Consider the following 57,671-nt stretch of genomic DNA (forward strand, 5'->3'; position numbering starts at 1 on the left):
AAGTATAATCACCCGCTTCTAAGTTTTCAAAAAAAGCAGTTTCTTGAAAACTAATATTGTTTAAAGAAAACTCATAATTACCATTCCCATTAACTTTTACCAAAAGTGAATTATTTTCAGACCAATCTTTTATTACAATATCCTCAATACTTGCAGTTCCAGAATCTAAAACATTTATTTCTTTTGTGTAATCACAGGTATTTATTAATGATAAATTATAATTTAGAGTAGCTGTTACAAAATATTTACCTGGTTTATCTATGGTAATTGAGTTTGTAATTTCTCCAGTAGACCAAAGGTAACTATCAAAATTATTTGGCACATCTAAATTTAAGGTTTCACCTTCACATATATATTGAGTTTCTTCAATATTAAAAAAAGGTGTATTGAGAACTCTGATTAAAAAACTATTTGTAGAATAACAGTCGTTATCGTTTATATTCTCAATACGCGAATATATTCGTTCTGGATTATCTATGTTTTCATAGCTATAAGGTAAATTATTAATTCCTTTGTTAGCTTCTTCTAATGACAGATGGTATGTAACATTATAGTTCCCTGACTGATTATTAATAATTTCATTATCCTTTGATTTTAAATCAAAAAACGTTTTTCCGTCATTCAATCCATCATCACACAATATAAAATCACTAATATTTATTGGTTTTGGTTTAAAAGTAGCTTGAATGTTTATGGGAGCTACTTCAAAACACAGAGGATTATCAGCATTTTCTACTCTTGCATAAATGGTTTTAGAAATTTCAGAAACCTCAATATTTGCTTGTATACTATTCTCCTTATTTTCCGCATCTTCTAGCGAATTATAATAATTAATCATAACGCTTGAGTTTGACTGAGATCCATCAACTTTAATATCTAAGTCTTCAAGATTCAAAAAATTAGATTCATTAAAATTCTCATAACAAACAAAATAATCATTAGCCTGAATAAGTGGTTTAAAATCAGTAATTATCTCAAATTCTGAAATTACATAACAGTTTCGATTTAATGCATTGTATACTTTTGCATAAATAGTTTTATTTTCTACATAAAAGGTTTCTATTAAAGGTAATTCTTTAATATGATTTTCAAGATTCTCTATGTTTTCAAAATAAGAAATTTTAAAATTTTCAGGAAGCTGACCATTTAAAATAATAGCACTTTTATTACCTATATTATAAGACTCACTTGAACATATAACAACATCATTTGTAATACTAGCATTCGGTAAACTAAATATTTCTATTTCTTTTGTTATTTCTTTAACCTCTCCATTTGACGAGGTAATAATTGCATTTACTTCATATTTACCCTCTTGATTATAAGTATGAGTTGTATTAATTCTTGAATCAGTATTACCATCTCCAAAATCCCAATTTACAGAAGCTATATTAGAATTTGAACTAAAATTAAAAACTGTTTCACTCCCTAAACAAAAATTTTCAACATCAATTATCGGTTTTAAATACGATTGAACTAATGTTGGCAAACCATATTTACTGTCTCCATCTAAAAGATTTATTCCTCTGGATTCATAATCACAATCAGAGCCTATAAAATTAGGTCTGTTAATTACATCTAAATAATTTCTATTGAAATTAGCCAAATATATTTTCTCATCGATTGCCAATTGTAATGCAAAAACACCATCTGTTCCTTGGTAAACTATTTCAATTGACTCTGAAATTTCATCATCAGATACATCTAAATTGAATTGATAGACTCTAGAATCTGTGAGAGTTCTAGTTGCAGAAGCATATAACTTGCTACCATCTGGCGAAAACTCTATACCATAAGGGCTTTCATTTGAAAACTCATACAACTTAACAAAATTGGTTAGAGTGCCATTATTAATATTAAAATCATACAAAAACACAACACCAGTTGCATTTTCATTACTTCCCGTATAACCAATTAAGGCCATTTTTTTTCCATCAGGAGAAATTTTCATGTATCCCCAATTGTTTGATAAAACAGCTCCAAGTGAAGATATAATTGAGGACTCAGATACTCCATCTTCATTTATCTCGTATGCCAAAAAATTATTAGTATTTACCTCTCTTACTACAACCCAATAGGATGTTCCGTCAGCATGTTTTACAACGGATATTTGTTCAGCCATATCCTTTGTAGAAATTTGAACGTTTTTTAAATCTGTTACATCTCCATTGCCGCCATTCAAATCTATGTTAATCTCAGAATAATTTAAACCGTTGTCTCTACTTAAATCATCAATTGTAAAAATATAATAGAATTTTTCATTTTTTGGCTTAGGTACAATAACAGTTTGCGAGGTAGATTCAAAACCTAATAACCCTCCCCCATTTGGCATAATGCTATGATTTTTATCCCATACATTAACACCATTTGAATAAAACAAAAGATTACCTGTAGAATCTGAAATACTTGAACAAGCCTCAACCGTATTCATTGAGCTATTTGAAAGCACAATAGGGGTATCATTCAAAAAATTAATTGCAGACTTATTTCCAAAATACCAATTTGCAGCTTCATTTTGAGAGAAACCATTTATTGTACTGATAAAAATAATCAGTGTAAGGTATTTTTTTAATATCTTTTTCATATAAGCTTAATAGATAAAAGTACGAAAAATGAATTGGCTCTAATTTATAAGCGTTAATATTAAGTCAAATTTAAACACATTAATTTCTAATCTGTATTATCTTTAGTACTTTTACGACTAAATTAGCGTTAATCATTATTATGAAGCATAACCTATTACTTTTTACATTTTTACTTATTTCAACTTTTTGTTTTGCGCAAGAAGCTGATAAGGTATTAGGTGTTATCTTAAACTCTTCAGATAAAAGTGCTTTAGAAAATGTAAATATTGTAAACCTAAATCAAGTTATAGGTACTACAACCAATAAAAAAGGAGAATTTCAAATTTCAGCGAAAGTTAATGATACCCTTCACTTTTCCTATTTAGGATTTAAATCTATTAAAGTAAGAGTTACAAATGACTGGTTGAAATTTGGAAGTTCTGACATTGAGCTTACTGAATTGGCTTTAGCACTTGAAGAAGTTGTTGTAAATCAATTAAAGTTAACAGGCTATTTAGAGGTTGATATTAAACAGGTTCCAGATATAAACACCAACTACCGTTACAGTATTTCTGGGCTTCAGGGTACAGGTTACGAGGCTAGTAAAAAATCTGGTTTAACTAAAGTTATAGGTTCTATTTTTAATCCTGCAGATTTCTTGCATCGTATGTTTGGTAAAAAACCTAACGAGTTACGTAAGCTCAAAAAGATGAAGCAAGATGATGAAATTAGAAACCTTTTGGCTTCTCGTTTTGATCGTGAAATGCTCACCGTACTCTTACAAGTAGAGCGCGTTGATTTAGATGAAATTGTAAGTCAGTGTAATTACTCCAAAGGTTTTATTCAAACCGCTAACGACCTTCAGATACTGGATGCCATTAGCGAATGTTATGAAGAATATAAGTTATTAAGTAGAGGACGAAGCAGAAAAATTTAATCATTTCTTTTATAGAAGCGCTCAACAATTTCATCATAACTTTTAATTGTTTTTTTACACCAATCGATTCTTTTTTCTAATATTTCTTCTTTAGATAATTGCCAATGAACATCTGTTTGCTTCAATTTGGTAGTAACATGCTGTAAAATAATAGCAGCAGAAACCGAAATATTTAAACTCTCAGTAAATCCAACCATCGGTATTTTTAAAAAACTGTCTGCGTTATCTAAAACTTCTTTAGATAAACCTTCGGTTTCTCTTCCAAAGAAAAAACATGATTTTTTAGTGACATCAAAATCATGTAATTCGCAATCATCAGTGTGTGGCGTTGTAGCAACTATTTGATAGCCTTTTTGTTTTAAATCTGATATACAATCATCAACTGAATGATACCTATTTAAATCCACCCATTTTTGAGCACCCATAGCAATTTCCCTATCTATACGTTTAGAGTTTCTTTCTTCTACAATATTTACTTCTTGAATACCAAAAACGTCACAGCTTCTTATAACAGCACTTGTGTTATGTAATTGATACACATCTTCAGTAGCTATACTAAAATGTTTGGTGCGTTGAGATAAAACAGCTTCAAAACGTTGTTTACGGTTATCAGTTAAATAGGTTTCTAAATGGTCTAGAAGTTTTAAGTCTATCATTCTTCAAAATTAAGAAAGTTTTTATCTTTATACTATGAAACATATTGTTATACTAACAGGAGCAGGCATAAGTGCCGAAAGCGGTATTAAAACATTTAGAGATGCAGATGGATTATGGGAAGGACACGATGTTATGGAAGTAGCAACTCCTGAAGGTTTTGCTGTTAATCCTGAATTGGTTTTAGATTTTTACAACCAGCGCAGACGGCAATTATTTGAAGTTGAACCTAATCAAGCGCATTTTGATTTAACCGAATTAGAAAATAACTTTAAAGTAACTATTGTTACCCAAAATGTAGACGATTTACATGAAAGAGCAGGTAGTAGTAATGTGATTCATTTACATGGCGAATTATTAAAAGTGCGCAGTAGTTTTGACGAAAATGACATCAAAGAATGGAAAACGGATTTAGTTATAGGCGATTTATGCAAAAAAGGTCATCAACTTCGTCCACACATTGTTTGGTTTGGTGAAGATGTAACAATGATTGAAAAGGCTATTAAAATATGTGAAACTGCAGATATATTAGTTATTATTGGAACATCAATGCAGGTTTATCCTGCTGCAGGCTTGAAAAATTATGTTCCGCAAAACACACCAACTTATTTTATTGATCCAAAACCAAGCATAGATAATAAAGAAAATTTAACTGTAATTGCTGAAACTGCAACTGTAGGAGTAAAAAAGATGATTACATTAATTAGTTAACTTTTATTTTTCTCCTCAATCCACTTACTCATATATTTAGTGCTTTGCATAGATTGATGTTGTATCATTTGTCCAGTAAAATTTTTAAATCTGTTTTCTTTTAGGTTTTTAATGGATTGTTCAACTGCTTTTAAAAAACGTAATTCAAGATTTTCTTGATTAAAACGTTTATTTATAATTTGGAATCCGTTTTGTTGCTTACTTCTCCATAAATCTTCATTTTGAAATAAGCTAACAGCATTATCTACAAACACTTTAGGGTCATCTTCAATACATCCGTTTGGTTCTAAGCTACCATACATACCTTCAGCTCCAATAGTCGTTGTAACACATGGTGTTCCATTTTGCATAGCATCAACTAACTTTCCTTTTAAACCTGCTCCAAATCTAATAGGTGCTAAACACACTTTTGATTTCTGTAAGACTTCATTAGCATCTTCAGCATAACCTTTAATTAAAAATCCTTGACTTTTATTATGCAGTTGATTTACTTTTTGTGAAGCATAAGCGCCATAAATATTTAATTCAGCTTTTGGTAGTTGCTTTCTAATTAATGGCCAAATGGTTTCTTTTAAATACAAAACAGCGTTGTAATTAGGTTTATGTAAAAAGTTCCCTATTGTTACAAAGTGATTTCTTTCTTCAAACTTTGGAAGCATTTTTATTTCTTCTTCAGCAATAGGCTTCAGCATAAAAGGCAAGTACAACAACAAAGATTCATCAACTTTAAACTGATTTTTAAGAATTTCCATCTCAGCTTCAGAAATAATCAAACTCAAATCGCATCTATAGATACTAGCTATTTCTCGCTTTGCTATATCATTGAACAAGTAAGATTCATCAAAAGCAACATTGTCTTTAAAAGCTTGATGTCTGCTTTTTCGCAAACTATGTAAATCTTCAGTATCTAAAATTCTTAATGTATCAGGACATTGTTCTACAACACGCCAACCAAATTGCTCTTCCATCATAAAACGGTCAAACAAAACGATATTAGGATTTATGTTTTTTATGAAATCATCAAAAGAAGAGTCATTTAACTTTATGGAAACCTGTTTAACTCCAATACTTTCCAAATTAAAAGCATTATCACTTTTTGCGCATGGGCTTGCAAATATTATTTGGTATTCTTCTAATTGGAAGGCTTTAATTAATTGCATCATTCTACTGCCAGCAGCAGAGCTTTTTGGCTCTGGCCATACAAAACCAATAATTAACAGATGCTTTCGCATAAAATATTTAGATTCTTAAAAAACTACTCTGGTTTGGGTGCTATACTATATTTTAAGCGTACTAATTTTGCCCAATCTACAACAGCTTTTATTTCATCATCTGATAATTTAGCATCGCGATGCATCCAAGTATAAGAATTTAACGGCATCTCTTTAGCTTCAATCATTTCTATAAGTTCCTCAAACTTATGATCTTTTCGTTTAATTGAATTCCCTTCCCATTTTGACACGTTAAAATGCCCTTTCCCATGTTTTACATGATCTTCCATCCAATAATTAACCGGTGTAATATTTGAATACCAGGGATATCTAGTAACATCACTATGGCAATCAAAACAGGTTTCTTTCAAAATGATTTTTACATTTTCTGGAGGATTTGTTTCGTTCATAAAAGCTTCAATTGAAGCAAAATCGCCTTCATTCCTATCAGGACCAAAAAATTGGGCAATTACAAATGCTATCAAAAAGAGTAATCCTATTTTTTTTAGTATTTTCATCAGGATAATTTTAGATTTTAAAAATAAGAAAACCTTTTGACTACAGAACAACTCTATAACGAATTAAATTATGTAAACCATTCGAGAGAAAAACGATTGTTTTATGCACATATGATGCAAAACAATCCAAAGTTAGTTCCTAAACTACTAAATATTTTATTTAAAGTAGATGATAAAATTTCTCCACGCGCAGCTTGGGTTTTTGAGTTTATGTGCAATGATGATATAAACACTATAATCCCTTATTTAAACAAGTTTACTGAAAATATGCACAAAGTTCATTTAGATTCTGCTGTTCGTCCAGTTGCCAAAATATGTGAATTTCTGGCAAAAGCATACACTAGTAAAGAAGACAACAATATCAAGACTGCTTTAACAGAAACTCATAAAGAACGTATTATAGAAAACTGTTTTGATTATATGATAAATGATGAAAAGGTAGCTCCAAAAGCTTACTCTATGAGTGTTCTCTTTTTACTTGGAAAGGATTACGATTGGGTTTATCCTGAATTGGCTCGTATTTTAGAGGACGATTTCTCTAAACAAACTGCTGCTTTTAAAGCTAGAGCTCGTCATATTTTAAAAAAAATCAAAAAAGCATCACCTAAAAACTAAAAAAACTTCAAGGGTCATACTTCCTTCTTCGGTCTTAAAAACCTATCTTTGCAACTTCAAAAAATCAAACCAAAATTATGTCATTATCAGCATTAAATGCCATCTCTCCTATCGATGGTCGCTACAGAAATAAAGTCAATGAATTGGCTCCTTATTTTTCTGAAGAAGCATTAATAAAATACCGTGTTTTAGTTGAAATAGAATATTTTATTGCACTTTGTGAAATTCCATTACCTCAACTAAAATCTATTGATTCTGGTGTTTTTGATAGTTTAAGAGCCATCTACAAAGACTTTTCAGCTGAAGATGCAACAGCTATAAAAAAGATTGAAAGTGTTACAAATCATGATGTAAAAGCAGTTGAATACTTTATTAAAGAGCAATTTGATACTTTAGGTTTATCTGAATATAAAGAGTTTATTCATTTTGGACTTACCTCTCAAGACATTAACAATACAGCAATTCCTTTAAGTATAAAGGACGCTATGAATGATGTTTATGTTCCTGAATATTTTATTGTTTTAGATAAACTTAAAGCATTATCTAAAGACTGGGCAACAATTTCTATGTTGGCCAGAACACATGGACAACCAGCATCTCCTACTCGACTTGGTAAAGAAATTGAAGTTTTTGTAGTGCGTTTAGAAGAGCAATTCAATTTACTAAATGATATCCCAAGTGCGGCTAAATTTGGCGGTGCAACAGGAAACTTTAATGCACACTTTGTGGCTTATCCAGATATTGACTGGAAAGCTTTTGGTAGTCAATTTGTGCAAGAAAAACTAGGTTTACAACATTCGTTTCCAACAACACAGATTGAACATTACGATCATATGGCCGCTTTGTTTGATACTTTAAAACGTATAAACACTATTATTCTTGATTTAGATAGAGATATTTGGACATATGTTTCTATGGATTATTTCAAACAAAAAATCAAAGCTGGTGAAGTTGGAAGTTCTGCAATGCCACATAAAGTAAACCCTATAGATTTTGAAAACTCTGAAGGAAACTTAGGTATTGCAAATGCTATTTTCGAGCACCTTTCGGCAAAATTACCAGTTTCTAGATTACAACGCGATTTAACAGATAGTACTGTTTTAAGAAATGTTGGTGTCCCTTTTGGTCATACTCTTATTGGTTTTAAATCTACTTTAAAAGGTTTAAATAAATTATTATTAAACGAATCTAAGTTTGCTGAAGATTTAGAAAACAATTGGGCAGTTGTAGCAGAAGCTATTCAAACCATATTGCGAAGAGAAGGGTACCCAAACCCTTATGAAGCTTTAAAAGGGTTGACCAGAACCAATGCAAAAATAAATCAAGATTCTATTTCTAATTTTATTGATACCTTAGATGTCTCTAACACAATAAAAGAAGAATTAAAGCGTATTACACCTAGTAATTATACAGGAATCTAATTTAAGCTTATGTTAAACGACAAACAATCCTTGGCACTTACCGGACTTATGGTTGCTGGTATTTTTGTTTTTGGAATTCTAGATGTTCTAGATAATTTTGTGGTTTTAACAATACTAACAATTGTGTTTTTTACAGTTTTAATAAACATGTTTTATTCCAAGTTTAAGTCAGAAGAAATAAAACAAGAAGAAAATAATTCTAAATAAAAAAAGGCTTCCAAATTGGAAGCCTTTTTAACATTAACATAATTACTATTTATTATTTAAAGAAGTTCATAATATCTTCTATTTGTCCTTCTTCAACATTTGCATTTTGCAATGCATTAATTAGAGTAACCATTTTTTCAGGGTTCATATCATCACCCAAAATTCTAACAATTCCAAAGCCCATATCTTTAGCGCTTCCAAATACAATCACCTCATCTGCCGCTTCATCATCGCCAATATACTTCACTGAAATTTTGTTGCCTTTATCACTAAATTCCATTAAATCATTATACTTACTATCGCTTAAAATGGTTTTTACTTTTGCTATTTCAGCTTTATAAGCATCAGTATCTGTTTCACTAGATTTATATCCTAAAAAATTTAATTTATCCACAGATTCATAAGCTTCTATTTGTGCTTCAGTAAAATTAGATTTATCAATTTCAATCATTGATAATGGTAAATCTTGGGATATAAAGTTTTTAGCTTCTTGATTGTCTACATAATAACTTTGTAAGCTAGTATTATTTCCGCAGCTAGTTAAAATAACTGCGGTAAATAATGTATATGCTAAATATTTGATTGCTCGTTGCATTGATTGATTTTTAAATTTTAGTTACCTTTTTCTAAATGTTTACCACCAGGGATATTCATTTTATCAGTAAGCTTAGAAATTTCATTAAGGTCTATATCTCCAGTCATAGATACTACAACAGTTTCAATTTTACGCTCTTTTCCATTAATTTCAATCTTATCGTCCATCACTTTATCTATACCATTTACATAGATTAAAAGTTCTTTAACATGGTCGGCATCTTTACCTTCTTTTACATAAAACTTCACCTCAGTACCATCATCCTTAACTTCCATTAATTCTTCTAAGCCTCCAGAACGAGATTTTACCCATTTAGAGATATCACTAGAAATTGATGAATTATCTGTAACAATAGTTTTAAAACTTGTGATGCTCTTTACCATATCCATATAAGCCTTAGCTTCTGCATCTTCAACATTAATTCCCATTTTGGCAATCATTTGAAACATTTTTGGCTTAATAGAAACGTAAGTTACATCTGGGTTCTCACTATACTTTTCAAAAATATTCTTTTGAGCCATTCCCGTTAATGGTAATAACATAATGGCCATTACTAGTACTATTAATTTATTTTTCATTGTTCTTGTGTTTAAATTATTTGAATTTTTCATTGTTTTTTAATTGATACTGAAACAAGTTCAGCACATGTTAGTTTTTAAAAATTATACTTGTTGTGTTTTCAATTTCGTTAAGATACCCTAAGGTAGAAGTGCCTTTATTCACTTCATTAAGATAGCTAACTGTTGATGCGCCTTTGTTGAATTTTGTGGAAATCATTTCCATAGATTTCGAAAACTCATTAAAAGCTAATTGTGGATCTTCATAAGTACCTAAATCAGTATTACCAAATGAAGTTCCAAAATAGAAACCTAACATAAGAACCGCTACAGCTGCGACAGAAATCCATTTGTAATTAAAAATCGTCTTAGTTTTTAATGGAACGTCTTTAGTAAATTGTTCTTGTTGGTTTCCCAAAAAATACGCAAACATAGGTTTATACATTTCTAAATGTGGTGCCACTGTGTCGCTTGTAAAATAGTTTTTCAACACTTGCTCCTCTTTAAGGCTTGTTTCTCCGTTTTCGTACTTTTCTAGTAATTTTTCTATATTATTTAATACCATAATTATGTGTATTAGTTAATTTCTCTCTTATTGTTTTTCTTGCTCTAGATAAGGCTACTCTAACTGCTGTATTATTCATTTCCAGCATTTTTGCAATCTCATCAAAATCATATTCTTCTATATCTCGTAATTGAATTATCATTTTTTGCTGTTCAGGTAAATCTTCAATAATTTTTGCTACCCAACTCACACTATCATTTAATTCAACTTGCTTTTGCAATGGTGTGTTTTTCTCCTCGTAATTACTATGCACAATTTTTAAATTCTGTGCTTGTTTAGATTTTAACTTATCAAAACAGTAATTCTTTGTCATCGTCATCGAAAAAGCCTCTACATTTCTATACTCCGCAATTTTCTTCTTGTTATTCCATAATTTCAACAACACTTCTTGCGTAGCATCCTCAGCCTCTTCCGTAGACACTAGCAATCGTTTCGCTAAACGAAATACTTTATCCTTAAAAGGCATTACAATATTTAAAAACTCTTTCTGAGTCATTTCTCGGTTGTATTAGTATGGTTAAAAACAGCTTAGTTACGGCTATTTAATATTACGACGACCATCTATTTAATTTGTTACACAACATATCAAAAAAAATAAAAATTTGGGCGTAACCCTCTCGGGTCGGGCTTTCCGTTACAAGTTTTGGCTCGATGCTCGCCTCGCCAAAAGCTATCCACTTCAATCCCTTACGCGGGGAAATCAGTTAAATATCAGCAAATCACTTTCAATAAAGCTAATTTGCAAAAACCTAAGCTTACATTCAACGAAATTTCAAGCGTTTATTTTTTATTACACAATAATGTAAGTAAATTTAGGGTTTTACAGACTACTTGTATAAAATTGCTAAAAATTGATAAATGAGAAAGTTAAACGTTCTAGTACTAATAATTACTACCCTATTTTTAACTAGTTGCTTTGAAGACAATGATGATATTGGTGTTACAGCAAGCGAAATAAATGATTTTGTATGGAAAGGCATGAATTTTATATACCTATACAAAGATGATGTTTCAGATTTATCTGATGATCGTTTTTCAAATAATGCCGAATATGCTTCTTACTTAAATAGCTTTTCTACTCCAACAGATTTATTTGAAACCTTGCGTTTTGAACCACAAAGCATTGATCGATTTAGTAGAATTTTTGAAAACTACATTGCTTTAGAGCAAGCTTTACAAGGTAATTTCATTACCAATGGTATGGAATACAGCATTTTTTTATCTCCAAATAGCACTACTAATGGTATCGGAGTTATACGTTTAGTTTTACCTGGTAGTCCAGCAGATATTGCGGGTTTAAAAAGAGGAGATATCTTTTATCGTATTGATAACAATATACTCACTAATGATAATATAAATGAATTATTAAATCAAGATACTTACACATTAAATCTTGGAGTTTATAATGATAAAGACACAATAGATACTACTGACGATACCATAGACCCTATTAATATGGATGTATCTTTAAGTAAAGTTCAATATTCTGAAAACCCAGTTTTTAAAACCGAGGTTTTTAATGTAGGAGGAGAAAATGTTGGCTATTTAATGTACAATGGATTTAATCGCAATTCTGAAACCATATTAAATCCTGTATTTGGTGAATTCAAATCTAATAATGTACAACATTTAGTATTAGATTTAAGGTACAATCCAGGAGGCTCTGTAAGCACAACAGCTTTTCTAGCTAGTATGATAACTGGACAGTTTACTGGACAGACTTTTGAAAAACTTATTTACAATAGCACTTTACAAAGTAACAATACAGATTTTAATTTTACTGATAAATTAGATAATGGAAGTACAATTAATAGTTTAGGCCTAAGTAAAATATATGTGCTAACTACTGAACGATCTGCTTCTGCTAGCGAAGGACTAATAAATGGTTTATCACCATATATTGAAGTTATACAAATAGGAACCAATACAACAGGAAAAACACAAGCATCCAGAATAGTTTATGATTCAGGTGCCCCTAACTTTTCAAGAGAAGGCGCCAATCCAAGCCATACATACGCAATGCTACCTTTAATTGCTAATGGAATTAATAAAAATGATGAAGCTGTTCCTGGTTCTGGTATACCACCTACATTTGGTTTTGAATATCAAGAAGCGCCACTTAATTATGGTATTTTGGGTAATGAAAATGAACCTATGCTAGCATTAGCTCTTGCAGATATTGAAAATTCAAGTAGTAAAGTTTCTAACATCAAATCAAAATCGGCTCAATCATTTAAATTGATTTTAGATAGTGATGAATTTAACCCATTAGAAGGCGGGATGATTATTGATTAGAAAATATTCTTTTGAAAAAAATCAAAACCTACTTTAACTGGAGTTCTGGTAAAGATTCTGCACTAGCATTATATCATTTATTACAAAATGAAAACTATGCTGTAGAAGAATTAGTCACGACAGTTAATTCGCATTACAACCGTGTGTCTATGCACGGGCTGCGACAAGAACTTTTAATTGCGCAAACTAATGCAATTGGTATTACAGCAAGTTTAATTGAACTTCCAGAAATGCCCAGTATGGCAGTTTATGAACAAAAAATGTCTGAAACTGTTTCAAGATTAAAACAGGACGAATTTACACATTCAGCTTTTGGCGATATTTTTCTTGAAGATTTAAGAGATTATAGAGACAAGCAATTAACAAAACAAAGTTTATCATCAGTTTATCCCCTATGGAAACGAAATACTAAAGAACTTTTGAATGAATTTTTAGATTTAGGCTTTAAAACCATAATTGTATGCGCCAATTCTAAATATTTTGATGAGAATTTTGTGGGGACAGTAATTGATAAAAACTTTATTAATAATTTACCTAAAGGCGTTGATCCTTGTGGCGAAAATGGAGAATTTCATACTTTTTGTTTCGATGGACCTATTTTTAAAAACCCAATTGATTTTCAAATTGGAGAAAAAGTATATCGTGAATATGATACACCTAAAACTGATGATTCTGTTTGCAGAAGTGATTCAGAAAAATATGGGGTTTGGTATTGCGATTTAATACCAAAATAAAAAGACCTGTCAATTTAAAATCAACAAGTCTTAATATATTTATAATGAATACATCTAACTCAGACGCAATGCTTTTCTATAAATTCAAATTCAATCCTAAACTTACGTTTCTACCTCTAGAAGTATAGCCTAATATCTCTAAATAATCTTCATTTAATAGATTAGTAATATTAGCAAAAAGCTTCACTTTATTCTTAATCAATTTATGACTAAAATATAGGTCAATTAGAGAATAAGAATCCAACTCTTCATTTGTAAATGTTGAGAAATTAGTATCTGTTCTACTTCCTACAAACTGGTAATTTAATGACGCAAAAGTGCTTTTACAAAAGTCATAACCCAAACTAGCGTTAGCTTTATGTTTTGGAACTCGTAAACGCACTCCGTCCTTAACTTCAGTAAAGGTATAGTTAGTAGAAATTGATAAATTTTTAACCAAATCAACTTGAGCTTCAATTTCAAAACCATGTACTTTAGCATCAGTAGTCGCATTTTCATAAGCACTACCAAAAATAATTGTATTCTCTTCATTTCTATTAAAATACAATCCGCTTACTCGAAATCCTTTTTTGGTATTGTACTCTAAACCACCTTCAATAGTTTGATTCTCCTCAGGTTCTAAATCTGGATTAGCTCCAAAAAAACCAAACAATTGAGATAAATTAGGTGCTATAAATGATGTTGCATAAGATCCAAATACTTTAGCATACCCTTCATTAACAGATATACTATAAGAAGGATTAAAATTATACACAAAGTGAGAGCCATACTCACTATGATTATTTAACCTAGCTCCAGCATTCAAATTCAACCCAAAATCAGAAACATAAACTACATTTAAATACGGATCAGTATTTGTAAAACTTTCTTCATCAGCAAATAAACTTTTATAATCCCCATAATTTAAACCAATAATGGTATAAAATGTATTATTAAAATTATATTTATTAAATGCATCAATAACATAACTATCCGCTTCGTTAATTGAACCAAAATCAGAAATAGTTTCTCTATCAATCTTAGTGTAAGCTGCATTTATTTGAAAACTACCATTATTGTAAGTCAACTTAGGTGAAATACCAACTCTTTTTTGTTTAGAAATAAACGCATCAGGTGTATCTGAAAATGTGAAATTTGGTGGAGGAAATCCATCAATATCAGTTTTAAACTTGTCTAAACTAGCATAGGCAATAATCTCAAAATTATTTGAGAACATATAACCTAATTTTAAATTAGTATTATATCTTGAAAATGGATCTTTCTCAGCATTTTCAGACTTAGCAGCAGACAATCCATCTACAAATGTGTTACCAAAACTTGCTAAATATGTAAACTTATTTAAAGTTCCGTTAATAGACACATTGTTAGTAAAACTTGAGCCATTATAGTTCAAATCATCTTGAGTTTGATTTGTACCAATAACAGTTAAAAAACTTCCTGAAATTTCATCTTTGGAAGCTTTTTTAGTAGAAATATTAATAACCGCAGTAGCTGCAGCATTTCCATATAAAGTACTTGCTGCGCCTTTAATAATTTCAATAGATTCAATAGTATTTAAATCCATTAATCTTAAATCAAATTCATTAGAAACTAATGATGGATCATTAATTTGAACACCATCTACAAGTACCAAAACTTGTCTGTTATTACCTCCACGAACAAAGCTAGAGATGTTCTGTCCAGCAACACTTCTACTACCGTTAACCTCAATACCACTTTTAGTATTAATTAGTTCAGTAATACTTCTACCTTGGTTTCTTTCAATTTCTTGTTTTGAAATTTTAATTACAGTCTTACCAGAATTTTCACGTTTTAATTTAAATCGTGAATCTGAAACAACAACTTCTTCTAGTTGTTCTACTTTTGTTGAATCTGCTTGTTTTTCTTGTGCAAAACCAACCATTGAGAATCCTAAACATAGGAGTCCAAAAACATTTGTTTTTTTCATTTTAATGAATAATTACTCGAGAATCGCATGGATTATCATACGCAAACTTTTATCCCGAAAGTTTAACTTATTTGTTTTGAAAATGGCAGGTCTCCTGACTTGCGTCTTCATGTTGGTCTTCCCATTGCATTAGCAACAGTGACTTGAAGTTTAACATGAAGCATTATAGCTTACAGTTGCGGGAACAGTTCTGGAATTGACAATTATTGGGTCTCACCAGATTCCCTTTTAATCCGATTAGAAAACTAAACAGAACCAAATTTCGCTGCAAATGTAAACATTCCTCTTAATGTTTACTTAAAAACTCTAAATAATATTACTTTTGATAAGGATAAAAAAACTAAACCTTGAAAAAACTCAGCTTTGTTTTAATATTGTTTTTATTACTTGCTTGTAAAAAAGAAAAAGGCATAAATAGAAAGACTCCTGCCTCAACAGTAAAAAATATAGCATTAAAATATGCTAAGGGTTTTACTGTAACAGAAAATGATAACTACAAAGTTTTAGAAATAAATAAGCCTTGGCCAAAAGCAGAGAAAAAATTAAAGTACGTATTAATAGATAAAGAAAATGCCTCAAAAACTTCTTTTATGAAAGATGCTTATGATGGTATAATTATCACCCCTATAAAAAAAATAGTGGTAACCTCTACCACACATATACCAGCTCTTGAATTACTTAATGTTGAACAGACTTTATTGGGATTTCCTGGAACAGATTATATTTCTTCTGAAAAAGTAAGGCAACAAATCGATAATGGAAATATCAGAGAACTGGGAAAAAACGAAGGACTTAATACTGAAGTTTTATTAGAATTAAACCCTGATGTGGTTGTTGGCTTTGGAATTGATGGTGGTAATCGCTCTTTAGAAACGATTAAAAAATCAGGAATTCCTGTGATTTTTAATGGTGATTGGGTAGAGAATTCTCCATTAGCAAAAGCAGAGTGGATTAAGTTGTTCGGTATTTTATATAATAAAGAAAAAGAAACGGATTCTATATTTAATAAGATTGAAAAAGACTATTTAGATGCAAAAATACTTGCTCAAAACATAAAAACGAAACCTACAATTTTAAGTGGAGCGATGCATAGCGATATTTGGTATTTACCCAATGGTACAAGTACAGAAGCACAACTTTTAAAAGATGCCAATGTAAACTATCTTTGGAGTAACACTGAAGGATCTGGAAGTTTAAAATTAAATTTTGAATCGGTTTTTGTGAAAGCTCAAAATGCAGATATTTGGTTAAGTCCTTCTAATTATTCAAGTTTAGTAGCTTTAAGAAATGGCAATGAAAATCATGCTTCTTTCAAGGCATTTCAAAATAAAAATGTTTATACTTTTAGTAATACCAAAGGAACAACTGGAGGTGTTTTATACTATGAATTAGGAATGAGTAGACCCGATTTAGTGCTAAAAGATTTGATAAAAATTTGTCATCCAGAACTATTAGAAAACTATAAACCTTTTTTCTTTAAACCATTAGAATAGTTTGGTAGATAAAAAAACATATCAGTTTTCATTCATCATAATCTTTGTTATTTTAATAGCATGTTTTTTTATAAATATTAGTTTGGGTTCTGTTTCAATTCCTTTAAAAGATATCTTCAATAGCTTAATAGGGTATCCTACAGAACAAGAAGCATGGCAAAAAATTATTCAAAATTATAGATTACCAAAAGCATTAACTGCAATTATAGTTGGTTCTGGCTTAGGTATTTCTGGTTTGTTAATGCAAACACTTTTTAGAAACCCACTAGCTGGTCCTTTTGTTTTAGGAATAAGCTCTGGAGCTAGTTTAGGAGTTGCACTAGTAATATTAGGCTCTGGACTATTTGGTGGTGTTTTGGCTTCACTATTTATATCAAAATGGGGAATAGTAATTGCTGCAAGTTTGGGGAGTTTTTTAGTTTTATTGGCAGTTTTAGCAGTGTCGATAAAAGTGCGAGATACTATGGCTATTCTAATTATTGGACTCATGTTTGCAAGTATAACTGCTGCTATTGTTAGCGTACTTTCTTATTTTGGTTCTGCTGAACAATTACAACAATATATTTTCTGGGGTTTTGGAAGTTTAGGTAATCTATCTTGGGAAGATTTAACCATTCTATTGATAATTTATCAACTAGGGATTTTACTAAGTATTTTTTCAATCAAATCGTTAAACACTTTATTATTGGGCGAAAACTATGCTAAAAGTTTAGGTTTAAACATAAAACAAAGTAGACTAATAATAATAATTGCCACCAGTTTGCTAGCAGGTACCATAACCGCTTTTACTGGACCAATAGCGTTTATAGGTTTAGCCATTCCTCATATTACAAGACAAGTATTTAACACATCAAATCACAAAGTATTATTGCCAGCAGTATTTTTATTTGGAGCTATTGTGATGCTCATTTGCGATAGTATCGCTCAATTACCAAGCAGTGATTATACATTACCAATAAATGCCATAACTGCTTTAGTCGGTGCTCCAGTTGTAATTTGGTTATTAGTTAGAAAACGAAAAATGATATTTTAATGGCCAAAGTGAAAAAAAATATCATCCTTAAAACCCAAGACCTAGATATTGGGTATACTTCAAAAAAAGAAAATACTGTTATTGCCTCTAACATCAATATTAAATTAGAAAGCGGAAAACTTATTGGACTCATTGGAGCCAATGGCATCGGAAAATCAACGCTTCTAAGAACGCTAACCAATGTTCAAAGTCCTTTAAATGGTGATATTCAAATCAACGGTAAAAACATTTCAGAATATAATCCATTAGATTTAGCCAAAGTAATGAGTTTAGTATTAACAGAACAAGTAGCTTCAAAAAACTTATCTGTTTTTGAATTGGTGGCATTGGGCAGACAACCATACACAAATTGGGTAGGTAATTTATCTGAAAGTGACATTCAAAGCATTGAAAAAGCAATAGAACAAACCAATATTACATCTTTAAAACACAAAAAATGTTTTGAACTTAGTGATGGTCAGTTGCAAAAAGTAATGATTGCTCGTGCCCTAGCCCAAGATACTGATTTAATTATTCTAGATGAACCAACTACACATCTAGATATGTATCATAAAACATATATTCTAAAACTACTACAACGGTTAGCAAAAGAGACTAATAAGACTATTTTATTTTCATCTCATGAAATAGATTTGGCAATTCAATTATGTGACAACCTAATAGTAATGACAGATAATGAAGTTGTTTCAGATGTACCATGTAATTTAATTTCAAAAGGAACATTTGAAACTTTATTTCCTAAAGATTTAATTTCATTTGATGAAACCACAGGAAGTTTTAGGGTGAAAAAATAATTTCAAAAAGTAGCTTCAATTCCAAAAAATATAAACCTAAAAAATTATCTTTGGTTTTATTCTATTTATAAATGAACGACAGTTTAATCATTATTCTTATTTCCTTAATTTTTGCTGCAATTGGCTTTTTCTTAGGTAGCTACTTTTCTAAACTTAAAACGAAAAGTGAACAAAGCACACTTGAAGAACGTCAAAATCAAATGAGTTTAACCATTGGTGAATTGAAACAGAATCTTGCAAAAATTGAAAATGAACGTGAAGAAATTCGTCGTGAAAAAGAATTTTTAAACACAGAATTAACTCGAAAAAATTCTGAATACGAAAACCTTCAAGAACTGAACCTTAAACGAGATAAAGAACTTGAAGAGCGTCAAGAGCAACTTCGTAAAGATTTTGAACTTTTAGCCACTAAAATTCTAGATGAAAAATCTGAAAAATTCACACTTCAAAATAAAGAAAACATAAAAAACATTTTAAATCCGCTTCAAGAAAAAATAAAAACATTTGAAGAAAAAGTTGATTTAACGCAAAAGGAAAGCATCAGTATGCATTCCGCTTTAAAAGAGCAGTTACTGGGTTTAAAAGACCTCAATCAACAAATGACTAAAGAAGCAACCAATTTAACTAGAGCTTTAAAAGGCGATAGTAAAATGCAAGGAAATTGGGGCGAATTGGTTTTAGAACGTGTTTTAGAAAAATCAGGATTAGAAAAAGATAGAGAGTATTTTATACAACAAAGTTTTACTAGAGACGATGGTTCTCGTGTTTTGCCTGATGTGGTTCTAAATCTTCCTGATGGAAAAAAAATGATTATAGATTCGAAGGTTTCATTAACAGACTATGAACGTTTGGTAAATGCAGATGATGACGACAAACTTCAGTTTTTAAAAGCACATACAAATTCTATAAAAAAGCATGTTGACCAACTTTCTGAAAAAAATTATCAAGACTTATATGATATTGAATCTCCGGATTTTGTACTCATGTTTATACCCATAGAGCCAGCTTTTGCTGTAGTTGTAAATGAAGACAATACTATTTACAACAAAGCTTTCGAAAAAAACATAGTAATTGTTACACCTTCTACCCTTTTAGCTACGCTACGAACTATTGATAGCATGTGGAACAACGAAAAGCAACAACGAAATGCCATTGAAATTGCTAGACAAGCAGGAGCACTTTATGATAAGTTTGAAGGATTAGTTACAGATTTAACAGGTGTTGGCAAAAAGATTGATGCTGCAAAAAACGATTATTCTTCTGCAATGAATAAGTTAGTTGATGGTAGAGGAAACCTCATTACAAGTGTTGAAAAACTTAAAAAAATGGGTGCTAAAGCAAAAAAATCACTACCTGAAGCTATTATAAAACGTGCTCAAGAAGACGAATAATTTAATAACATGTATAAACACGCCAAAGAATCTCAAGTATCTATAACCGAATTAATGCTTCCATCTCACTCTAATTTTAGTGGAAAAATTCATGGTGGGCATATCCTAAATTTGATGGATCAAATTGCGTTTGCTTGTGCTTCAAAACATTCAAATCATTATTGTGTAACTGCCTCTGTAAACAAAGTAGATTTTTTAAATCCTATTGATGTTGGAGAACTGGTTACGCTTAAAGCTTCAATAAATTATACTGGGAGAACCTCAATGGTTGTTGGGCTTCGTGTAGAATCTGAAAACATTCAAACTGGAAAAGTTAAACATTGTAATTCATCATACTTCACTATGGTAGCCAAAGACGAAAATGGTAAAAATGCAAAAATACCAGGTTTGATTTTAGACTCTGAACAAAGTGTGAGACGTTTTGCAAGAAGTATTGCTAGACAAGAACAAACAAGAAAACGCTCGTCTACATTCAATGCTTCTGAATTTAAAATAGAAGAGCATATTGATTTTATTAAATCTCAAAATGCTAAAATTGAATTGAAATAATATTTTTCAACCTAGAAATACACTCTCATTACAAGATTTGGATAAAACCCTAAGGATGTTTGTAAGGTTTCATCTAAACTTCCATTATTAACTCTATAAAAGTTATTAATCTCGTTTTTATTATTAAAAAGATTCCAAATAGAAGCTCCAATATCTGCTCTGGTTTTCATACTCATTCTAAAGTTATATAAAGCAGAAATATCCACTTTAAAATAATCCTTCAGTTCACTACTATTACTAGGTTCAAAATTAATTTCATTGTTAACAATTTCATTTCCTGATATTGGAAATGTTGTTGGATTGCCAGAAAACCAGTTAATACCTGTTGAAATTTTGAAGTTTTTATTTGTATAGGTAGTTCCTAAAGTCATTGCATGCCTAATATTATAATTACTTGGGAATTCTTTTTCTGGTAAGGACCTAAACTCATAATCACTATTTAAATAAGCATAGCTTAACCAAGTATTAAAATTATCTATTTGTTTTCTTAGAATAAAATCTACACCACTAGATTTATAATCACCTATAGATTTAACAAATTCATATTGATTTTGAAATCCTTGACTTTGAGAAGTTATGCCGTTAACGCGTTTGTGATAAATGTCTGCACTTAATTGCCATCCCTTTTTTCTGTAATTAATTCCTAACGAAATTTGTTTACTTTTTATAACAGGAATAGTTTCATCATCTGTTAATTGCCACCTTCGTTTTTCAACACCTAAAAAATCATTTTGAAAATTTATAACCTGAGACGTATTTTGGTGTTTCATTTCGCCTAAAACCTCAACACTAAAATGGTCAAGAAACTTATGTGCAAAGCTTAAACGAGGTTCCCAAATTTGCTTTTTAAATTTACTAATATAATTAAACCTTAATCCAGCTGACAAACTCGTTTTATTATTTAAAGATTTATAATTAAACTGAGAAAAAAGACCGTGTGTTCTTAATACTTGAGATACCAACGACCTAAAGATTGGTGTATCAACATCATCTAAATTAGTAACTTCAGTTTCAACAAAATGATAACCACTAAGCAAACTAAATTTTTCGTTTGGTCTGTAATTGGTTTTTAATTTAAAGCTTGTTTCAGAAACAATATTTTCTTGTAAAAAACGTTGAGAATCTTCAATATTTACATTTACAGCTCTTAATTTATAATCGGTTTCATAAACTTCAAATGATGTTTGCCAAGTATCACTCCAAGTTTTATCATAATGCACAGCTCCAGCAATACTGTTTTGAGTGACATTACTTCTTCTTGACTCTTCTACACTATTTTCGTTGAATACCAATTCATTAGCTACGTTTATAAAGTTAACTCGCAATTCATCGGTATCATTCACTTTGTATATCCATCTAAAAGAAGCGTCATAAAAATCGAATTTTTTATCAGAATTCATAACTGTACTCATTGAATTCTCAACTTCTGTATCTTCAGAAATTTTATCAAAAAAATTATCATATGCTGGTGTTTGTATAAAATCACTTATTGACTTTCTTAAAGCGATTTGAATAGACGATTTTTGATTTATAGGTACATCTAAAAAACCATTAGCATCAATAAAATTAACACCAATATTACCTTTAAAATCAGAATTAAGTTGGTTAGTGGTATTCATTAAAATAGAGCCAGAAACGCCATCCGTATAACTTACATCTGAACCGTTTTTTAACAAAGAAACATTTTGAGTTATTTGTGGATTGTACATAGAAATAAGTCCAAAAAAATGACCAGATTGATACATTTTAATACCATCCCATAAGATTAAATTTTGGTCATGACTTCCACCTCTTATACTAATATTTGATACATTTTCATTTATACTTTGTATTCCTGGAAATGCCTGGATAGACTGTAATACATCTGCTTCAATTAACCCAGGAAGCATCGTGAATTTTGAAAAATCAATTTTAAACGAACCATTATTTAACTTACTTATTCCCTTAATAATATAACTAGGAACTATAACTTCTGGCAATAATTGTAATTCCTCTTTTAATAAAGAATTAGTTGATGCATTTACCAAAACTAAGTTGTTACTAATTATAGTGTAATCTAAACCTGTAGATTCTTTTAAATATTCTAAAACTTTTGTAAACGTAAAATCTGTTGAGGGTGGTACTATTTTATAATCTTCAACTGTATCTTTCGCATAATTAAATTGATATCCATACTTATTTTGAATAGTGTTTAAAATGGAAATTAACGACAGCTTTTCACTTTTCTCTTGAGCATTTATAAGCAAAGAGAAAGAAAGAAAAAATAAAGCAAATAAAAAGTAATGGTTAGTCCTTATTTTCATGGATTACAACGTCGTTCGATGTACTAACTTTATAAGTTAAACCCATTGGTTTTGTAATAGAAATGAGGGCTTCTTCTAAATTGTTATGATTAAAACCGCCAGTGAACTTTCGACTATAATTAACATCTTTAAGTGTAATACTAACATTATATTGTCGCTCTAACTCGTCTACTACAACTTTAAAAGGAACCTCATTAAAACTACTGATGCCTTTAATCCAATGTGGTGTTTTAAAAACAGTTTTGTCTTCAATAAAGATACCATTTAAAATTTGAAAAGTATCTCCTGCTCGCAACGTTCTTTTGGTTGAACTAGAAACCACGTTAACAACACCTTCAAAACATTTAACTTCAAAGTAATCTTGTCGTTGTTTAACATTAAACTCAGTACCAACTACAGTTACTATTCCTGTTTTAGTAACCACATTAAACGTACTACCTTTTTCTACAATAAAATAAGCTTCACCATTAAGTTTAACTTCTCTTTTTTGTTGCCAATCATCTTTATTAAAAGTTATTTGAGAAAGCGCATTCAAAGTAACTTTTGAATGATCAGGTAATTCTAAACTTGATTTTTGATTTGCAAGTGTTTCAAATGTAGTAACCGCATTATTAAACGCATAAAAATAAATACCAAAACCTATAACAATAGCCGCTGCTATTTGAATTAAAGGCTTAAACCAGTTTAGTTTTTTAATAGGTATTTTATTAGATTCATATTCCTGTTTAAATGTTTCAAAATCTTTACTATTTGAGAAATTTGATGCTTTAAAATGCTGTGCTGCATCCAGGATATCAGTATTTAACTTGTAATCATCAAGTTGCTCAAAAGCATCTTTTTCAGCATTTGTCAACTCGTCATTAAGCCATTTTTTTATTAAATATTCTTTATCCATTTAGTATATAACAACTGAAACTTTAAAACTCCTGATTATTTTATATTAAAATTTTCTAACACTTCTTTAAGTTTACTAAAAGCTGAGTAAATTCGGTATTCAACAACTTTTTTTGTAACCCCTAATTGTTCAGCTATTTCTGCATGCTTTTTTCCTTCAACCTTATTTAATAAAAAGGCAACCCGTTGGTCTTCATTTAAGCTAGCTAAAGCCTTTTTATAGCTTTCCAGAAATTCAGATTCTTCAAAAAGAAACTCTGGAGTTTCATTAGTATGCGTTTTCTGAGATTTTTTCTGGTAATTCAAAACAACTTTTTGATGTTTAATATCATTAAGAACCAAATTGTTTGCAACTGTAAATAAAAATGATTTTGCCTTAGCCAAAGTTACTGACTTACAATTATCCCAAAGCTTTATAAAAGCTTCTTGAGCCTTATCATCAGGATTAATTTGCGAGCCGTATTTGTAATAAAGAAAGTCATGTAAATCTTTTGAGTATTTATTATAAATACCTTCAAAAATTTGAGTTTGGCAAATGTTGTGAATAGTCTCTTTCTGCAAGTTTGCTTTTTTATTTTTAAAGATATATAAATATTTTTTAAAAATAATCAGGAGTTTTAAAGTTTCAGTTGTTATATATAAAACAGGCAACATATAATGAAGCTTTATACCAACACAGTAATCCTAATTTTTTTGTCTACATGCATGCTACTAACATCATGCAGAAAAGAAGACATGGAACTTATTGAAGCGCCATCAGAGGAAGTATTGGTTGCTAATTCTTCAATTAGCAATTTAATCACTAAAGTCTCTAGTAATGACGGATCGATAGATAACATCATAGATAAATCAAATTGTTTCAATATTAAATTTCCAGTTGATGTTACTGTTAACGGGCAATTAATCAGTGTAAAAACAAAAGAAGAATATAAGGTTATTGAATATATTTTTGATGATGAAGACGATGATATTGACGTCTTAGATATTACTTATCCTATTACTATTGTATCTGAAGATTTTACAGAATTTATAATTAATAATTATACTGAACTAAGTAATCATTCTATTAATTGTAATGGTGAAAATGAATTTGATGAAGACATAGAGTGTTTAGATTTTGAATACCCAATAGTTGCTTCAATTTTTAATAAGAATAGTGAAATAACAGATACTGATACAATTACAACTGATTATGAACTAAATCATTTCTTAAAAAACCTTAATAACGACTTACTTGTTTCATTAAACTTTCCAATTAATGTAATGCTTTCAGATGGCACACCAATTAGTATCAATAATTTAATTGAGTTGGAAAACATTATTAATGCTCATAAAGATGATTGTGATGAAGATGATGATTTTGATTATAATGATGATGATTGTAATGATTGCGATATTGAAGCATTAACTGAAGCACTAACAAACTGCAATGGATGGACAGTTGATCAACTAGATAGAGATTATACAAATTATGACAACGTTTATAATGGGTACACTTTTAACTTCTCATCTAATGGTAGAGTCGGTGTTTACTGGTCTAGTACAAATGCTTATGGCACTTGGGTTGCTTCAGGAACAAAAAATAATATAACTGTTACTATAAACATTCCAGGTTTACCTTTATGTAATAATGAATGGAGATTGCATGAAATGTCTGAATACACTCAAAAACGTATAGATTTTAGAGTAAATGATAGTGATAGATTAAGATATAATAACATATGCAATTAACAATATTGAGCTAGTGATTGTCGCTTCTATGAAAAAGGGAAATTTGCAAAACCCAAGTTTTTACCATATAACTTGGCGCTAGCTTTTAAACTGCTTCAGTTTTTATTAACTGGAGCAGTATTTAAAAAATGTATCAATGAAAAAGAAAATTATTTTCTTCATCTTACTCTTGGTAGTTAGTATTTCTCTGTATAACTATGTTTACCAAGACCATAGAAATATTGAAACAGAATTACCTGAATTCAAATCTACACCTGAAGATATTGTAAATGAGTTTAAACTAGACGCGTTAGTATCTGGAAAAAAATACCTTAATAAAACCATTGAACTAACGGGAATAGTTACAGAATTAAATAATTCAGACTTAACATTAAACAATACTATATTTTGTCAATTTACCGAAACTCAGACAGCAAAACTAAATTCAGAGGTTAAAATAAAAGGACGTTGTATTGGTTATGATGACTTATTTGAACAAGTAAAATTAGATCAATGCTCAATAATAAAATAGCTATGAAATTATTCTATCTTATTTTTTTCTTTATCAATGTTTCTATTGTGCATTCGCAAGACAACATTTTTGATGTTTGTCGTAATGGTAGTATAGAAGAAATTACAAAACTTTATAAAGCAAATTCTAATATTATCAATAAAAAAAATGATCAAGGCTATACTCCTTTAATTTTAGCATGTTACCATGGTAATGAATCTATTGTTACATTTTTAATTGACAAAGTAGATGATATTAATGGTTCAAGTGAGTATGGTACTCCTTTAATGGCTGCCGTAGTAAAAGGGAACAAAAAAATAACAAAATTATTACTAGATAAAAAAGCAAAAACAAATATAGCTGATGCTAATGGAACCACCGCTTTACATTACGCAACACTATTTAAAAAAAATGAAATTGCTAAGCTTTTAGTTGAAGCTGGTGCTAATTACAATTTGAAAGATGGTAATAATAAATCTGCATATGATTACGCACTAAATAACAACAACAAAGAATTACTAACCCTTTTTAAAAAATAACGCCATGAAAAAAATTACACTAACATTTTTAAGTTTTTTATCCTTTGGTATGTTATTATTTGCGCAAACATACTCTTCTGGAGTTATTAATCTGTCCTCAACCTCAGGTTTAGAATATACCGCTCAAATTGACATTACAGCAAGTGAAGTAACTCTAACCTTAATTGGACCGAGTGATAGATGGTTAGCTTTAGGTTTTGATGCCATGAGTATGCTAGAAGGACCTCCAAGAGATGATGTAGTTATTTTTGATGGAGCAAATTTAACAGATAGAACGTTTACAGGTGGTCGTTCAGTTCCAACACTTGATAGTAACCAGGATTGGTCTATATCTTCCAATAACGTATCTTCTGGTGTAAGAACATTAGTTGCAACTAGAGCTTTAGATACTGGAGAGACAAATGATTATGATTTTGTAGCAGCTCCAGGCTCTATTAATCTGGTTTGGGCAAGAGGAAATGGTGCAACATTTTCTTTGGGCTATCATGGTTTTAGCAACAAAGGCGCTACTGCTAGTAGTATAACTTTAGGAACTGAAGATTTTAAGCTTGCAAACAACTTTAAAATAATACCAAATCCTGCATCATCAAAAATTAATATAGAAATATCTAATGCTTTTGAGTCTGGAAAAGTAAAAGTTTATGATGCTATAGGTAAACAAGTACATAATAAAATTATTTCAGATTTCGATACTTCAATAGATGTATCAAATTGGACTAATGGTATTTATTTGATTAGTGTAGAAATTGAAAATAAATTACAGACTAAACGTTTTATAAAGCTTTAAAAAACAATGAAATATCTAATCAGCCTTTTTTTCCTTATTCCAATAATTTCATTTTCGCAAGATGATTTATTAGATGAGATTGACTCAGATTCAACAGGGACACAATATGCAACTGCAGCATTTAAAGGATTGAAAATTGTAAATTTTGAATCCACTAAACTTGTAGCTAAAGATGAACTTACATTTATAGTATCACATAGGTTTGGAAGTATAAAAAATGGTATTGATACTTTTTTTGGTTTAGATGAAGCCGTAACAAGATTAAACTTTGTTTATGGAATCTCTGAAGGTGTAAATATTGGTGTTTCAAGAAGTTCATTCTTAAAAATTTATGATATTTCAACCAAATACCGATTACTTAGGCAAGAGGAAAATGGTTTTCCTTTTACCATAGTAGGTTATAATTCTATCATAATAAACACTGCTTTAGATAAAGATAATTTGCCTTTACTAAAGTTTAAGCATAGATTGGGGTATACTGCGCAACTTCTTATATCTAGAAAAGTAAATACTGATTTTTCTATAGAATTGGCACCTACTTTTTTTCACGATAACTATGTAGTAGTTGATGAACAAAATAACTCTCAATTTGCTATTGGTTTAGGTGGACGTTATAAACTAACCAAACGTTGGTCTATAAATGCAGATTATGGTTTACATTTAAATAGAGCAAGTAACTCGCCATTTAAAAACCCATTATCTATTGGTTTAGATTTAGAAACTGGCGGTCATGTTTTCCAGATGCATTTTACAAACTCTCAAGCTATGAATACTAATGGTTTTCTTGGTCAAGGAGCAGGAGATTGGTCAGATGGTAATATATACTTCGGATTCAATCTAAGTAGAAGATTTTAATATTTAAAATAATTCAACAAACAATAAAAACAACAACTATGAAATCTACAAAACTAATTTTTATGTTAGCCTTGTCTTTAATGATTTTCAATTGTTCTAGTGACAGTAGTGATGATTTAAAGGAAGAAGAAGAAATGAATCCTGGTACAACAGCTTTAACTTATGATGGAGATATTAGGAGTATTATTAATAATAATTGCAACCAGTGCCATGGTAGCACTCCATCAAATGGTGCCCCATTTTCATTAACTACTTATGCTCAAGTAAGCGGTAGAGTGGATCGTATTATAGCACGTACAAACAGTTCTACAAGCCCTATGCCTCCATCTGGTCAAATAAATTCAAGTTTAAGAGCTATGATACAGCAATGGAAAGATGATGGATTATTAGAAAACTAAGTTTTCAGATTTGGCAAACATTTTGCACAGAATAAACAAATTACAGAAATGAAAAAAATAATTTATTTAATAGCTTTTATAAGTATTAATGTATGCTCTCAGACAAAATACTTAACAAAAACGGGGATAATTAATTTTGAAGCCTCTGTACCATCTGTTGAAGAAGTCAAAGCTGTAAACAAATCTGTTACGGCCATTTTGAATGCTGATAATGGTGAATTTGCTGCTTTAGTTTTTGTAAAAGGTTTTCGTTTTAAAAATGCTTTGATGGAAGAGCATTTCAATGAAAATTATGCTGAATCTGATACTTACCCCAAATCTACTTTTAAAGGGAAAATAAAAGATTTTTCTGTTGATAAATTAAAATCCGCAACTGCTTTTAAAATTAATGGCACATTAACTTTTCATGGAAAAACGAAGCAAATTAATGATGTTATTATAAACATTACCAAGGATAAAAATGTTATTTCTACAACTGGTGATTTTAAAGTCTCTGTTTCAGATTTTGACATTAAAATTCCAAAAATTGTTAGAGATAAAGTTGCTGAAGATGTTAATGTCTCTTTTAATTTTAACCTTAAAATGAAGTAGCCCCATTTCTACCATAACATACTTATATAAAAAAGCCGCTTCAAGCGGCTTTTTTATTTGTATAACTATTAAATCTTATTTACTTAAATACATCTTACGTCTAGAGTATAAATCGTAAAAATCGTCATCTTTTAAACTATCAATAAATAGAATACTCTCCCCAGTACTCTTCATTTCTGGTCCTAAACGCTTATCTACATTAGGGAATTTATTAAAAGAGAATACAGGTTGCTTAATAGCATACCCGTCTAATTTAGGGTTAAAATTAAAATCTGTTACCTTCTTCTCACCTAACATCACTTTAGTAGCATAATTAACATAAGGTTCTTTATAAGCTTTAGCTATAAAAGGTACTGTCCTAGATGCTCTTGGGTTTGCTTCAATAATATAAACTGTATCATCTTTAATAGCAAACTGAATGTTTATTAAACCAACAGTATTTAAAGCTCTAGCTATTGTATGTGTATGATCAATAATTTGTTGCATTACCAAATCTCCAAGATTGAAGGCTGGTAAGGTTGCATTAGAATCTCCTGAGTGTACACCACAAGGTTCGATATGCTCCATGATTCCAATAATGTAAACATTTCCATCAGCATCACAAATCGCATCAGCTTCAGCTTCAATAGCGCCATCTAAATAATGATCTAATAAAAGTTTGTTATTTGGCATTCTTCTTAATAAGTCAACAACATGTTCTATTAAGTCTTCTTTATTAATTACAATTTTCATCCCTTGACCTCCTAAAACATAAGATGGTCTAACCAAAATTGGAAAATCTAATTCTTCAGCTAAAGCTAAAGCTTCATCTGCGTTTTCAGCAATCCCAAATTGAGGATAAGGAATATTATTTTCTTTTAATAATCTTGAGAAACTTCCTCTATCTTCAGCTAAGTCTAAAGATTCAAAGCTGGTTCCGATAATTTTAATACCATACTTAGTAAGTTTTTCTGCAAGTTTTAAAGCAGTTTGTCCTCCTAACTGTACAATAACCCCTTCAGGTTTTTCATGACGAATAATATCATAAATATGTTCCCAGAAAACAGGTTCAAAATATAGTTTATCTGCTGTATCAAAATCTGTAGAAACCGTTTCTGGATTACAGTTTATCATAATAGTTTCATAACCACATTCTGCAGCGGCTAATACACCATGTACACAACAGTAATCAAACTCAATACCTTGTCCAATTCTATTAGGACCAGAACCAAGTACAACAATTTTCTTTTTATCAGAAACTACACTTTCGTTGTGCGTGTATTGCTCACCAGAAGCTGATTCAACTACATTTTCAAAAGTAGAATAGTAATATGGCGTTTTTGCTGTAAATTCAGCAGCACAAGTATCAACTAATTTAAATACACGTTGTATATTAAATTCATCTCTTTTATTATACACCTGACTTTCTAAACAACTAAGCATATGAGCTATCTGACGGTCTCCATATCCTTTTTGTTTTGCTTCTAGAAGTAAATCTTTTTCAATAGTATCAATTGTGAACGTTGAGATTTCTTTTTGTAGTTGAAATAACTCTTCGTATTGCTTAAGATACCACATATCAATTTTTGTGATATCATAAATTTGACTTAACGGAATACCAATTTCAATGGCATCATAAATTGCAAAAACACGATCCCAACTTGCATGGGTAAGCTTTTCTATAATTTGGTTATAATCTGTATACCCCTTACCATCAGCACCTAAACCATTTCTTTTAATCTCTAAAGATTGTGTAGCTTTATGAAGCGCTTCTTGGAAAGAACGTCCAATCCCCATAACCTCTCCAACGGCTTTCATTTGTAAACCTAATGTTCTGTCAGAACCTTCAAACTTATCAAAATTCCAACGTGGTATTTTTACAATAACATAATCTAAGGTTGGTTCAAAAAGTGCCGAAGTAGATTTAGTAATTTGATTATCTAACTCATCTAAAGTATAACCAATAGCTAATTTTGTAGCAATTTTTGCAATCGGGTATCCAGTTGCTTTACTTGCTAAAGCAGAAGAACGTGATACACGTGGGTTTATTTCAATGGCAATAATATCTTCATTTTCATCAGGACTTACAGCAAATTGCACATTACATCCACCTTCAAAATCACCAATACTACGCATCATTTTTATAGCCATATCACGCATCTTTTGATACGTTTTATCACTTAATGTCATTGCAGGAGCAACCGTAATAGAATCTCCTGTATGGATTCCCATAGGGTCCATATTCTCAATAGAACATATAATTACAACATTATCGTTTTTATCTCGAAGTAGCTCTAATTCATACTCCTTCCAACCCATCATTGCTTTATCAATCATCACTTCATGGATTGGAGATATCTCTAATCCTCTACGCAATAACTTATCATAATCTTCTTCTTCATAAACAATTGCAGCACCAGCACCACCCAAAGTATAAGAAGCTCTAATACATAATGGAAATCCAAACTCTTGAGCAATTTCTTTTCCTTTTAAGAACGATGTTGCTGTAGCTTGAGGTGCCATATCAACACCTATTTTACCCATCAATTCTCTAAACTGCTCTCTATCTTCTGTTATATTAATGGCATTAATATCTACACCAATTAATTCAACATCAAAATCTTTCCAAATGCCTTTTTCATCTGCTTCAATACATAAATTTAAGGCAGTCTGTCCTCCCATAGTTGGTAATACAGCATCTATTTGTGGGTGCTCTTTCAAGATTTTGATAATAGACTTCGTATTCAAAGGCAACAAGTATACATGATCAGCCATAGAGGGGTCTGTCATAATTGTTGCTGGGTTTGAATTTATAAGAATAGTTTCAATTCCATCTTCTCTAAGAGATCTTAAAGATTGAGATCCTGAATAATCAAATTCACATGCTTGACCTATAACTATAGGTCCTGAGCCAATAATTAGTATCGATTTTAGTTTTGGATTTTTTGGCATTTTTTACTGGTTATTATGTTGTATTTTAAAGTCTTGCAAAAATAGTAATCAGTAGATATAAAAAAAGGCGTTACCGCTAAGTAACACCTTTTAATTATCAACAATTGTTAATCATTATTTCTTATGTCTAGTTTCAGATGAAACAGATAATTTTTTTCTTCCTTTAGCTCTTCTACGTGCTAATACCTTTCTACCGTTAGCAGAAGCCATTCTTTCTCTGAAACCATGTTTGTTTCTTCTTTTTCTTTTCGATGGCTGAAACGTTCTTTTTGGCATTGTCTTATATTTTTATATCTGTATTGTAATTCTTAAAATAGATGGCTCCTTAAAACCGAGGGCAAATATACAAACCCTTTATTACTTTGCAAATCATTTTTTAAAAAATATTATAAATATTTTCAAAGATTAAAAAGATTGTGTCACCCCTTTATTTATTTGGTATTACCTTGATTTTTGTTAAATATCTATGTGTATTTTTTGATAAAAATTTAGTTTCTTTGCAGTCTTAAAACTGTAAAGTAGTTTGTTTTAGATACAAACCTAACTTTTTACAATTTGAAATTTTATAAATATGTACAATAAAATCATAAAACTTATCATTGCTGCTCTTATCATTGCATTTGCAGTTTATCAATTTACAGAAGGCTATATTGGTAATGGTATTGCGCTTATCTTTTTGTCTTTGTTTTTTATATTCCTTTATTTTAAAAATGAATTTATTCTATTAGCATTTTTAAGGTTGCGTAAACAAGATTTTCCAGGTGCAAAAAAATGGTTAAATAAAATTAAAAACCCAGAATCAGCTTTGGTTACAAAACAACAAGGCTATTACAACTACCTTCATGGTATTATGGTTTCTCAAGATAATATGAATGAGGCTGAAAAATACTTTAAAAAAGCCATTTCTTTAGGATTATCTATGGATCATGATTTGGCTATGGCTAAATTAAATTTGGCAGGTATTGCGTTTTCTAAACGAAGAAAACAAGAAGCTCAAAAATTACTTACCGAAGCTCAAAAACTAGATAAACAAGGCATGCTTACTGATCAGATTAAAATGATGAAACAAAACATGAAGCAAGCTGCTGGTCCGAACCAACATTACGGAGCTGGAGCATCAGTAAGATCTCAAAAAAGACGCGGAAGATAAAAAGCTAATCTCTAAGTTTTTTTTAATTATCTTATTGAATAAAAACCTTCTTTAGGAATCTCTATATAATACTGTTTTCTTGATTTGTTGTTAAGGTGTGGTTCGCGCAACCAAGGATTATGAAGTTTTAATAACTTATAATTAATTCCGAATCTTTGAGCAAACTGAGTAAAATCTGTAACCGCTGTATCTACCTCAATCTTGTAGGTTGGAATATTAGCATATAAATCTTTATCTCTAAAATTGAAACCGTACTTTTTAGGGTTAGATAAAATCTCTTTTAAAGCCACAATTCTGAATAAATAGCGGCCAGTTTCTTCTCCTAAAAGCAAATCGTAATATGTTGATACACTTTGTTCTTTTAAGCGTTTAGAAACACCTGCTTTACCAGCATTATATGAAGCTGCTGCCAAAGTCCATGATCCTAATTTAGCTTTAGCTTCTAATAAATATTTACAAGCTACTTCTGTTGCTTTTTCTAAATTATAACGTTCATCTACGTTTTTATTTACCTCTAAACCGTTTTCTCTTCCTGTAGCAGGCATAATTTGCCATACACCTCTTGCTCCTGCTGGAGACACCGCATTAGTTAATCCGCTTTCTATAACTGCTAGATATTTAAAATCGTCTGGCACACCGTTTTTAGCTAAAATAGGCTCTATAATGGGAAAGTATTTTTTGGCGCGTTTAAACATCAACAATCCATTAGATTGCCAATAGGTGTTAACCAATAATTCTCTATCCATTCGCTCTAAAATATCTGGATTTTCAAGTGGCATGGCTTCACCTGCAAAATTTAAATCATCTGGTACTTGAAGCGCATAAACATTATAATCATTTATCAATTTAGTTTCAAAATTTTCATCTGTTGGAGCATCTTGTAGTGCATAAATAAATAGGATGCATAAACTTAATAGTCCCACAAACGCCAATGCTTTCTGTATGATTTTCATTGTAATAAGTTTTTTCTAAAATTAAAAAAATATAGCTTAGTCTCCTAAAATTAGCTGAGGTAAATTTTCATTAAACCATTTATATTTATTGATAATTGCAATATGAGTGCCACTTTTAATCACAATAACGTTCTTAACATTTCCAATAGGGAATACTGAATCTTTATCGCCATGAATATGAATAATATCTGATCGAAAAGCCACTTGATCCCAACACACCATCTCTTTTATAGCCCAACTTAAATATTTACTATCGTTAACTGACAAATACATTTTATAAAGCTCTAAACGCTTTTTGATATTTTTACCGAATGCATATTTTTCAAAAACATCAATCTTACTAGCTAATTGCGTTGGAGCCAACAAATAAGCCTTAGTTGTTTTAGCCAAAAGCATTTTTTTAGGCAACTCATATTTGGTTTTAACACTAGAAACTATAATAAGTTTTTTGACTCTAATGTACTTACTTATTTCTTGTACCAAAACACCTCCAAAAGACACACCTAATAAAGCTATATCTGCATGTTTTATATTTTTAGAAAACCGAAACGCATAATCACTTATAGTCTCATTATTTAAAGGTATTATCCACTCTAATAAATGAATTTTAAATTGGTTTTCTGGCAATTTAATATATTCAAAAATTTTAGGGCTAGCTGCCATTCCTGGCATTAAATAAACATGTATTATCTCTTGACTCATAAGGCATTAACCCTCTTTTTACTTTCGTCTAACGATTTTTTTTTGTACTTTTGCACAAAGTTAGAAAAATAGTACTCACTATTTTTATTTTTCCTAAGAATTAAAAACAAAAAAAGGTATGGTTGAAACTGCAGAATTAATTGACAATGATTTTTTACGTCAATTTGAAATTAAAGTTGATAATGATTTAGCAAAAATTGAATATTCCCTACAAGAACGAAAGATTTTTTTAACCAAACTAATTATTCCAGAAAGCATAAAAGATGAAGATTTTAAAAAAGAATTTTTATCTCTTGTTTTTGAAGAAATTGGATCTCGTAACCTAAGTGTTATGCCTACTTGCCCTTCAATTGCAAAATTTGTAAGAAGTAACAGAAAATATAAACGTATGCTTCCTGTAGGCGTTAGAATATAAGGTTAAAACCCCTATAAATACAAAAGCCGAAACTCAACAGTTTCGGCTTTTGTATTATAACTAACTCTTGTAATTATTTTTTACTGTAAACCAAAGTCAAGTCTTTAGTTTCTATCACTTCAGTAAAATCTTCATTGTAAATTTTAATTCTATCTTCAAATACTAAAAATATTTGACCATTTTCAATCTTTGCTACACTTTCTCCAATAGCAATCATAGAATCATCAATACTATATTCTGTTGCTAAACTCACAACACCCTCAGTATCACAAGTAACATCAAAATTATATGTATTAGTTTCACTATTTAATAATGAAATATTTATATCAGGATTAAAGGTTGTATTTAAGGAAACAACACCGTTTTTATCAAAAAACAAGGTTTCGTTTCGATCGCAATCTATTTCATTTAGAAGATTTGTACTTACAGTGCCATCGTTATTCATATCGAATCCATCTTCAATATTCCACGCATTTAGTGTCCAAACACCAACAATTGATGAATCATTTGAATCTTGTATATCCTCTGAAGAACAACTGGTAAAACAAACCAGGAGTATGGCGTAACATAGGTTTAAAAGTAATTTTCTCATATTGGGGCATGATTAATTACTGTAAATGTAGGCTCAGATAAAAGATTAACATAAAAAATAAGCTAAACAACTTAAATTCAAGGTTTATTAGTCGAAATGCAGTAGAAATTAGTTTGATAATACTTTTAAAAACTCAAACCTTACTATACCATCATCATCAATTTTAGTAAGTTCAACTTGATGTAATGTGTTTATTAATTCTGGGTTCCAAGGTGCTTTTACCTTTACATAGTTTTCAGTAAATCCGTGGATATAACCCTCTTTATTTTCACTTTCAAATAAAACAGTTCTAGAAGTTCCTAATTGGTTTTCGTAAAACGCACGACGTTTTTTTACAGATAAACCACGTAGCATTTTACTTCGTTTGCTTCTTACATTACTTGGTACTACACCATCCATTTCTGCAGCCTCAGTATTGTCTCGTTCAGAATACGTAAATACGTGTAAATAAGATATATCTAGCTCGGTTAAAAAGTTATAAGTTTCTAAGAAATGTTCGTCTGTTTCTCCAGGAAACCCAACAATAACATCTACACCAATGCATGCGTGAGGCATGACTTCTTTTATTTTTGCAACACGATCTACATACAATTCTCGCATGTAACGACGCTTCATTTTCTTTAAAATTTCATTACTTCCTGATTGTAAAGGAATATGAAAATGTGGCACAAACGCTCTAGATTTTGAAACCAAATCTATGGTTTCGTTTTTTAGTAAATTTGGTTCGATAGATGAAATTCTTAAGCGCTCAATACCTTCAACTTTATCTAATTCTGTTACTAAATCTAAAAAGGTATGTTCGTGCTTTTTGTTACCAAACTCGCCTTTACCGTAGTCGCCAATATTAACACCTGTTAAAACGATTTCTTTTATGTTTTGCTTTGAAATATCATGAGCATTTTTCAAAACATTATCCATAGTATCACTTCTAGAAATACCTCGGGCTAAAGGAATTGTGCAGTATGTGCATTTATAATCACATCCATCTTGCACTTTTAAAAACGCACGGGTTCTATCTCCTATAGAATAACTACCTACGTAAAAATCTGCATCTTCTATTTCACAGGAATGTACTTCTCCTAAATCATTTTTAGTAAGATCGTTTAGGTAATCTGTGATTTTAAATTTTTCTGTTGCTCCAAGAACTAAATCCACTCCATTAACATCTGCCAATTCTTGTGGTTTTAATTGTGCATAACAACCAACAGCAGCAACAAAAGCTTCAGGATTTGCTTTTTGAGCTTGCTTTACAATGGTTTTAAAACGTTTGTCTGCATTTTCGGTTACCGAACAGGTATTGATGACGTAGATATCTGCCTTTTCAGAAAAATCTACTCTATCAAAACCTTCATCATTAAAGTTTCTGGCAATCGTAGAGGTTTCTGAAAAATTTAACTTACAGCCTAAAGTGTAAAATGCGACTTTTTTGTTCATTATATTTTCATTTCTGTGAAAACGGAAATCTCTTTATATTTATATTTGTCATTCTAACAAAGAATAAACTATTTATTACTTGCACTTCGACTGCGCTCAGTGTGACAATCAAAATTAACAAGAGCGTGCAAATTTACAACTATTAAGTTACATGATAAAACCAATTTCAAGACAAATAATTAGCTATTTATCAATTAGTTGTATGCTTTTTTTATTTTTTTCTTGTGGAAATAATACTAAAATAAATAAAGATCATTTAGTTTTTCGTTATAACGAATATGCTAACATTAATACCTTAGACCCCGCGTTTTCTAGAACACTTCAAGATAATTCGGTTTGCAACCAATTGTTTAATGGCTTAGTACAATTAGATAGCTATTTAAATATTTTACCATCAATAGCTAAAAACTGGACAATTTCTGATGATGGTTTAAAATATTCATTTTCATTGCGTAATGATGTTTATTTTCATAAACATGAATTATTTGGAAAAGACTCCACAAGAACAGTTAATGCACATGATTTTACTTACAGCTTAAACCGTTTAAGAGATAAAAAAATTGCAGCTCCTGGAAGTTGGGTTTTAAACAAGGTTGAAAATTTTGAAGCTATTAATGACACCCTTTTTGAGATTACTCTAAAACAACCATTTCCTGCTTTTATAGGATTGCTAACTATGAAATATTGTTCAGTGGTTCCTAAAGAGATTGTAGAGCATTATGGTACTGAATTTCGGTCTCAACCCATTGGCACTGGCCCTTTTAAATTTAAGCGCTGGGAAGAAAATATTAAACTTGTTTTTAGAAGAAACCCTGATTATTTTGAAAAAGACGACACTGGAAAATCACTTCCCTATTTAGAAGCAGTTGCCGTTACTTTTTTACCAGATAAACAAAGTGAATTTTTACAATTTGCACAAAATAATATTGATTATGTATCTGGTTTAGATGCTTCTTATAAAGACGAACTGTTAACCGCAGATGGACAACTGAGAGCGAAATACACCGAATCTGTAAACATGATAAGAGGTCCTTATTTAAATACAGAATACCTTGGATTTTATTTAGATTCCGAAACTCCTGAAATACAATCAGCATTAATACGAAAAGCCATTAATTATGGTTTTGATAGAAAAAAAATGATGATTTATTTACGAAATGGCATAGGAAATCCTGCTAACGGAGGCTTTATTCCTATTGGGCTTCCTGGTTATAATAAATCTATTGGGTTTACCTATCAACCAGAAAAAGCAAAACAACTTATTGAACAGTTTAAAAAAGAAAGTGGTATAGAAAATCCAGCAATTAGTTTAGTAACGACTAGTAATTACTTGAGTTTTTGCGAATTTATACAAAGAGAATTAGAAAAAACAGGCTTAACAATTAAAGTTGACGTCATGCCTGAAGCCACTTTAAGGTCTGCTCGTTCTAACGGGAAAGTGGATATGTTTAGAAGTTCTTGGGTTGCTGATTACCTAGACGCAGAAAACTACTTATCTATTTTTTATAGTAAAAACTTTGCTCCTAATGGCTCTAACTATTTTCATTATAAAAGCACAAAATTTGATAGTTTATATAATAAAGCATTTAGCATCACTGATATTGAAAAGCGAAAACATTTATATACAACTATGGATTCATTAGCTATGGAGAAAGCGCTTATGGTGCCTTTGTTTTATGATGAAGTGGTTCGCTTTACTAGAAAAAACGTTAAAGGTTTAGGGATTAATCCTATTAATTTATTGGACTTGAGGCGTGTAAAGAAGGATTAGTTTTCTTCTTGGGTTTTACCGATGTCTTCTATTTCATCTTTGACTAAATCAACTGTTTTTCTCCAACGTTTTTCGAGTAAATAATGAAAAAGATAAGCGCAACCTATTCCAAAAGGCATTAATATGAAACCTAAAGTTCTTTTAGAATAATTTTCTATATATGAATCTGTCATAAATTCAACATATAGACCTACCAATATTCCTCCTATAACTATGGCTCCTAAATAGTATGACCCTACACCTAATATCGCGTATAACCATTTATTTTGTTTGTATTTACCTGCTAATTGATAGAAATATTTACCAATGAAATAAATGAGTAAGATGTTTAACATTGAATTTTATTTTTAAAAATTTAATTTTACAAACAGACTAAAAGTTACTTTTAAAACCAAAAGCTAGCGGATTAGTGCGTTAGGGATTGCAGTGGAAAGCCCACAGCTTTTGCGCCTTAACGCAGAAGCGAGGACTTGTAACGGAAAGCCCGACCCTTGTGGTAACGCCCAAATTTTAATTTCGTCTGTATTTTTTAGTTTCTTCAAAAACATGCTCGAGAATGGCTTTGTCTTCGTCTGAAAACGCCACTTTTCGTCTTGCCATAACTACTTGTGCGACTTCAAAAGCTTTTTTGGTCAAGTAGGTTGTGAAACCTCCGTTGCCACCCCAGCTGAAACTGGGCACAAAATTACGCGGAAAACCGCTACCAAAAATATTAGCGCTTACCCCTACAACGGTACCTGTATTAAACATGGTATTGATACCACATTTACTATGATCGCCCATCATAAGGCCGCAAAATTGAAGACCTGTTTTTGCAAATCCTTCGGTTTGGTAATCCCATAAACGTACCTCGGCATAGTTGTTTTTTAGGTTTGAATTATTGGTGTCTGCCCCTAAATTACACCACTCGCCTAAAACAGAATTGCCTAAAAAGCCATCGTGACCTTTGTTTGAATACCCGAAAATAACCGAGTTGTTTACCTCGCCACCAACTTTACTATGAGGCCCCACCGTAGTTGGACCGTAAATTTTTGCTCCCAGTTTTATGCCCGCACTTTCGCATAATGCTAAGGGACCACGAATGATAGAACCTTCCATAATTTCAGCATTTTTACCGATATAGATTGGTCCGTTAGTAGCGTTAAGTGTTGCGAATTCTAATTTTGCGCCTTCTTCTAGAAAGATGTTTTCTGGAGCAATAATATTATTACTTGCAGGAATTGGCTGTGATATTCTATCTTTTGTTATTACATTAAAATCTTCTTGAATGGCTTCTCCATTCTTAGAGAAAATATCCCAAGTATTTTCTATTTTGATAACTTTTTGACTAAACTCGATGGCTTCATACTTATCAAAATCAATATCATCTTGAGCTTCTTTAGTAAAAAATGCAATAACATCTTCTCCATCAAAAATAGCTTGGTTTTCTTTTAAACCGCTAATCATTTCCACTAACTCTAAATTAGGAAGATAAGATGCGTTAATCATAATGTTTTCTTCCATTTCTACCATTGGATATTTATCTGATAGATAATCCTCAGTAACTGTGGTTATGGTTGTTTCCAGATAAGTTTCCCACTTTTCTCTAATAGTTAAAATGCCAACACGAATATCTGCTACTGGCCTTGTATATGTAAATGGTAATAGATTATTACGCGATGGTCCGTCAAATAGAATATAATTCATATTAAAGTTAAAAGTTGGAAGTTAGTAAATAGAAGTTTTAAGGATTCTAATCTAGAAACTTATGATTAACATTTATGTAAAAATAAAAAAGCCTCTCTATAGTAGAAAGGCTTTTTGTAAATATCTTTTGGCTAAACTTATTTTTTGAATTTAGCGTATTTAGTTTTGAACTTGTCAATACGACCAGCTGTATCTACTAATTTAGATTTACCAGTGTAATATGGATGAGATGTTCTAGAAATCTCCATTTTTACTAATGGGTATTCAACACCATCAACTTCAAGAGTTTCGTTAGTATCTGCAGTAGATTTTGTTAAGAATACATCATCATTAGACATATCTTTAAATGCTACAATTCTATAATTTTCTGGATGTATACCTTTTCTCATCGCTAAATGCTTTTTATTACTTTCAATTTTGGAAGTGCAAATTTAGTTATTTTTTATAAATGAACAATACTTTTTATTATTTTTTATTTTGATTCCCATTTTCATGGGAATGACAAGCTTAAAGGTTTACTCAAGGCTCTGCCTTAAGTAATTCTTTTCAAATTAAATGTAACGTTTTACTATCTTTGGTTACTAACCATTCAACTAACAAATTAATTAAAATATTATGGAAAAATCTTTAAAATCTATCGCAACAAATTATGGACTTTATTTAGGTGTTTTTTTAGCCTTAGTAACTGTTTTAGCATATGCTGTTAAATTAGAGTTACTAACCAACATGTGGCTAGGAATAGCATTATTACTTGTTATTATCGTATTTGGAATTATATGTGTTGCAAAAGTAAAGCAGGCTCAAAATGGATTTGCTACGTTTAAAGAATCGTTTACATCTTTCTTTATAACTGTGCTTATAGGATTATTAATTAGTACAGTTGTTTCATTTTTAATTTTCAATGTCATTGATACAGACGCTGCTGAAACTTTAAAACAAAAAACTATTGAAAACACCGTTCAAATGATGGAAGGGTTTAACACACCAGTTAATGTAATTGATGAAACTGTAGAAAAAATGGAAGCACAAAACCAATTTGGTATAGTCGGTATACTAAAAGGTTTAGCGGGGCAATTAGTAATTTTCAGTATCATTGGTTTAATTGTTGCTGCTGCAATGAAAAAAAATAACCCAGACGAAGCATAAATTCTGTATTTTTGAATATTATTTCGAAAATATTCTAAATGCATATATCTGTAGTTATACCACTACTAAACGAAGAAGAATCTTTAAATGAATTACATGATTGGATTGCAAAAGTTATGCAATCCAATCACTTTTCATATGAAATCATTTTTATAGATGATGGAAGTACTGATGATTCTTGGGATACCATTTCAAAACTATCTAGTCTTAATTCAAACGTTAAAGGCATTCGTTTTTTAAAGAATTTTGGAAAATCCCAAGCATTACATGCTGGTTTTGCAAAAGCCAAAGGGGATGTGGTTATAACCATGGATGCTGATTTACAAGACAATCCAGATGAAATTCCAGAGCTTTACAATATGATTGTAAAAGATAACTATGATTTGGTTTCTGGTTGGAAAAAGAAGCGTTATGATTCTGTAATTGCAAAAAATCTACCTTCAAAATTATTTAATTGGGCGGCAAGACGAACTTCTGGAGTCAAATTACACGATTTTAATTGTGGGCTTAAAGCTTATAAAAAAGTTGTTGTAAAAAACATTGATGTTAATGGCGAAATGCATCGTTACATCCCATTACTATCAAAAAATGCTGGGTTTAGCAATATTGCTGAAAAAGTAGTAAAACATCAAGCAAGGAAATACGGAGAAACTAAATTTGGAATGAATCGATTTATACATGGGTTTTTAGATTTAATTACCATTTGGTTTTTATCTAGCTTTGGTAAACGCCCCATGCATTTATTTGGTGCCCTTGGTTTTATAATGTTTGCCATCGGTTTTACATTTGCAGTTTACCTAGGTATTGATAAACTATTTTTAAACCCTACTGGTAGACTTATTACTCAACGCCCACAATTCTATATTGCATTATCAACTATGATTATTGGTACTCAGTTTTTTGTAGCTGGATTTTTAGGCGAACTCATTTTACGCAATAGAACGGACAAAAAACGTTATTTAGTTAAAGATGAATTAAATTTTTAATTCACTATTTCGATTTCGTTACTTTTACTACAAAATGACAGCTTTTTAAATATTATTTTTAATCAAATGTTTACTTTTGTTACACATATTTTAACACTATTATGATACACATTGAACCAAAAATCTTAGAGAGAATCAATACATGGTTAACACCTGCTTTTGATGAAGAGACACAAACTACTATAAAAAACGGTATTGCTAACAATCCAAAAGACATTCAAGAAAGCTTCTATAAAGATTTAGAATTTGGTACTGGTGGTATGCGCGGTGTTATGGGCGTTGGAACAAACCGTATTAATAAATATACGCTTGGTAAGAGCACCCAAGGTTTAAGTGATTATTTACACAAACAATTCCCGAATGAAACACCAAAAGCGGTAATTGCTTACGATTGCAGACATAACAGTAAAACCCTAGCAAAAGTTGTAGCTGATGTATTTTCAGCAAACGGTATCGAAGTTTATTTATTTGAAGATTTAAGAGCTACACCAGAATTATCTTTTGCTGTTAAGCATTTAAATTGCCATTGTGGTATTGTTTTGACGGCTTCTCATAATCCTCCAGAATACAACGGTTATAAAGTATATTGGCAAGATGGTGGACAATTAGTCCCTCCGCATGACAGTGCTGTAATTAGCATGATTAATAACATTAATTACGCAGAAATAAAGTTTGAAGCTGACGATAATCTTATAAATTATATAGGTAAGGATGTAGATGATGTATTTATTGATGCTTCAGTTAAAAATGGATGTGTTGGCGCTACTCAAAATGCGAAAGACGATTTAAAAATAGTATTCACCTCTCTTCATGGAACTTCCATTACTGCGGTTCCAGAAACTTTAAAGCGTGCTGGTTATAAAAACGTTTCCATTGTAAAAGAACAAGAAGTTCCTGATGGCGGTTTTCCAACGGTTAAATCTCCAAATCCAGAAGAACCTGCAGCTTTAAAAATGGCTTTAGAATTAGCTGAAAAAGAAGGTGCTGATATTGTTATTGGTACCGATCCAGATTGTGATAGATTAGGTGTAGCTGTAAGAAACTCTAATGGTGACCTACAATTACTTAATGGAAACCAAACTATGGTAATGATGGTAGATTTTTTATTAAAAAAATGGAAATCTGAAGGCAACATTAAAGGTAAAGAGTTTATTGCTACTACTATAGTTTCAACTCCAATGCTCAACAAACTTGCTGAAGCATACCAAGTAGAAAATAAAATTGTTTTAACTGGTTTTAAATGGATTGCTAAACTCATTAAAGATTTCCCTGAACTTGATTTTATTGGTGGTGGCGAAGAAAGCTTCGGTTTCATGGTTGGTGATTTTGTAAGAGATAAAGATGCTGTAACCTCTACCTTATTAGCTTGTGAAATTGCTGCCATAGCAAAATCAAATGGAAGTTCTTTCTTTGATGAATTAGTTAAGCTTTATGTTGAGCATGGTTTCTATAAAGAAAAATTAATTTCATTAACTAAAAAAGGTATTGAAGGTGCTGAAGAAATCAAACAAATGATGACTGATGCTCGTAAAAACCCAATCAAAATTGTTAATGGTTCAAAAGTTATTAAAATTGAAGATTATGCTTCGGCAACGTCTAAAAACATGATTACTGGAGAAACAAGCACATTAGATATTCCAAAATCTAACGTTATTATTTATTATACTGAAGATGGAAGTCAAGTAGCTTTAAGACCTAGCGGAACCGAACCAAAGATTAAGTTTTATGTAAGTGTTAATAGTCATTTAAACAATACAGAAGATTTTATAACAACTGAAGCAGCCCTTGATAATAAAGCTAACGATATCCTAAAAGACATGAATCTTATTTAATGGGGCATTTTACAAATATATTAAGATACGCAAAGCCCTATAAAAAATATGCTTTAGGCCATATTATTGCTAACGTATTTTATGCCTTATTTGGCACACTTTCTTTTATAGCATTAAAGCCCATGCTAGATGTTATTTTTGATAAAGAGAAAGTAGTTCCTAAAGCTATTCCTGAGTATACAGGTTTAGATAACATTAAAGATTTTGCAGCAGATTATCTTAATTACCAAATGGATGCTTTTACTGGAGGAGACAAGGCGAAAGCACTTGTTTTTGTAATAGGACTGATAATTTTAATGTTTATATTAAAAAATATTGCTGGTTATTTAGCAAACTACTTTCTGGTTTTTTTAAGAAATGGTGTTATAAGAGATATAAGAAATAAGGTTTATAAAAAAACAGTAGACCTCCCACTTTCTTTCTTTTCAGAGCAAAGAAAAGGAGATATTATTGCTAGAGTAACAGGAGATGTTAATGATTTACAATACTCATTTCTCCCAGTTCTAGAAATTATTATTAGAGAGCCTTTAACTATCCTATTTACAATAATAGCGATGCTTTACATAAGCACGCAATTAACATTATTTGTTTTCATTTTTATACCAATAATGAGTTTTATTATTTCTAGAATTGGTAAAAGCTTAAAACGAAAATCTGGTCGTGTACAAAAAGAACAAGGTATATTTTTATCCACTCTAGAAGAAACATTAACGGGACTCCGAATAATTAAAGGTTTTAATGCAGAAAAAATATTTAATGATAGATTTCAAGAATCTACCAACAGGTTTTATAACTTTTCAAATAAATTATTAAATCGAAAAAACTTAGCATCTCCCACTAGTGAAGTTCTTGGTATTTTTATGATATCAGGTATTCTTTGGTATGGTGGAAATTTAATATTGAGTGGAGATCCAGGAACAAGTTTAGACGGAAGTACATTTTTAGTATATCTTGGACTTTCTTATCAAATACTTACACCTGCAAAAGCTATAACTAGAGGTGTTTATAATATTAAAAAAGGTGGAGCAGCAGCTGAACGTATTCAAGAAATATTAGATACTCCAAACCCTATAAAAGACAGACCTAATGCTATTGAAAAAACAGGCTTTGACAAAAATATAGAATTCAAAAATATTTCATTTAAATATGATGATGAATACGTTTTAAAAGACTTTTCTCTAACGATTCCTAAAGGTGAAACTGTAGCTTTAGTTGGTCAATCTGGTAGTGGAAAGTCAACCATTGCTAATCTTATCACACGTTTTTATCATGTTAATCAAGGTGAAATTTTAATTGATGGTAAAAATATTAATGACCTAACTACAAGTTCTTTAAGACAACAACTTGGTATTGTTACTCAAGACGCTATTCTATTTAACGATAGTATTGCGAATAATTTAAAACTTGGTAAACAAAATGCTACTGAAAATGATATTATTGAAGCATTAGAAATTGCAAATGCTTGGGAATTTGTAAAAGATTTACCTGAAGGCATAGAGACTAATATTGGAGATGCAGGAAATAAATTATCTGGTGGGCAAAAACAGCGTTTAAGTATTGCGCGTGCTGTTTTAAAGAGTCCTCCAATTATGATTTTAGATGAAGCCACCTCCGCATTAGATACAGAGAGCGAACGCGTTGTTCAAGTTGCTTTAGAAAACATGATGAAAAATAGAACGTCAATTGTTATTGCACATAGACTTTCCACTATCCAGAACGCAGATAATATTGTAGTATTAAGCAAAGGTGAAATAGTAGAACAAGGTAAACATAGTGAGTTAATTACTAAAAATGGCACTTATAAAAAGCTTGTTGAGATGCAAAGTCTAGGCTAAAATCTGTACATATAAAATAAAAAAAAGGATAGAGATTTGGGGGCGTCTATCCTTTTTTGTTTCTGTTAGACTTGGGGACGACTAACACATAAGTAGGTTTCTGTTACAAACATATAACATAAAAACTTATCTTACAAGAAAAAATGTATTTTATCGTATTTATTTACACTTAATCGATAAAATTAAATTTAACTACTTGATATTTAACTTCTTATATTTCATTAAAAATTAACATTAAACTTTCACTATATTTATTAGTCTAAAAGACTAAATTATTGTCTGTGATTGACGAAACACAACTCTTAGAACAACTAAAATCTGAAACCAATAAAAACCAAGCCTTTAAAACGCTTTTAGAGCTTTATAAAGAACGTTTATATTGGCACATACGTAATATTGTTAAGTCTCATAATGATGCAGATGATGTATTGCAAAACACATTTATTAAAATTTTCAAAAACATCGACAAGTTTAAAGGCGATAGTAAACTATTTTCATGGATGTATCGTATTGCTACAAATGAGTCTATTACTTTCATCAATAAAAAAGCAAAACGATTACAAATAAGTAATGAAGAGGTTCAGCAACTTGCCTTAAACAATTTAACTTCAGATGTTTATTTTGAGGGTGAAGCTATTCAGCTAAAATTACAAAAGGCAATTGCTTCTTTACCAGAAAAACAACAATTGGTTTTTAATATGAAGTATTTTGAAGACATAAAATATAAAGACATGTCTGAAATACTAGAAACTAGCGAAGGTGCGTTAAAAGCCTCTTACCATATAGCAGTAAAAAAAATAGAGTTCTATTTAACTAATAATTAAACCTTTTAATTAAGTATTAGTCAAAGAAGTAGTAACAAAGGAAATGAAAAACGAAAAATTAAAACATATTAAATCTACAGGCTTTAAAGCACCAAACGATTATTTTGAATCTTTTGATGAGAAAATTTTTAGTAAATTGAATACTGAAAGTCAGCTAGATTCAATTAAAGAAACTGGTTTTAAAGTTCCGGATGGTTATTTTGATTCTTTTAATGATGAAATTTTTAACCAGAAAGAATCAAAAGTCATTCAACTATTCAGTAAAAGAAATTTAATCTATGTTTCTAGTATAGCTGCTGCAGTTATACTGTTATTCAATCTTTCTATATTAGATAGTAAACCTACTTTTGATAATTTAGATACTGAAACAGTTGAGAATTATATCATTGATGAGAATATAACGTCTTATGAAATTGCATCACTTTTAACTGATGAGCACATTGACAAAGACATTACTATAGAACACAATTTTAACGAAGATAGTATTGAAGCTTATTTAATAGATAATGCTGATATAGAATCTTTAATGATAGAATAATTACAAGATGAAAACATTACTACCAATAATACTGCTGTTAGTTTCATTAAATATAACAGCGCAGCATAATAATAAAAGAGAACGCATCAAAGCACTTAAAGTATCATTTATTACTGAAAAGTTAGATCTTTCTGAAAAAGAGGCACAATTATTTTGGCCAGTTTATAATAACTATGAAGCCAGAAATTCTGAAATCAGATTTAAAGAAGTTAGAGCTATTAGAAAAGAGATTAGGGATAATATTGAAACTATGAGTGATGAAGATGCAAAAGCCCTGATTAAAAAACTTAATGATGCTGAAACGCGCATGCACAAATTACGGATTTCCTTTTCTGAAAAACTTATGGGAATTATTCCTGCTAAAAAAATCATTCAGTTAAAAATAGTTGAAGATGATTTTAAAAAGAAAATGCTTGAAGAATATAAAAAACGAAAAAAAGAGAGCCATAAATAGCTCTCTTTTTTATTTCATAAAAGTCAACTTAGATATTCTACCAGCACCAGCTGCATATGCCACAGAATCATTTAGAAATCGAATGGTATAAAAACCTTCATCGCTTAAATGTTTCCAAGTACTTCCAGAATCATTACTATAATCAATACCTTTAAAACCAATAGCTACTAATTCTTTCCCTTTTCTGTTTGGAATATATTGCACACAACTTCTGTATCCTGGGTTTTGATTTTGAGCTACTAAATCCCATGTTTTACCGCCATCTGTTGTTCTTATTTTATTAGCTGTATTATCATCAGGTTTGGTATAATCACCTCCAATAGCAAACCCATTTAATTCGTCATAAAAATCAATTGAATAAATACCTTCAGTTTCTTTTTCTTTAACTATTGGGGTATTAAACACCTCCCAAGTTTTGCCTTTATCTGGCGAATAGTATACCCGTCCTGCAGTAGTTGCAACCCAAGTATTATCTCCTACAATAGCAATATTAGTATCACTTGCAGCAAAAGCACCTTCGTTTTCAGTTCCTTTTGGTAAGTCATCACATAATAATTTTGTCCATGTTTCTCCTCCATCTCTTGTTATTATAACTGACAAACAACCATCTGTTGAATCTCCTATAGCTATACCTTCTTCATCGTTCCAGAAATCCATGGAATCATAGAAAGCTTTGGGGTGGTTTTCTTGGTAGACAAGTTTAATTGAATCAACATATGCATTATGTTTTTCACTTTTACTGTATTTGTATACAAGTGCTGGATTACCAATACTAAAAATGAAAAATGAATTTTTATTATATCCCGAAGACCTAAAAGAAGGAACTATTGTATCATATTTAATATTATCGATAACTTTAGATCCATTTTCTAACACAATCCCATATCTCCCGTCATTACAAGTGTAATAAACATTATTATCAACTAATTCAATTGCTCTAATACTTCTTAAAGAATCCGTCATAATATCTTTTACCCATATTCTTGATAAATCTCTAGGTTTAAACACTTCCTTTTTTCCGCAAGAAAATAAAATAATAATCGACAAAACTAGTAGTCCAAATTGCTTCATAATTTTCATATTTCTATAAAAATAGAAAAGCTCCATGAATAAATCACGAAGCTTTTCATCAAAATGTACTCGATATTTTTCAAAAAAGAAAAAAAATCGAACTATCAATCAAATCAAATCTCTTGCTTTAATATTTCTATATGGCGTTTTAATCGTTCTACATCAATCCCTAAAGTACCATTATAAACACCACGTATATAACCTTTTTTATCAACTAAAATAAAATTTTCAGTATGTATAAAATTGCTTTCATCTTGAGTCTTAACAAAATCCTCATCAGCAAAATAACCCGTTCTAGCTATATCATATAATTTTTCTTTTTCTCCAGTTACTAAATGCCATTTATTATCATTTACATGATTCTTAATAGCATATTTCTTTAATAATGGTACCGAATCTCTCCAAGGCATTACTGTATGAGATAATAGTTTAATATCTCTATCATTTATATAAGTTTTCTGAATATCCACCATGTTCTTTGTGAGTTTTGGACATATTCCTGGACAACTTGTAAAGAAAAAATCTGCGATGTAAATTTTATTTTCAAAAGTAGAATTAGTAACAATCTCTCCGTTTTGGTTTACAAAAGAAAATGGAGGGATTTTATGTTTTGGAGTATCCCATTCTGGAGTAAAATCTGCGGAATTAAAATATGGTAAGGCTGTAACTGAATGCTCTTTTTTTTCATCTTTACATGAAAAAAACAACATCAAAACAAATAAACCAAAACTTAAAACCTTATTTAATTTCATCTTTATTAACTGTTACTGTGTAACACTTTTTTAAGCCTATCAATCCAAATCTTTCTCCATTTACAACTTCATAATTTGCTTTAATAGTACCATCTATTTTCCACATGCGCTGCTTTCCTGATTCTTTTCCAGCTACATAATTAAAATCTCTAAAAATCTGTGCGTTTTTGTGCCACTCTTTTACATTACCATCAAACTCGCCTTTTTCATTAAAATGATATTCAAACTTTGGTGTACCATCTTCCCACCAAGATTTATGAATCCCTGTTTTATAACCATCTTTATAAAAACGCTCTACTAATTTATTTCCATTTTTATACCATTGGTTTTCAGAACCATGCTTTCTACCTTCAATATATTCAATTTTAGATTTTAATTTTTCAGGAGCATAATAAGACACTAAAACACCTTCAAAAGGAACTTCATTATAAAACAAAACCCCATTATCTAATTTCAAATTTTCATCTAAGGCATTCACATTTTTTTTATCTGAAGACGTATTACAACTCAAAGTCATCAAATAAATAAAGGTGATATAAAGAGGCTTTAATTTCAACTATCTTGATATATTTCCTGGTGTTCCAAAATAGCCATTACCATTTATGTATGGGTCTTCACTTGTAACGTGATAATGATAAATACCTTCAGGAAAATCTGTTGTAGGTCCAGTATGACCATGATAAATATCTAAATCGCTATTGGTTATGGCTGTGCCATTTTCAACAGGACCATAAACTGGAAATCCATCAGCTAACAACCCCAAAAATGCATCCTCACCAAACTGTTCTGTTAAATATGTTGGCTCGATATGATAATGATATTGACTCCTACCCGTTGGATGTCCTAAATACTGATCGAAAGAATTAATCTCATTAGTAAGTGGCGCACCTTCTGCAGCATATTGATTAAAAAACACAACACCGTTTCTTGAAATCCCTATTGGCCCCATTTCTGTAGCCTGCTTATTCGAAGCTTCAGTAGGGTTTAAAGTTATTGTGAATACAATATTTTGTTCAGCTATTTCATTTGGGTTTTTATTAAAGTTAGAATTTGTGCCATTATAATCTGCATAAAGTGGATTGTCCGTTGGCCAATACGGACTAGTATGATTTGGCAAATTTGCAGTTGTAAAAGTTACAGTATTTCCGTTTACTGCATAAGATAATCCTGTACCTTCAAATTTTGATAATATGCCTGAAATATTATAATCTGTATCTGTTTGCTCTTCCATTTCTTCTTGTTCTTCTTGGATAGTATCATCAGAGCTATCACTACTACACGAGACAAAAAATATTAAGAATATAAATACAATATAAAATATTGCTTTGGGTAATTTAAGTAGATTTTTCATAGTTTTTAAATTCAAAAAATTAAACAATTTTTAGTTAATTTTATAAGTTTGATATCATAATAATATTAAGCAAAAGTATAATTATAACCACAACCAATATAATTACAATTAAAGGTTTTTTCTTTACTTTCATGGGGTAAAATATTAATAGCTTTATATATAGATGCTATTTAATTAAAAAACTTGCGCAAACTCGAAAAATTTATTCGCTTCGTCTTTGGGTTCTATCTGGACGGGGCATATGCTTTAATTCAGATTGAACTAAAAATCCATCATTATTACTATCAACTTGAGAAAACATTGAAGCTAAACGTCCTTTAGCCTCAGCTTTTGAAATTTTTCCATCTAAGTTTACATCCATACGCTTAAATAACTGAGCAGTAGTTGGTCTACTTCTACGTTCTTCCAGGGCAACTTCTCCCATCAAACATCTACTTACATAAGGAAATTCGCTTGTAACTAAATACATGTACTTTCCGTTAATAGTAATACCGTTGCATTCATCTAAATCTCCTGAACCATCAACATACTCAAAATCTGATGTATAGGTTCCATCATGATGTCCACCAACAGATACATCTCTTGAATTTCGCCTCGTCTCATAGGTACAATCTTCTCCTTTACGAGAACCATCAATTAATTTATAACTCGATTTATATATGTCGCTTTTAGAATAATACATTAGAAAACCATCATGAGCAAAACCAACATGTACTAAATCGTTTCCAGAATCAAATTTTTCTATAACCGAAGTTGGTGTTCCATGATAATGATAAGCGCCTGTAGGTTGCACATGTGCATTATTGAAATCTAATCCTAAATTCACCAACTCTTGAAAAGCCTCAACACGATAATTTTCACCTGTATCACATTCTACTACCTCAGCGGTTCCAGGTTCAAACTTTACGCCATTTAATGCAACTCCCGGCTCTCTAACCCATTTTGGATTTCCAGTATATTTTGGATTTACAGGAAAACTATACGTTCGATTTTGGGCAGAAATTGTATTAGGATTTCCTTTTCTTGGATATTCACCTGTTTTATGATTTGGCAATGCATTAGTTACCATTTTCCGTGTTTTATCGCTTACTGTAACAGTTGTTTTAGCTCCAAAGTTTTCATCATCTATACTGTAGTCTCCAAAATAGTCATGCAACTTTACCTCCTCATTTTGGGAATGTGAATGCGAATCTGAATCATGATAGTGTAAGTCTTGGTTTTGATGTGAGTGTATATTTGAACCTTTATAACTATTGCAACCTAAAACAATGATTATAATTAAAACACCGAATAATACATATATATTTTTCACAATCTATTATAATTAGTTTCTACTCTGAGGTTTTCTTCCTTTGTTTTTAGATAAGAACGCCTTCAACTCCTCTAAGCTAATTTGATTATCCTTGTTTGTATCAATAGCTTTAAAATTCTTTAATATATGACGGTTACGTTTAGAACTTAACTCTTCTTCACTTAATAGTCCATCTTCATTTTTATCTGCCTTTTTAATAATTTTTTCAGGTGAAACACTTTTAGGTTTTCTATTCTCAAAGAATGATTGTAATTCTTCTAGTACTAAAAATCCATCTTCATTTAGATCAATTATATCAAAATCCTCAGATAATTTACCCCTCTTAGCTTTACTTGCTTCTTCTTTGCTAATCTTATTATCATTGTTAGTATCTAACATCGCTAATATTTTGGATGCATCAGGTCTTTCGCGTTGTTGCTGTCCTCCTCTTTGAGTTCCACCTCTTGAGCCTTGTCCGTCTCTTGGAGGCCCTCCTTGTCTTTGAGCAAAAGCGCTTAGACATAAAAACATTGTAAATACACTAATTACTATTTTTATTTTTTTGTTTATCATGATATTACTTTTTTACGTTATATTTTTTTAGATGCGTTTTCGGAGAAAAACTTGCACTTTATAAATAAAAAAGCTTCGTTTTAAATACGAAGCTTTTTAAAAACTAACTCAATCAAACTATTACTTATTCATTCAAATATGTATTCACTGCAGCAGTGCGAGAAGAAACATGGTTCTTTAACTGATTAACTGCTGTTTGAAAATCAGCACTAGAGTTTAAAAACGTATAACCATCAATTTCAGATGTTGCATATGGCTCAACTAAAGCAGCATAAGAATCATAAAGAGCTTGCATACTACTCACATTAAAAGCACCATCTATAACCTCTTGAAGATAGGTTTTATACTTAGCTTTATATACTTCATCTTGATACATATAACCAATTAGAGGCCATTCTGAAGTGTTTAAATCTGAAAAATCTAAGGCTAATGAACCTCCTCTTTTTCCATCTTGAAGCGCTTCATTATTATCCCAAGGAATCCATGTTAATTTACTTGTGTCTGGATTATTGTACAAGAAATAATTATGTGTCATTCGTCCATAAGTATCCCAGTTTTGAATTACCGTATTAACAGCTAAGTATTTTAAAAACACATCGGTATCAAAAACAGCCTCAAGGTTTGTTCTCCAAGTGGTAGCATCTGTTGTTCTAATATCGTCATTTATGGCTGTTAATAAAGCTTGTACATCAGAGAAATCGGCTTCATCTTCATTGGTTTTCTTTTCATATTCATCTTCATCAAAAGTACCTTCAGCAAAACTTGCTGCATCACCATCTGGTTTGTACAAATTACCATCATCATCAGAAAACTGTTCATCAATAACCGTATCATCAACCTCTTCTACCAAAGTATATAATCCAAAATATTCAGGTCCATCACCATGGTCAACAAAAAGTGTGTAAAATGCCGTATGAGAACCTACTAACCCTGCATTTCTAAATGCATCGCCAGCAACCTTTTCGCGTAACATAGATCTATCATCATAATTATTTTTAAGGCTTAATTTTTTAAATCCATAAAAACGTTGATTATCAATTTGCGGATAATCATCTTCAAACTCATCAAAATCTAATTTAAATGATAATTTCAAAATTCCATTTCTCCAGCTAGATTGTAAGCTAGAATTTCCTTTGAAGCGCACACCTACTCTATACCATTGTTTATCATTATAAAACACTTCTGCTGGAACAAAAATTGGATTTTCATCAGTCTCTAATAAACCGCCTCCTTGTCCTCCACCAGAACCAAAAGCACCATAAGTAGCCGTCATATCATTCAACATACTTTGCCAACGTGCCTCAGTAATAACAATGTCTAGTCTTTTTACAGTATTGTCTTGAAAAACTTCATTAAAATTTGGGTCTACATCTTTAGTGTGTGTTTCAGTGGTCCAATCTGTAGCTTCAAAATCAGCATCATCAATGACGACTTCTTCCTCCTCCTCTTCTTCTTCCATAATCTCTTCTGTAATTTCTTCTGTTTCAGAATCGTCACTACTGCATGCTATAAAAGTTATTAAACACAATGCTAACAATGAGGTCTTTGCTATTACTTTAAATAAATTAATCGTCTTCATATCTTTAGTTTTTATTGTTATAAATTTTTAGATGCCTTCATTTTTAAAAACTTGTGATGCTTGTTGTTAAAAAATTCACAAAAAAAAGACCCTCTATATTTTTGAGGGTCTAAATACTATTAATTTTTTAAGGTCGCTTAGGGGGTGGTCCATCACCATGAGGTCTATCACCACGAGGTCCATCTGGTCTAGGAGGTCTATTACCATTTGGTCCGTCACCACGAGGTCCTCTTTGATTTCCGGGGCCTTTATGAAGTGCATCATTTATAATTTTACTAAATTTTTCTTTTTGTTTATCATTACATAATTCTTGAACACTTTTAAAATGTCTATATACTTCTAAATCTTTTAATTTTTCTTTTTCACCAATCAAAGATGCAATAGAATCAATATTGGTGTCCTCAAAAGACGCATCAGACAATCCTTTAAATAACACATCTTTCAAACCACGAATATCATCTGAAATACCTCGCATGGTTCTACGGTGCGCTCTAGTCAAAGCTCTAAACTCTTCCTTTTGTGCATCATCAAAACCAAGTTCCTTAACCAAAAAAGCCCCAGGAGGTTTACTATCAACAGGTAATCGTTCCTTTTCTCCACCTCCTAAATAATTATAGAGAAAAAAAGCATTCACTACAATCAAGAAGATCAATAATACATATAAGGGTAAATTCTTTCGCATAATTAATTATTTAAAATTGAAGTATCCTCGTCACTAGTTAATAATCCATAAGACTCTGCAAACTCGCTCAAATTTTCATCGTAAGATGATGTTTCTTCAAGCTTAGTAAAAGCAATCACGTTTAAAACTACAACACAAACCAAAGTAGCCAATTGCAATTTTGGAGTAAACCAAGACCATCCTGTTTGCTCCACTTCTTTTTCAGCAAATAAAACATGCATTGTTTTATCCTTAAAAAATGGAGACACATTAACGGTTTCCATGTTATCAAAAACATTTAAAGTCTCGTCAATTTGGTTCTGTATGTTTCTATCTGTATCCATATCAAATATTTAGATGCAATAAATTTTAAAAACTTGCGTTATTTATCATTTTTATAAAAATTCTCTAAAAGCTTCTGTAAATTCTTCTTTGCACGAAACATTAAAGATTCCACAGAACTCACACTTTTCTCAGTAATATCACTAATTTCTTGGTAACTTTTACCATCCACTTTATGCAGCGTAAAAACTACTTTTTGCGCCTCAGGCAATTGGTTAATAGCATGAAACAAAGTTTCACTCTTCTCCTTATTTTCCAAGATAATTCCTGGGTGGTTCATCTCCGTAAAATAACTCGTTTTATCTACTGGAATAGCATTTCCTGTAATCGATTGCATAAACCCAAACCGCTTTTTCGTGTTGCGCTTTCTTATAAATTCCAAACATTTATTAGTTGCAATCCTATAAATCCAAGTCGATAATTTCGAGTTCCCTTTAAACTTACCAATCGAGTTAAATACTTCTACAAAAACCTCCTGTGCAATATCCTCAGCATCTTCTTTATTGGGTACAAACGATATACAGGTAGCAAACACCTTTTGCTGAAAATCATCCAACAACTTTCCATACGCATTAGCGTTATGGTTCCGTAATCCCTCAATAAATTTGTTTTCAGTCAAAAAAAATAATTTAAACTTATTTTAAGTTTAGATGCTTAAAAAAATAAAAACTTGCGCTAGGTTATAGAAGTTTTTCAAATGTATATAAAATGCTATTAGGTAATGAAATAAGTTATTAACCAGTTATCAAATACACATTTATAATGTACCTTTGCACCCTCAATAAAATACCATGCGATTACACAGAAACCTTTGCTTTGCCGTTATAGACGGATTAACACAAATCTTCAACGAAGGGCAATACGCTGACAAAGTGATTCAGCAATTACTAAAGCGCGATAAACGTTGGGGCTCTCGCGATAGAGGCTTTGTAGCGGAAACCGTTTACGACATTGTACGTTGGAAACGCCTATATGCAGAAATAGCAGAAGTAAAAGAACCTTTTGATCGTGATAATCTATGGCGCATGTTTGCCGTTTGGGCAACACTAAAAGGTATTACATTACCAGACTGGAAATATTTTGAAAACACCCCAACCCGTAAAATAAAAGGACGTTTTGATGAACTCTCTAAAGTTAGAAAACTTAGAGAATCCATTCCTGATTGGATTGATGAAGTTGGTCTAGCAGAATTAGGAGAATCAAAATGGACTAAAGAAATAGCAATGCAAAATGAAAAAGCAGATGTTATTTTAAGAACCAACACCCTAAAAATTACAAAAGAGAAATTACAGAATATATTAGCTGATGAAGGTATAGACACCGAATTTATAAAAGGCTACGACGCTGCATTAAAATTGGTTGAGCGTGCCAATGTATTTGTAACCGATGCCTTTAAAAAAGGCTATTTTGAGGTGCAAGATG

At 30.8% G+C, this 57,671-nt stretch carries 61 protein-coding genes and 1 riboswitch (2 of these 62 running past the window's edge); of the genes, 30 read left to right on the forward strand and 31 right to left on the reverse strand.

Annotation, left to right across the window (positions count from 1 at the left end; genetic code table 11):
- Positions 1 to 2,584: the 5' portion of a T9SS type B sorting domain-containing protein gene (locus DIS18_RS00840; RefSeq protein ID WP_109351156.1), read on the reverse strand. 314 nt of this gene lie to the left of the window's left edge; only the first 2,584 of its 2,898 coding nucleotides appear in the window; it begins with the start codon at positions 2,582 to 2,584; its stop codon lies off the left edge, out of view.
- A gap of 140 nt (positions 2,585 to 2,724) precedes the next feature.
- Between DIS18_RS00840 and DIS18_RS00845 the strand changes: the two genes are divergently transcribed.
- Positions 2,725 to 3,501, forward strand: a complete 777-nt coding sequence (locus tag DIS18_RS00845; RefSeq protein WP_109351157.1) for a carboxypeptidase-like regulatory domain-containing protein — start codon at positions 2,725 to 2,727, stop codon at positions 3,499 to 3,501.
- On the opposite strand, the gene DIS18_RS00850 is transcribed toward DIS18_RS00845, so the two are convergent.
- A complete protein-coding gene (locus DIS18_RS00850) occupies positions 3,498 to 4,157 on the reverse strand; it encodes a TrmH family RNA methyltransferase (protein ID WP_109351158.1) in 660 nt (219 codons plus the stop codon). The genes DIS18_RS00845 and DIS18_RS00850 overlap by 4 nt on opposite strands.
- A 34-nt stretch (positions 4,158 to 4,191) precedes the next feature.
- On the opposite strand from DIS18_RS00850, the gene DIS18_RS00855 reads away from it, so the two are divergent.
- Positions 4,192 to 4,866 carry an SIR2 family NAD-dependent protein deacylase gene (locus DIS18_RS00855; RefSeq protein ID WP_109351159.1) on the forward strand — a complete coding sequence of 225 codons (675 nt, stop codon included), beginning with the start codon at positions 4,192 to 4,194 and terminating at the stop codon, positions 4,864 to 4,866.
- On the opposite strand, the gene DIS18_RS00860 is transcribed toward DIS18_RS00855, so the two are convergent.
- The gene (locus tag DIS18_RS00860) at positions 4,863 to 6,098 is read right to left on the reverse strand and encodes a glycosyltransferase (RefSeq protein ID WP_109351160.1); all 1,236 of its coding nucleotides are present in this window, start codon (positions 6,096 to 6,098) and stop codon (positions 4,863 to 4,865) included. The two genes, DIS18_RS00855 and DIS18_RS00860, sit on opposite strands and share 4 nt — an antisense overlap.
- A gap of 23 nt (positions 6,099 to 6,121) precedes the next feature.
- Positions 6,122 to 6,595: a heme-binding domain-containing protein gene (locus DIS18_RS00865; RefSeq protein ID WP_109351161.1), complete on the reverse strand. Its 474-nt coding sequence runs from the start codon at positions 6,593 to 6,595 to the stop codon at positions 6,122 to 6,124.
- A 36-nt stretch (positions 6,596 to 6,631) separates the two neighbouring features.
- Between DIS18_RS00865 and DIS18_RS00870 the strand changes: the two genes are divergently transcribed.
- The 3 genes from DIS18_RS00870 to DIS18_RS00880 all read left to right on the forward strand — a co-directional run bounded on the left by DIS18_RS00870 (position 6,632) and on the right by DIS18_RS00880 (position 8,838).
- Complete coding sequence (locus DIS18_RS00870; RefSeq protein WP_109351162.1) at positions 6,632 to 7,210, forward strand: adenylosuccinate lyase; 579 nt, start codon at positions 6,632 to 6,634, stop codon at positions 7,208 to 7,210.
- Between the two features lie 77 nt (positions 7,211 to 7,287).
- On the forward strand, positions 7,288 to 8,631 hold the full coding sequence (gene purB / locus DIS18_RS00875) for an adenylosuccinate lyase (protein ID WP_109351163.1): 1,344 nt from the start codon (positions 7,288 to 7,290) through the stop codon (positions 8,629 to 8,631).
- A 9-nt stretch (positions 8,632 to 8,640) separates the two neighbouring features.
- Positions 8,641 to 8,838 carry an FXYD domain-containing ion transport regulator gene (locus DIS18_RS00880; protein WP_109351164.1) on the forward strand — a complete coding sequence of 66 codons (198 nt, stop codon included), beginning with the start codon at positions 8,641 to 8,643 and terminating at the stop codon, positions 8,836 to 8,838.
- 52 nt (positions 8,839 to 8,890) lie between these two features.
- On the opposite strand, the gene DIS18_RS00885 is transcribed toward DIS18_RS00880, so the two are convergent.
- From DIS18_RS00885 to DIS18_RS00900, 4 genes are all read right to left on the reverse strand, one after another.
- Positions 8,891 to 9,433, reverse strand: a complete 543-nt coding sequence (locus DIS18_RS00885) for a DUF4252 domain-containing protein (RefSeq protein WP_109351165.1) — start codon at positions 9,431 to 9,433, stop codon at positions 8,891 to 8,893.
- A gap of 17 nt (positions 9,434 to 9,450) precedes the next feature.
- Positions 9,451 to 10,011, reverse strand: coding sequence for a DUF4252 domain-containing protein (locus DIS18_RS00890; RefSeq protein WP_109352542.1), 561 nt, complete (start codon positions 10,009 to 10,011; stop codon positions 9,451 to 9,453).
- Between the two features lie 70 nt (positions 10,012 to 10,081).
- A complete protein-coding gene (locus tag DIS18_RS00895; RefSeq protein WP_109351166.1) occupies positions 10,082 to 10,555 on the reverse strand; it encodes a hypothetical protein in 474 nt (157 codons plus the stop codon).
- Positions 10,542 to 11,051 carry an RNA polymerase sigma factor gene (locus tag DIS18_RS00900; protein WP_109351167.1) on the reverse strand — a complete coding sequence of 170 codons (510 nt, stop codon included), beginning with the start codon at positions 11,049 to 11,051 and terminating at the stop codon, positions 10,542 to 10,544. Before DIS18_RS00900 ends, DIS18_RS00895 begins: the two co-directional genes overlap by 14 nt.
- 362 nt (positions 11,052 to 11,413) lie before the next feature.
- Here DIS18_RS00900 and DIS18_RS00905 point away from each other — a divergent pair, with 362 nt between their 5' ends.
- Positions 11,414 to 12,850: a S41 family peptidase gene (locus tag DIS18_RS00905; protein ID WP_109351168.1), complete on the forward strand. Its 1,437-nt coding sequence runs from the start codon at positions 11,414 to 11,416 to the stop codon at positions 12,848 to 12,850.
- An 11-nt stretch (positions 12,851 to 12,861) separates the two neighbouring features.
- Positions 12,862 to 13,584 carry a Dph6-related ATP pyrophosphatase gene (locus DIS18_RS00910; RefSeq protein WP_109351169.1) on the forward strand — a complete coding sequence of 241 codons (723 nt, stop codon included), beginning with the start codon at positions 12,862 to 12,864 and terminating at the stop codon, positions 13,582 to 13,584.
- A gap of 76 nt (positions 13,585 to 13,660) precedes the next feature.
- Here the strand turns inward: DIS18_RS00910 and DIS18_RS00915 are convergent, their stop codons facing one another.
- The gene (locus DIS18_RS00915) at positions 13,661 to 15,532 is read right to left on the reverse strand and encodes a TonB-dependent receptor plug domain-containing protein (RefSeq protein WP_109351170.1); all 1,872 of its coding nucleotides are present in this window, start codon (positions 15,530 to 15,532) and stop codon (positions 13,661 to 13,663) included.
- A 67-nt stretch (positions 15,533 to 15,599) separates the two neighbouring features.
- A riboswitch (cobalamin riboswitch) is annotated at positions 15,600 to 15,807 on the reverse strand.
- Between the two features lie 72 nt (positions 15,808 to 15,879).
- On the opposite strand from DIS18_RS00915, the gene DIS18_RS00920 reads away from it, so the two are divergent.
- The 5 genes from DIS18_RS00920 to DIS18_RS00940 all read left to right on the forward strand — a co-directional run bounded on the left by DIS18_RS00920 (position 15,880) and on the right by DIS18_RS00940 (position 20,792).
- A complete protein-coding gene (locus tag DIS18_RS00920) occupies positions 15,880 to 17,025 on the forward strand; it encodes an ABC transporter substrate-binding protein (protein ID WP_109351171.1) in 1,146 nt (381 codons plus the stop codon).
- Between the two features lies 1 nt (position 17,026).
- Positions 17,027 to 18,058 (forward strand): FecCD family ABC transporter permease, encoded by a 1,032-nt coding sequence (locus tag DIS18_RS00925; RefSeq protein ID WP_109351172.1) that lies wholly within the window; start codon positions 17,027 to 17,029, stop codon positions 18,056 to 18,058.
- On the forward strand, positions 18,058 to 18,852 hold the full coding sequence (locus DIS18_RS00930; protein ID WP_109351173.1) for an ABC transporter ATP-binding protein: 795 nt from the start codon (positions 18,058 to 18,060) through the stop codon (positions 18,850 to 18,852). The genes DIS18_RS00925 and DIS18_RS00930 overlap by 1 nt, the downstream gene beginning before the upstream one ends.
- A gap of 71 nt (positions 18,853 to 18,923) precedes the next feature.
- Positions 18,924 to 20,243 carry a DNA recombination protein RmuC gene (locus DIS18_RS00935; RefSeq protein WP_109351174.1) on the forward strand — a complete coding sequence of 440 codons (1,320 nt, stop codon included), beginning with the start codon at positions 18,924 to 18,926 and terminating at the stop codon, positions 20,241 to 20,243.
- Between the two features lie 9 nt (positions 20,244 to 20,252).
- The gene (locus DIS18_RS00940; RefSeq protein WP_109351175.1) at positions 20,253 to 20,792 is read left to right on the forward strand and encodes an acyl-CoA thioesterase; all 540 of its coding nucleotides are present in this window, start codon (positions 20,253 to 20,255) and stop codon (positions 20,790 to 20,792) included.
- An 11-nt stretch (positions 20,793 to 20,803) separates the two neighbouring features.
- On the opposite strand, the gene DIS18_RS00945 is transcribed toward DIS18_RS00940, so the two are convergent.
- The 3 genes from DIS18_RS00945 to DIS18_RS00955 are packed head-to-tail and all read right to left on the reverse strand — an operon-like array spanning position 20,804 to position 24,550.
- Complete coding sequence (locus DIS18_RS00945) at positions 20,804 to 23,095, reverse strand: TonB-dependent receptor plug domain-containing protein (RefSeq protein WP_109351176.1); 2,292 nt, start codon at positions 23,093 to 23,095, stop codon at positions 20,804 to 20,806.
- A complete protein-coding gene (locus DIS18_RS00950) occupies positions 23,079 to 23,990 on the reverse strand; it encodes a FecR family protein (RefSeq protein ID WP_109351177.1) in 912 nt (303 codons plus the stop codon). Before DIS18_RS00950 ends, DIS18_RS00945 begins: the two co-directional genes overlap by 17 nt.
- 35 nt (positions 23,991 to 24,025) lie before the next feature.
- Entirely contained in the window at positions 24,026 to 24,550 is a 525-nt protein-coding gene (locus DIS18_RS00955) for an RNA polymerase sigma factor (protein ID WP_245925551.1), read from the reverse strand.
- Between the two features lie 96 nt (positions 24,551 to 24,646).
- Between DIS18_RS00955 and DIS18_RS00960 the strand changes: the two genes are divergently transcribed.
- From DIS18_RS00960 to DIS18_RS00990, 7 genes are all read left to right on the forward strand, one after another.
- Entirely contained in the window at positions 24,647 to 25,720 is a 1,074-nt protein-coding gene (locus tag DIS18_RS00960) for a hypothetical protein (RefSeq protein ID WP_109351179.1), read from the forward strand.
- 136 nt (positions 25,721 to 25,856) lie between these two features.
- On the forward strand, positions 25,857 to 26,231 hold the full coding sequence (locus tag DIS18_RS00965) for an OB-fold protein (RefSeq protein WP_109351180.1): 375 nt from the start codon (positions 25,857 to 25,859) through the stop codon (positions 26,229 to 26,231).
- A 2-nt stretch (positions 26,232 to 26,233) separates the two neighbouring features.
- On the forward strand, positions 26,234 to 26,749 hold the full coding sequence (locus DIS18_RS00970) for an ankyrin repeat domain-containing protein (RefSeq protein ID WP_181363965.1): 516 nt from the start codon (positions 26,234 to 26,236) through the stop codon (positions 26,747 to 26,749).
- A gap of 4 nt (positions 26,750 to 26,753) precedes the next feature.
- Positions 26,754 to 27,536, forward strand: a complete 783-nt coding sequence (locus DIS18_RS00975) for a T9SS type A sorting domain-containing protein (protein ID WP_109351182.1) — start codon at positions 26,754 to 26,756, stop codon at positions 27,534 to 27,536.
- Between the two features lie 6 nt (positions 27,537 to 27,542).
- Entirely contained in the window at positions 27,543 to 28,391 is an 849-nt protein-coding gene (locus tag DIS18_RS00980; protein WP_109351183.1) for a DUF5777 family beta-barrel protein, read from the forward strand.
- Positions 28,392 to 28,429: 38 nt separating this feature from the next.
- Positions 28,430 to 28,789, forward strand: a complete 360-nt coding sequence (locus tag DIS18_RS00985; protein WP_109351184.1) for a hypothetical protein — start codon at positions 28,430 to 28,432, stop codon at positions 28,787 to 28,789.
- Between the two features lie 48 nt (positions 28,790 to 28,837).
- Entirely contained in the window at positions 28,838 to 29,380 is a 543-nt protein-coding gene (locus tag DIS18_RS00990) for a YceI family protein (RefSeq protein ID WP_109351185.1), read from the forward strand.
- A 75-nt stretch (positions 29,381 to 29,455) separates the two neighbouring features.
- On the opposite strand, the gene carB is transcribed toward DIS18_RS00990, so the two are convergent.
- The gene (gene carB, locus DIS18_RS00995; RefSeq protein WP_109351186.1) at positions 29,456 to 32,311 is read right to left on the reverse strand and encodes a carbamoyl-phosphate synthase large subunit; all 2,856 of its coding nucleotides are present in this window, start codon (positions 32,309 to 32,311) and stop codon (positions 29,456 to 29,458) included.
- 114 nt (positions 32,312 to 32,425) lie between these two features.
- Positions 32,426 to 32,587 (reverse strand): 50S ribosomal protein L34, encoded by a 162-nt coding sequence (gene rpmH / locus DIS18_RS01000; protein ID WP_013870629.1) that lies wholly within the window; start codon positions 32,585 to 32,587, stop codon positions 32,426 to 32,428.
- Between the two features lie 295 nt (positions 32,588 to 32,882).
- Between rpmH and DIS18_RS01005 the strand changes: the two genes are divergently transcribed.
- The gene (locus DIS18_RS01005; RefSeq protein ID WP_109351187.1) at positions 32,883 to 33,461 is read left to right on the forward strand and encodes a tetratricopeptide repeat protein; all 579 of its coding nucleotides are present in this window, start codon (positions 32,883 to 32,885) and stop codon (positions 33,459 to 33,461) included.
- A gap of 26 nt (positions 33,462 to 33,487) precedes the next feature.
- On the opposite strand, the gene DIS18_RS01010 is transcribed toward DIS18_RS01005, so the two are convergent.
- Entirely contained in the window at positions 33,488 to 34,414 is a 927-nt protein-coding gene (locus DIS18_RS01010) for a lytic transglycosylase domain-containing protein (protein WP_109351188.1), read from the reverse strand.
- A gap of 36 nt (positions 34,415 to 34,450) precedes the next feature.
- Positions 34,451 to 35,116, reverse strand: a complete 666-nt coding sequence (locus DIS18_RS01015) for an alpha/beta hydrolase (protein WP_109351189.1) — start codon at positions 35,114 to 35,116, stop codon at positions 34,451 to 34,453.
- Positions 35,117 to 35,234: 118 nt separating this feature from the next.
- Here DIS18_RS01015 and DIS18_RS01020 point away from each other — a divergent pair, with 118 nt between their 5' ends.
- The gene (locus DIS18_RS01020; RefSeq protein WP_109351190.1) at positions 35,235 to 35,531 is read left to right on the forward strand and encodes an N-acetyltransferase; all 297 of its coding nucleotides are present in this window, start codon (positions 35,235 to 35,237) and stop codon (positions 35,529 to 35,531) included.
- Between the two features lie 73 nt (positions 35,532 to 35,604).
- On the opposite strand, the gene DIS18_RS01025 is transcribed toward DIS18_RS01020, so the two are convergent.
- Both DIS18_RS01025 and mtaB read right to left on the reverse strand, forming a co-directional pair.
- Positions 35,605 to 36,123, reverse strand: a complete 519-nt coding sequence (locus DIS18_RS01025; protein WP_109351191.1) for a hypothetical protein — start codon at positions 36,121 to 36,123, stop codon at positions 35,605 to 35,607.
- A 108-nt stretch (positions 36,124 to 36,231) separates the two neighbouring features.
- Positions 36,232 to 37,557 (reverse strand): tRNA (N(6)-L-threonylcarbamoyladenosine(37)-C(2))-methylthiotransferase MtaB, encoded by a 1,326-nt coding sequence (gene mtaB / locus DIS18_RS01030; RefSeq protein ID WP_109351192.1) that lies wholly within the window; start codon positions 37,555 to 37,557, stop codon positions 36,232 to 36,234.
- 202 nt (positions 37,558 to 37,759) lie between these two features.
- Between mtaB and DIS18_RS01035 the strand changes: the two genes are divergently transcribed.
- Positions 37,760 to 39,328, forward strand: coding sequence for an ABC transporter substrate-binding protein (locus DIS18_RS01035; protein WP_245925552.1), 1,569 nt, complete (start codon positions 37,760 to 37,762; stop codon positions 39,326 to 39,328).
- Here DIS18_RS01035 and DIS18_RS01040 read toward each other — a convergent pair.
- The 3 genes from DIS18_RS01040 to DIS18_RS01050 all read right to left on the reverse strand — a co-directional run bounded on the left by DIS18_RS01040 (position 39,325) and on the right by DIS18_RS01050 (position 41,403).
- Positions 39,325 to 39,663 carry a hypothetical protein gene (locus DIS18_RS01040; protein ID WP_109351194.1) on the reverse strand — a complete coding sequence of 113 codons (339 nt, stop codon included), beginning with the start codon at positions 39,661 to 39,663 and terminating at the stop codon, positions 39,325 to 39,327. The genes DIS18_RS01035 and DIS18_RS01040 overlap by 4 nt on opposite strands.
- 175 nt (positions 39,664 to 39,838) lie before the next feature.
- On the reverse strand, positions 39,839 to 41,014 hold the full coding sequence (locus DIS18_RS01045) for a GlmU family protein (protein WP_109351195.1): 1,176 nt from the start codon (positions 41,012 to 41,014) through the stop codon (positions 39,839 to 39,841).
- 137 nt (positions 41,015 to 41,151) lie between these two features.
- On the reverse strand, positions 41,152 to 41,403 hold the full coding sequence (locus DIS18_RS01050; RefSeq protein WP_109351196.1) for a type B 50S ribosomal protein L31: 252 nt from the start codon (positions 41,401 to 41,403) through the stop codon (positions 41,152 to 41,154).
- A 226-nt stretch (positions 41,404 to 41,629) separates the two neighbouring features.
- Here DIS18_RS01050 and DIS18_RS01055 point away from each other — a divergent pair, with 226 nt between their 5' ends.
- The 7 genes from DIS18_RS01055 to DIS18_RS01085 all read left to right on the forward strand — a co-directional run bounded on the left by DIS18_RS01055 (position 41,630) and on the right by DIS18_RS01085 (position 48,629).
- Positions 41,630 to 42,160, forward strand: a complete 531-nt coding sequence (locus DIS18_RS01055) for a DUF4199 domain-containing protein (RefSeq protein ID WP_109351197.1) — start codon at positions 41,630 to 41,632, stop codon at positions 42,158 to 42,160.
- A gap of 38 nt (positions 42,161 to 42,198) precedes the next feature.
- Positions 42,199 to 43,146, forward strand: coding sequence for a glycosyltransferase family 2 protein (locus DIS18_RS01060; protein ID WP_109351198.1), 948 nt, complete (start codon positions 42,199 to 42,201; stop codon positions 43,144 to 43,146).
- A 101-nt stretch (positions 43,147 to 43,247) separates the two neighbouring features.
- Complete coding sequence (locus tag DIS18_RS01065) at positions 43,248 to 44,978, forward strand: phospho-sugar mutase (RefSeq protein WP_181363966.1); 1,731 nt, start codon at positions 43,248 to 43,250, stop codon at positions 44,976 to 44,978.
- A complete protein-coding gene (locus DIS18_RS01070) occupies positions 44,978 to 46,813 on the forward strand; it encodes an ABC transporter ATP-binding protein (RefSeq protein ID WP_109351199.1) in 1,836 nt (611 codons plus the stop codon). Before DIS18_RS01065 ends, DIS18_RS01070 begins: the two co-directional genes overlap by 1 nt.
- 281 nt (positions 46,814 to 47,094) lie before the next feature.
- Positions 47,095 to 47,637 (forward strand): RNA polymerase sigma factor, encoded by a 543-nt coding sequence (locus DIS18_RS01075; protein ID WP_109352544.1) that lies wholly within the window; start codon positions 47,095 to 47,097, stop codon positions 47,635 to 47,637.
- Positions 47,638 to 47,680: 43 nt separating this feature from the next.
- A complete protein-coding gene (locus DIS18_RS01080; RefSeq protein ID WP_109351200.1) occupies positions 47,681 to 48,175 on the forward strand; it encodes a hypothetical protein in 495 nt (164 codons plus the stop codon).
- A gap of 7 nt (positions 48,176 to 48,182) precedes the next feature.
- On the forward strand, positions 48,183 to 48,629 hold the full coding sequence (locus tag DIS18_RS01085) for a sensor of ECF-type sigma factor (RefSeq protein ID WP_109351201.1): 447 nt from the start codon (positions 48,183 to 48,185) through the stop codon (positions 48,627 to 48,629).
- A gap of 9 nt (positions 48,630 to 48,638) precedes the next feature.
- Here DIS18_RS01085 and DIS18_RS01090 read toward each other — a convergent pair whose 3' ends face one another.
- From DIS18_RS01090 to DIS18_RS01135, 10 genes are all read right to left on the reverse strand, one after another.
- Entirely contained in the window at positions 48,639 to 49,700 is a 1,062-nt protein-coding gene (locus DIS18_RS01090; RefSeq protein ID WP_109352545.1) for a WD40/YVTN/BNR-like repeat-containing protein, read from the reverse strand.
- Between the two features lie 113 nt (positions 49,701 to 49,813).
- Entirely contained in the window at positions 49,814 to 50,452 is a 639-nt protein-coding gene (locus DIS18_RS01095; RefSeq protein WP_109351202.1) for an SCO family protein, read from the reverse strand.
- A complete protein-coding gene (locus tag DIS18_RS01100; RefSeq protein WP_109351203.1) occupies positions 50,439 to 50,969 on the reverse strand; it encodes a toxin-antitoxin system YwqK family antitoxin in 531 nt (176 codons plus the stop codon). Before DIS18_RS01100 ends, DIS18_RS01095 begins: the two co-directional genes overlap by 14 nt.
- A 39-nt stretch (positions 50,970 to 51,008) precedes the next feature.
- Positions 51,009 to 51,803, reverse strand: a complete 795-nt coding sequence (locus tag DIS18_RS01105) for a YHYH protein (protein WP_109351204.1) — start codon at positions 51,801 to 51,803, stop codon at positions 51,009 to 51,011.
- A 202-nt stretch (positions 51,804 to 52,005) separates the two neighbouring features.
- A complete protein-coding gene (locus DIS18_RS01110; protein ID WP_245925553.1) occupies positions 52,006 to 53,115 on the reverse strand; it encodes a YHYH protein in 1,110 nt (369 codons plus the stop codon).
- Between the two features lie 12 nt (positions 53,116 to 53,127).
- Positions 53,128 to 53,667, reverse strand: a complete 540-nt coding sequence (locus DIS18_RS01115) for an EF-hand domain-containing protein (RefSeq protein ID WP_109351205.1) — start codon at positions 53,665 to 53,667, stop codon at positions 53,128 to 53,130.
- A gap of 124 nt (positions 53,668 to 53,791) precedes the next feature.
- The gene (locus tag DIS18_RS01120) at positions 53,792 to 55,246 is read right to left on the reverse strand and encodes a CotH kinase family protein (RefSeq protein WP_109351207.1); all 1,455 of its coding nucleotides are present in this window, start codon (positions 55,244 to 55,246) and stop codon (positions 53,792 to 53,794) included.
- Between the two features lie 127 nt (positions 55,247 to 55,373).
- Positions 55,374 to 55,928 (reverse strand): hypothetical protein, encoded by a 555-nt coding sequence (locus DIS18_RS01125; protein WP_146191772.1) that lies wholly within the window; start codon positions 55,926 to 55,928, stop codon positions 55,374 to 55,376.
- A gap of 2 nt (positions 55,929 to 55,930) precedes the next feature.
- Positions 55,931 to 56,251, reverse strand: a complete 321-nt coding sequence (locus tag DIS18_RS01130) for a hypothetical protein (protein WP_109351209.1) — start codon at positions 56,249 to 56,251, stop codon at positions 55,931 to 55,933.
- A gap of 38 nt (positions 56,252 to 56,289) precedes the next feature.
- Positions 56,290 to 56,868 (reverse strand): RNA polymerase sigma factor, encoded by a 579-nt coding sequence (locus DIS18_RS01135; protein ID WP_109351210.1) that lies wholly within the window; start codon positions 56,866 to 56,868, stop codon positions 56,290 to 56,292.
- 172 nt (positions 56,869 to 57,040) lie between these two features.
- Here DIS18_RS01135 and DIS18_RS01140 point away from each other — a divergent pair, with 172 nt between their 5' ends.
- Positions 57,041 to 57,671, forward strand: the 5' portion of a protein-coding gene (locus DIS18_RS01140; protein ID WP_109351211.1) for an RsmB/NOP family class I SAM-dependent RNA methyltransferase. Its footprint extends 584 nt past the window's final position; only the first 631 of its 1,215 coding nucleotides appear in the window; its start codon is at positions 57,041 to 57,043; its stop codon lies beyond the right edge, outside the window.

The sequence above is a fragment of the Algibacter marinivivus genome, from assembly GCF_003143755.1.
In the GTDB taxonomy this organism is placed as follows: Bacteria; Bacteroidota; Bacteroidia; order Flavobacteriales; family Flavobacteriaceae; genus Algibacter_B; species Algibacter_B marinivivus.

Bases quoted from the DNA above. Each gene is read 5' to 3' on its own strand.
- DIS18_RS01025 (WP_109351191.1), bottom strand. From the start codon at position 36,123: ATGAGAAAATTACTTTTAAACCTATGTTACGCCATACTCCTGGTTTGT.
- DIS18_RS00880 (WP_109351164.1), top strand. From the start codon at position 8,641: ATGTTAAACGACAAACAATCCTTGGCACTTACCGGACTTATGGTTGCT.
- DIS18_RS00890 (WP_109352542.1), bottom strand. From the start codon at position 10,011: ATGAAAAATAAATTAATAGTACTAGTAATGGCCATTATGTTATTACCA.
- DIS18_RS00985 (WP_109351184.1), top strand. From the start codon at position 28,430: ATGAAATCTACAAAACTAATTTTTATGTTAGCCTTGTCTTTAATGATT.
- purB (WP_109351163.1), top strand. From the start codon at position 7,288: ATGTCATTATCAGCATTAAATGCCATCTCTCCTATCGATGGTCGCTAC.
- DIS18_RS00980 (WP_109351183.1), top strand. From the start codon at position 27,543: ATGAAATATCTAATCAGCCTTTTTTTCCTTATTCCAATAATTTCATTT.
- DIS18_RS01035 (WP_245925552.1), top strand. From the start codon at position 37,760: ATGCTTTTTTTATTTTTTTCTTGTGGAAATAATACTAAAATAAATAAA.
- DIS18_RS00855 (WP_109351159.1), top strand. From the start codon at position 4,192: ATGAAACATATTGTTATACTAACAGGAGCAGGCATAAGTGCCGAAAGC.
- DIS18_RS00865 (WP_109351161.1), bottom strand. From the start codon at position 6,595: ATGAAAATACTAAAAAAAATAGGATTACTCTTTTTGATAGCATTTGTA.
- DIS18_RS01105 (WP_109351204.1), bottom strand. From the start codon at position 51,803: ATGAAAAATCTACTTAAATTACCCAAAGCAATATTTTATATTGTATTT.
- DIS18_RS01065 (WP_181363966.1), top strand. From the start codon at position 43,248: ATGATACACATTGAACCAAAAATCTTAGAGAGAATCAATACATGGTTA.
- DIS18_RS01100 (WP_109351203.1), bottom strand. From the start codon at position 50,969: ATGACTTTGAGTTGTAATACGTCTTCAGATAAAAAAAATGTGAATGCC.
- DIS18_RS00960 (WP_109351179.1), top strand. From the start codon at position 24,647: ATGAAGCTTTATACCAACACAGTAATCCTAATTTTTTTGTCTACATGC.
- DIS18_RS01010 (WP_109351188.1), bottom strand. From the start codon at position 34,414: ATGAAAATCATACAGAAAGCATTGGCGTTTGTGGGACTATTAAGTTTA.
- DIS18_RS00895 (WP_109351166.1), bottom strand. From the start codon at position 10,555: ATGGTATTAAATAATATAGAAAAATTACTAGAAAAGTACGAAAACGGA.
- DIS18_RS00940 (WP_109351175.1), top strand. From the start codon at position 20,253: ATGTATAAACACGCCAAAGAATCTCAAGTATCTATAACCGAATTAATG.
- DIS18_RS01070 (WP_109351199.1), top strand. From the start codon at position 44,978: ATGGGGCATTTTACAAATATATTAAGATACGCAAAGCCCTATAAAAAA.
- DIS18_RS00970 (WP_181363965.1), top strand. From the start codon at position 26,234: ATGAAATTATTCTATCTTATTTTTTTCTTTATCAATGTTTCTATTGTG.
- DIS18_RS00930 (WP_109351173.1), top strand. From the start codon at position 18,058: ATGGCCAAAGTGAAAAAAAATATCATCCTTAAAACCCAAGACCTAGAT.
- DIS18_RS01020 (WP_109351190.1), top strand. From the start codon at position 35,235: ATGGTTGAAACTGCAGAATTAATTGACAATGATTTTTTACGTCAATTT.
- DIS18_RS01090 (WP_109352545.1), bottom strand. From the start codon at position 49,700: ATGAAGCAATTTGGACTACTAGTTTTGTCGATTATTATTTTATTTTCT.
- DIS18_RS01015 (WP_109351189.1), bottom strand. From the start codon at position 35,116: ATGAGTCAAGAGATAATACATGTTTATTTAATGCCAGGAATGGCAGCT.
- carB (WP_109351186.1), bottom strand. From the start codon at position 32,311: ATGCCAAAAAATCCAAAACTAAAATCGATACTAATTATTGGCTCAGGA.
- DIS18_RS01055 (WP_109351197.1), top strand. From the start codon at position 41,630: ATGGAAAAATCTTTAAAATCTATCGCAACAAATTATGGACTTTATTTA.
- mtaB (WP_109351192.1), bottom strand. From the start codon at position 37,557: ATGAACAAAAAAGTCGCATTTTACACTTTAGGCTGTAAGTTAAATTTT.
- DIS18_RS01080 (WP_109351200.1), top strand. From the start codon at position 47,681: ATGAAAAACGAAAAATTAAAACATATTAAATCTACAGGCTTTAAAGCA.
- DIS18_RS00850 (WP_109351158.1), bottom strand. From the start codon at position 4,157: ATGATAGACTTAAAACTTCTAGACCATTTAGAAACCTATTTAACTGAT.
- DIS18_RS00965 (WP_109351180.1), top strand. From the start codon at position 25,857: ATGAAAAAGAAAATTATTTTCTTCATCTTACTCTTGGTAGTTAGTATT.
- DIS18_RS00845 (WP_109351157.1), top strand. From the start codon at position 2,725: ATGAAGCATAACCTATTACTTTTTACATTTTTACTTATTTCAACTTTT.
- DIS18_RS00860 (WP_109351160.1), bottom strand. From the start codon at position 6,098: ATGCGAAAGCATCTGTTAATTATTGGTTTTGTATGGCCAGAGCCAAAA.
- DIS18_RS01095 (WP_109351202.1), bottom strand. From the start codon at position 50,452: ATGAAATTAAATAAGGTTTTAAGTTTTGGTTTATTTGTTTTGATGTTG.
- DIS18_RS00885 (WP_109351165.1), bottom strand. From the start codon at position 9,433: ATGCAACGAGCAATCAAATATTTAGCATATACATTATTTACCGCAGTT.
- DIS18_RS00900 (WP_109351167.1), bottom strand. From the start codon at position 11,051: ATGACTCAGAAAGAGTTTTTAAATATTGTAATGCCTTTTAAGGATAAA.
- DIS18_RS00950 (WP_109351177.1), bottom strand. From the start codon at position 23,990: ATGGATAAAGAATATTTAATAAAAAAATGGCTTAATGACGAGTTGACA.
- DIS18_RS01125 (WP_146191772.1), bottom strand. From the start codon at position 55,928: ATGCGAAAGAATTTACCCTTATATGTATTATTGATCTTCTTGATTGTA.
- DIS18_RS01005 (WP_109351187.1), top strand. From the start codon at position 32,883: ATGTACAATAAAATCATAAAACTTATCATTGCTGCTCTTATCATTGCA.
- DIS18_RS00945 (WP_109351176.1), bottom strand. From the start codon at position 23,095: ATGAAAATAAGGACTAACCATTACTTTTTATTTGCTTTATTTTTTCTT.
- DIS18_RS01120 (WP_109351207.1), bottom strand. From the start codon at position 55,246: ATGAAGACGATTAATTTATTTAAAGTAATAGCAAAGACCTCATTGTTA.
- DIS18_RS01130 (WP_109351209.1), bottom strand. From the start codon at position 56,251: ATGGATACAGATAGAAACATACAGAACCAAATTGACGAGACTTTAAAT.
- DIS18_RS01045 (WP_109351195.1), bottom strand. From the start codon at position 41,014: ATGAATTATATTCTATTTGACGGACCATCGCGTAATAATCTATTACCA.
- DIS18_RS00975 (WP_109351182.1), top strand. From the start codon at position 26,754: ATGAAAAAAATTACACTAACATTTTTAAGTTTTTTATCCTTTGGTATG.
- DIS18_RS01115 (WP_109351205.1), bottom strand. From the start codon at position 53,667: ATGATAAACAAAAAAATAAAAATAGTAATTAGTGTATTTACAATGTTT.
- DIS18_RS01060 (WP_109351198.1), top strand. From the start codon at position 42,199: ATGCATATATCTGTAGTTATACCACTACTAAACGAAGAAGAATCTTTA.
- DIS18_RS00915 (WP_109351170.1), bottom strand. From the start codon at position 15,532: ATGAAAAAAACAAATGTTTTTGGACTCCTATGTTTAGGATTCTCAATG.
- DIS18_RS01085 (WP_109351201.1), top strand. From the start codon at position 48,183: ATGAAAACATTACTACCAATAATACTGCTGTTAGTTTCATTAAATATA.
- DIS18_RS00990 (WP_109351185.1), top strand. From the start codon at position 28,838: ATGAAAAAAATAATTTATTTAATAGCTTTTATAAGTATTAATGTATGC.
- DIS18_RS01040 (WP_109351194.1), bottom strand. From the start codon at position 39,663: ATGTTAAACATCTTACTCATTTATTTCATTGGTAAATATTTCTATCAA.
- DIS18_RS00905 (WP_109351168.1), top strand. From the start codon at position 11,414: ATGAGAAAGTTAAACGTTCTAGTACTAATAATTACTACCCTATTTTTA.
- DIS18_RS00935 (WP_109351174.1), top strand. From the start codon at position 18,924: ATGAACGACAGTTTAATCATTATTCTTATTTCCTTAATTTTTGCTGCA.
- rpmH (WP_013870629.1), bottom strand. From the start codon at position 32,587: ATGCCAAAAAGAACGTTTCAGCCATCGAAAAGAAAAAGAAGAAACAAA.
- DIS18_RS01050 (WP_109351196.1), bottom strand. From the start codon at position 41,403: ATGAGAAAAGGTATACATCCAGAAAATTATAGAATTGTAGCATTTAAA.